49 protein-coding genes (1 of these 49 running past the window's edge) are annotated in these 56,432 nt (G+C 73.4%); 15 read left to right on the top strand and 34 right to left on the bottom strand.

All coding sequences use genetic code 11. From position 1 onward, the window contains the following. From AB0N76_RS16315 to AB0N76_RS16265, 11 genes are all read right to left on the bottom strand, one after another. A protein-coding gene (locus AB0N76_RS16315) for a hypothetical protein (RefSeq protein WP_363557524.1) crosses the window boundary here: on the bottom strand, window positions 1-27 show its beginning. The gene continues 675 nt to the left of window position 1, outside the view; 27 of the gene's 702 nt are visible here — the first part of the coding sequence; its start codon is at window positions 25-27; its stop codon lies beyond the left edge, outside the window. Between the two features lie 215 nt (window positions 28-242). Further along, entirely contained in the window at window positions 243-1,187 is a 945-nt protein-coding gene (locus AB0N76_RS16310) for a hypothetical protein (protein ID WP_363557522.1), read from the bottom strand. A gap of 171 nt (window positions 1,188-1,358) precedes the next feature. After that, window positions 1,359-2,957 carry a D-alanyl-D-alanine carboxypeptidase/D-alanyl-D-alanine-endopeptidase gene (gene dacB / locus AB0N76_RS16305; protein ID WP_363557520.1) on the bottom strand — a complete coding sequence of 533 codons (1,599 nt, stop codon included), beginning with the start codon at window positions 2,955-2,957 and terminating at the stop codon, window positions 1,359-1,361. A gap of 213 nt (window positions 2,958-3,170) precedes the next feature. After that, a complete protein-coding gene (locus tag AB0N76_RS16300; RefSeq protein WP_363557518.1) occupies window positions 3,171-4,340 on the bottom strand; it encodes a serine hydrolase domain-containing protein in 1,170 nt (389 codons plus the stop codon). Window positions 4,341-4,547: 207 nt separating this feature from the next. Next, entirely contained in the window at window positions 4,548-5,279 is a 732-nt protein-coding gene (locus AB0N76_RS16295) for a response regulator transcription factor (protein ID WP_363557516.1), read from the bottom strand. Further along, on the bottom strand, window positions 5,276-6,502 hold the full coding sequence (locus AB0N76_RS16290; protein WP_363557514.1) for a histidine kinase: 1,227 nt from the start codon (window positions 6,500-6,502) through the stop codon (window positions 5,276-5,278). Before AB0N76_RS16290 ends, AB0N76_RS16295 begins: the two co-directional genes overlap by 4 nt. Window positions 6,503-6,582: 80 nt before the next feature. Next, entirely contained in the window at window positions 6,583-7,482 is a 900-nt protein-coding gene (locus AB0N76_RS16285; RefSeq protein ID WP_363557512.1) for an amino acid ABC transporter permease, read from the bottom strand. After that, on the bottom strand, window positions 7,479-8,144 hold the full coding sequence (locus AB0N76_RS16280; RefSeq protein ID WP_363557510.1) for an amino acid ABC transporter permease: 666 nt from the start codon (window positions 8,142-8,144) through the stop codon (window positions 7,479-7,481). The genes AB0N76_RS16285 and AB0N76_RS16280 overlap by 4 nt, the downstream gene beginning before the upstream one ends. A gap of 38 nt (window positions 8,145-8,182) precedes the next feature. Continuing rightward, window positions 8,183-9,085: a glutamate ABC transporter substrate-binding protein gene (locus AB0N76_RS16275; RefSeq protein ID WP_363557508.1), complete on the bottom strand. Its 903-nt coding sequence runs from the start codon at window positions 9,083-9,085 to the stop codon at window positions 8,183-8,185. A 128-nt stretch (window positions 9,086-9,213) separates the two neighbouring features. After that, a complete protein-coding gene (locus AB0N76_RS16270) occupies window positions 9,214-10,302 on the bottom strand; it encodes a magnesium and cobalt transport protein CorA (RefSeq protein ID WP_363557506.1) in 1,089 nt (362 codons plus the stop codon). Between the two features lie 14 nt (window positions 10,303-10,316). Continuing rightward, window positions 10,317-10,928, bottom strand: a complete 612-nt coding sequence (locus AB0N76_RS16265) for a TIGR03086 family metal-binding protein (RefSeq protein ID WP_363557504.1) — start codon at window positions 10,926-10,928, stop codon at window positions 10,317-10,319. 182 nt (window positions 10,929-11,110) lie between these two features. Here AB0N76_RS16265 and AB0N76_RS16260 point away from each other — a divergent pair, with 182 nt between their 5' ends. Together AB0N76_RS16260 and AB0N76_RS16255 are read left to right on the top strand one after the other, a co-directional pair. Further along, window positions 11,111-12,463 carry a pyroglutamyl peptidase gene (locus AB0N76_RS16260; protein ID WP_363557502.1) on the top strand — a complete coding sequence of 451 codons (1,353 nt, stop codon included), beginning with the start codon at window positions 11,111-11,113 and terminating at the stop codon, window positions 12,461-12,463. Between the two features lie 182 nt (window positions 12,464-12,645). After that, the gene (locus AB0N76_RS16255; RefSeq protein ID WP_363557500.1) at window positions 12,646-14,049 is read left to right on the top strand and encodes an amino acid permease; all 1,404 of its coding nucleotides are present in this window, start codon (window positions 12,646-12,648) and stop codon (window positions 14,047-14,049) included. A gap of 43 nt (window positions 14,050-14,092) precedes the next feature. Here the strand turns inward: AB0N76_RS16255 and AB0N76_RS16250 are convergent, their stop codons facing one another. Continuing rightward, window positions 14,093-16,012 (bottom strand): hypothetical protein, encoded by a 1,920-nt coding sequence (locus AB0N76_RS16250; RefSeq protein ID WP_363557498.1) that lies wholly within the window; start codon window positions 16,010-16,012, stop codon window positions 14,093-14,095. A 147-nt stretch (window positions 16,013-16,159) separates the two neighbouring features. On the opposite strand from AB0N76_RS16250, the gene AB0N76_RS16245 reads away from it, so the two are divergent. Together AB0N76_RS16245 and AB0N76_RS16240 are read left to right on the top strand one after the other, a co-directional pair. After that, window positions 16,160-17,977, top strand: a complete 1,818-nt coding sequence (locus AB0N76_RS16245) for a hypothetical protein (protein ID WP_363557496.1) — start codon at window positions 16,160-16,162, stop codon at window positions 17,975-17,977. Between the two features lie 2 nt (window positions 17,978-17,979). Further along, window positions 17,980-19,131: a serine/threonine-protein kinase gene (locus AB0N76_RS16240; protein WP_363557494.1), complete on the top strand. Its 1,152-nt coding sequence runs from the start codon at window positions 17,980-17,982 to the stop codon at window positions 19,129-19,131. Between the two features lie 11 nt (window positions 19,132-19,142). On the opposite strand, the gene AB0N76_RS16235 is transcribed toward AB0N76_RS16240, so the two are convergent. The 7 genes from AB0N76_RS16235 to AB0N76_RS16205 form a co-directional block, all read right to left on the bottom strand. Further along, window positions 19,143-19,784, bottom strand: a complete 642-nt coding sequence (locus tag AB0N76_RS16235) for a hypothetical protein (RefSeq protein WP_363557492.1) — start codon at window positions 19,782-19,784, stop codon at window positions 19,143-19,145. A gap of 12 nt (window positions 19,785-19,796) precedes the next feature. Next, on the bottom strand, window positions 19,797-20,603 hold the full coding sequence (locus AB0N76_RS16230; RefSeq protein ID WP_363557490.1) for a phosphotransferase: 807 nt from the start codon (window positions 20,601-20,603) through the stop codon (window positions 19,797-19,799). A 121-nt stretch (window positions 20,604-20,724) separates the two neighbouring features. Continuing rightward, window positions 20,725-21,456 (bottom strand): hypothetical protein, encoded by a 732-nt coding sequence (locus AB0N76_RS16225; RefSeq protein WP_363557488.1) that lies wholly within the window; start codon window positions 21,454-21,456, stop codon window positions 20,725-20,727. Between the two features lie 297 nt (window positions 21,457-21,753). Further along, the gene (locus AB0N76_RS16220; RefSeq protein ID WP_363557486.1) at window positions 21,754-22,212 is read right to left on the bottom strand and encodes a pyridoxamine 5'-phosphate oxidase family protein; all 459 of its coding nucleotides are present in this window, start codon (window positions 22,210-22,212) and stop codon (window positions 21,754-21,756) included. 215 nt (window positions 22,213-22,427) lie between these two features. Then, window positions 22,428-23,129: a rhomboid-like protein gene (locus tag AB0N76_RS16215; RefSeq protein WP_363557484.1), complete on the bottom strand. Its 702-nt coding sequence runs from the start codon at window positions 23,127-23,129 to the stop codon at window positions 22,428-22,430. Between the two features lie 41 nt (window positions 23,130-23,170). Continuing rightward, complete coding sequence (locus AB0N76_RS16210) at window positions 23,171-23,440, bottom strand: hypothetical protein (protein ID WP_363557482.1); 270 nt, start codon at window positions 23,438-23,440, stop codon at window positions 23,171-23,173. A 275-nt stretch (window positions 23,441-23,715) separates the two neighbouring features. Next, window positions 23,716-24,639: a PhzF family phenazine biosynthesis protein gene (locus AB0N76_RS16205; RefSeq protein ID WP_363557480.1), complete on the bottom strand. Its 924-nt coding sequence runs from the start codon at window positions 24,637-24,639 to the stop codon at window positions 23,716-23,718. Window positions 24,640-24,789: 150 nt separating this feature from the next. On the opposite strand from AB0N76_RS16205, the gene AB0N76_RS16200 reads away from it, so the two are divergent. Then, window positions 24,790-26,088 carry a styrene monooxygenase/indole monooxygenase family protein gene (locus AB0N76_RS16200; RefSeq protein ID WP_363557478.1) on the top strand — a complete coding sequence of 433 codons (1,299 nt, stop codon included), beginning with the start codon at window positions 24,790-24,792 and terminating at the stop codon, window positions 26,086-26,088. 7 nt (window positions 26,089-26,095) lie between these two features. On the opposite strand, the gene AB0N76_RS16195 is transcribed toward AB0N76_RS16200, so the two are convergent. The 4 genes from AB0N76_RS16195 to AB0N76_RS16180 form a co-directional block, all read right to left on the bottom strand. Next, on the bottom strand, window positions 26,096-26,776 hold the full coding sequence (locus AB0N76_RS16195; protein ID WP_363557476.1) for a DUF4291 domain-containing protein: 681 nt from the start codon (window positions 26,774-26,776) through the stop codon (window positions 26,096-26,098). 327 nt (window positions 26,777-27,103) lie between these two features. Beyond that, window positions 27,104-27,859, bottom strand: coding sequence for a class I SAM-dependent methyltransferase (locus AB0N76_RS16190; RefSeq protein ID WP_363557474.1), 756 nt, complete (start codon window positions 27,857-27,859; stop codon window positions 27,104-27,106). Window positions 27,860-27,958: 99 nt separating this feature from the next. Next, entirely contained in the window at window positions 27,959-29,206 is a 1,248-nt protein-coding gene (locus AB0N76_RS16185; RefSeq protein WP_363557472.1) for a YcaO-like family protein, read from the bottom strand. A gap of 164 nt (window positions 29,207-29,370) precedes the next feature. Continuing rightward, window positions 29,371-30,648: an HEXXH motif-containing putative peptide modification protein gene (locus tag AB0N76_RS16180; RefSeq protein WP_363557470.1), complete on the bottom strand. Its 1,278-nt coding sequence runs from the start codon at window positions 30,646-30,648 to the stop codon at window positions 29,371-29,373. A gap of 624 nt (window positions 30,649-31,272) precedes the next feature. On the opposite strand from AB0N76_RS16180, the gene AB0N76_RS16175 reads away from it, so the two are divergent. The 4 genes from AB0N76_RS16175 (at window position 31,273) to AB0N76_RS16160 (ending at window position 34,998) form a co-directional block, all read left to right on the top strand. Then, entirely contained in the window at window positions 31,273-31,539 is a 267-nt protein-coding gene (locus AB0N76_RS16175) for a hypothetical protein (protein ID WP_363557468.1), read from the top strand. 3 nt (window positions 31,540-31,542) lie between these two features. Continuing rightward, the gene (locus AB0N76_RS16170) at window positions 31,543-32,910 is read left to right on the top strand and encodes a M14 family zinc carboxypeptidase (RefSeq protein WP_363557466.1); all 1,368 of its coding nucleotides are present in this window, start codon (window positions 31,543-31,545) and stop codon (window positions 32,908-32,910) included. Window positions 32,911-33,025: 115 nt separating this feature from the next. Next, a complete protein-coding gene (locus tag AB0N76_RS16165) occupies window positions 33,026-33,559 on the top strand; it encodes a universal stress protein (RefSeq protein ID WP_363557464.1) in 534 nt (177 codons plus the stop codon). Between the two features lie 131 nt (window positions 33,560-33,690). Next, complete coding sequence (locus tag AB0N76_RS16160; protein WP_363557462.1) at window positions 33,691-34,998, top strand: cytochrome P450; 1,308 nt, start codon at window positions 33,691-33,693, stop codon at window positions 34,996-34,998. 98 nt (window positions 34,999-35,096) lie between these two features. Here AB0N76_RS16160 and AB0N76_RS16155 read toward each other — a convergent pair whose 3' ends face one another. Further along, window positions 35,097-36,470, bottom strand: a complete 1,374-nt coding sequence (locus tag AB0N76_RS16155; RefSeq protein WP_363557460.1) for a tannase/feruloyl esterase family alpha/beta hydrolase — start codon at window positions 36,468-36,470, stop codon at window positions 35,097-35,099. Between the two features lie 361 nt (window positions 36,471-36,831). On the opposite strand from AB0N76_RS16155, the gene AB0N76_RS16150 reads away from it, so the two are divergent. Next, complete coding sequence (locus tag AB0N76_RS16150; RefSeq protein ID WP_363557458.1) at window positions 36,832-37,551, top strand: VC0807 family protein; 720 nt, start codon at window positions 36,832-36,834, stop codon at window positions 37,549-37,551. A gap of 93 nt (window positions 37,552-37,644) precedes the next feature. Here AB0N76_RS16150 and AB0N76_RS16145 read toward each other — a convergent pair whose 3' ends face one another. Both AB0N76_RS16145 and AB0N76_RS16140 read right to left on the bottom strand, forming a co-directional pair. After that, window positions 37,645-38,478: a CbtA family protein gene (locus tag AB0N76_RS16145; RefSeq protein ID WP_363557560.1), complete on the bottom strand. Its 834-nt coding sequence runs from the start codon at window positions 38,476-38,478 to the stop codon at window positions 37,645-37,647. Between the two features lie 80 nt (window positions 38,479-38,558). Continuing rightward, window positions 38,559-38,783 (bottom strand): CbtB-domain containing protein, encoded by a 225-nt coding sequence (locus tag AB0N76_RS16140; RefSeq protein ID WP_363557456.1) that lies wholly within the window; start codon window positions 38,781-38,783, stop codon window positions 38,559-38,561. A gap of 326 nt (window positions 38,784-39,109) precedes the next feature. Here AB0N76_RS16140 and AB0N76_RS16135 point away from each other — a divergent pair, with 326 nt between their 5' ends. Then, complete coding sequence (locus AB0N76_RS16135) at window positions 39,110-39,676, top strand: histidine phosphatase family protein (RefSeq protein ID WP_363557454.1); 567 nt, start codon at window positions 39,110-39,112, stop codon at window positions 39,674-39,676. Window positions 39,677-39,803: 127 nt separating this feature from the next. Here AB0N76_RS16135 and AB0N76_RS16130 read toward each other — a convergent pair whose 3' ends face one another. Together AB0N76_RS16130 and AB0N76_RS16125 are read right to left on the bottom strand one after the other, a co-directional pair. Continuing rightward, the gene (locus AB0N76_RS16130; RefSeq protein ID WP_363557452.1) at window positions 39,804-44,594 is read right to left on the bottom strand and encodes a tetratricopeptide repeat protein; all 4,791 of its coding nucleotides are present in this window, start codon (window positions 44,592-44,594) and stop codon (window positions 39,804-39,806) included. A 46-nt stretch (window positions 44,595-44,640) separates the two neighbouring features. Then, window positions 44,641-44,928, bottom strand: coding sequence for a trypco2 family protein (locus AB0N76_RS16125; RefSeq protein WP_363557450.1), 288 nt, complete (start codon window positions 44,926-44,928; stop codon window positions 44,641-44,643). A gap of 229 nt (window positions 44,929-45,157) precedes the next feature. Here AB0N76_RS16125 and AB0N76_RS16120 point away from each other — a divergent pair, with 229 nt between their 5' ends. The 4 genes from AB0N76_RS16120 to AB0N76_RS16105 all read left to right on the top strand — a co-directional run bounded on the left by AB0N76_RS16120 (window position 45,158) and on the right by AB0N76_RS16105 (window position 49,828). Next, window positions 45,158-46,312, top strand: a complete 1,155-nt coding sequence (locus AB0N76_RS16120; protein ID WP_363557448.1) for a DUF4185 domain-containing protein — start codon at window positions 45,158-45,160, stop codon at window positions 46,310-46,312. Between the two features lie 140 nt (window positions 46,313-46,452). After that, window positions 46,453-47,583 (top strand): substrate-binding domain-containing protein, encoded by a 1,131-nt coding sequence (locus AB0N76_RS16115; RefSeq protein ID WP_363557446.1) that lies wholly within the window; start codon window positions 46,453-46,455, stop codon window positions 47,581-47,583. 86 nt (window positions 47,584-47,669) lie between these two features. Beyond that, the gene (locus tag AB0N76_RS16110) at window positions 47,670-48,458 is read left to right on the top strand and encodes an ATP-binding cassette domain-containing protein (RefSeq protein WP_363557444.1); all 789 of its coding nucleotides are present in this window, start codon (window positions 47,670-47,672) and stop codon (window positions 48,456-48,458) included. A gap of 101 nt (window positions 48,459-48,559) precedes the next feature. Further along, window positions 48,560-49,828, top strand: a complete 1,269-nt coding sequence (locus tag AB0N76_RS16105; protein ID WP_363557558.1) for a sugar ABC transporter permease — start codon at window positions 48,560-48,562, stop codon at window positions 49,826-49,828. Here AB0N76_RS16105 and AB0N76_RS16100 read toward each other — a convergent pair. The 6 genes from AB0N76_RS16100 to AB0N76_RS16075 form a co-directional block, all read right to left on the bottom strand. Next, window positions 49,825-51,486, bottom strand: a complete 1,662-nt coding sequence (locus tag AB0N76_RS16100) for an amidohydrolase (protein ID WP_363557442.1) — start codon at window positions 51,484-51,486, stop codon at window positions 49,825-49,827. The two genes, AB0N76_RS16105 and AB0N76_RS16100, sit on opposite strands and share 4 nt — an antisense overlap. After that, window positions 51,483-52,337, bottom strand: a complete 855-nt coding sequence (locus AB0N76_RS16095) for a PaaX family transcriptional regulator C-terminal domain-containing protein (protein WP_363557440.1) — start codon at window positions 52,335-52,337, stop codon at window positions 51,483-51,485. The genes AB0N76_RS16100 and AB0N76_RS16095 overlap by 4 nt, the downstream gene beginning before the upstream one ends. A 67-nt stretch (window positions 52,338-52,404) precedes the next feature. Further along, complete coding sequence (locus tag AB0N76_RS16090; RefSeq protein WP_363557438.1) at window positions 52,405-53,163, bottom strand: Asp/Glu racemase; 759 nt, start codon at window positions 53,161-53,163, stop codon at window positions 52,405-52,407. A 34-nt stretch (window positions 53,164-53,197) separates the two neighbouring features. Continuing rightward, on the bottom strand, window positions 53,198-54,103 hold the full coding sequence (locus AB0N76_RS16085) for a fumarylacetoacetate hydrolase family protein (protein WP_363557436.1): 906 nt from the start codon (window positions 54,101-54,103) through the stop codon (window positions 53,198-53,200). A gap of 16 nt (window positions 54,104-54,119) precedes the next feature. After that, complete coding sequence (locus AB0N76_RS16080; RefSeq protein ID WP_363557434.1) at window positions 54,120-55,277, bottom strand: cupin domain-containing protein; 1,158 nt, start codon at window positions 55,275-55,277, stop codon at window positions 54,120-54,122. After that, complete coding sequence (locus AB0N76_RS16075) at window positions 55,274-56,260, bottom strand: carbon-nitrogen hydrolase family protein (protein ID WP_363557432.1); 987 nt, start codon at window positions 56,258-56,260, stop codon at window positions 55,274-55,276. Before AB0N76_RS16075 ends, AB0N76_RS16080 begins: the two co-directional genes overlap by 4 nt. Window positions 56,261-56,432 lie beyond the last annotated feature (172 nt).

Here is a 56,432-nt window from a genome sequence, read left to right as displayed (position 1 = left end):
CGCCGTGATCCACAGTGCGCCGGTCAACGGCTTCCGGACCGGCGACGAGAGAGTCGAGAGAGTGGTGGTCATCGGTCCCCCCGGATCGACGAATGAAGAGTAGGGGACGGCTGTCCCCCACCCGCCGACCAGACTTCCCGGCACACCGGGAAGGACTCTATACGACCTTTGCGCTTTCCTGACAGGCTTCTGATGTCCGGGAGTTGATCGTCGGATGGTGGAGGTGGGGGTGGGGGGAGGGGTCAGACCGGGGCCTTGGCCTGCCAGTAGCCGAACTGTCGCAGCGGGTCGCCGTCGAGCGACCACGGCCAGGGCGTGACGGTGTCGCCGATCAGCTCGGCCAGGCCGGCGCCCTCGCGTGCGCGGCCGGCCTGGACCAGGGCGTAGGCCAGCAGGTTGAGGTCGGCCGCGGCGGCCGCGTACCCCAGGTGGCCGGGGCGGGGCCAGTCCGCGAGCGCGGCGTCCAGCGCCCTGGTGGCCCGGTGGTTGCCCCACTGGCGGCGGGCGAGCAGGGCCTCGACGCCGCCCCGGGCGAGGGTGCGGGCATGCTCGTCGACCAGGGCGGTCAGTTCCACGCCGGCGGCCGGCGCGTTCGACGGCACCCCGGACCGGACCGCGTCCACGAACTCCAGCTGGCCGCTGCGCGAGCCGCACTCCTCGGGCGACAGGTAGCGGAGCAGCTGGAGGTGGGCCTCCCGGTTCCACGGGTCGCGCTTGGTCAGCTCGTTCCAGACGGCGAACACGTTGCGCGAGTCGGCGCGGACCAGGCGCAGGATGCCGAGCAGCACGACCCAGGGGGTGGGGTCCGCGGGGAGGAGGTCGGCGGCGCGGTGGCAGAGGTCGGCGGCGCTGCGGGCGTCCTCCAGCCGTCCGTCGTGCCGCCCGCGGAACAGTTCGACCCAGGCCTCGAAGACCATCGCCTCGCCGCTCTGCGGACGGCGCGCCCGCCAGGAACGGGCCAGCCCCGTGGGCGCGGCCGCCTCGGCCAGGACGGCGAGGCGGTGGGTGCGGCGGTCCCAGTCCGCGCCGGTCTCCTGGAGCAGCCGGTCGACCTGGTCGATCTGGATGCTGCCCTGGCCGGGGATCCCGGGGGAGTTCAGCTGCCGGCGGACCCGGCCGAGTTTGACGTCGTCGAGTTCCGGCAGCAGTCGCGGACCGGAAGCGCGAAGCTTTCGAAATATCGACACGCGCGGCAGCCTAGGTCCCAGGTCGGGTTTCGGACAGACCTTGACCGGAATTTGTTGTTCCGGGTTGGTCTCGCCCGGGCACCCGTGCTTCGCGGGTGTCCGGGCGAGGTCGGTACCGGGTACCGGCTTACCGGGTGGTGGGTACCGGGTGGGGCCGGAGGGGCCGGATGGTCAGCGGTGGCCGCCGGAGGCGTGCTCCTGGAGCAGGGCGACGACCTGGCTGACGTCGTTCGCCACGTCGAAGTAGCCCGCGATGTCGGCGGCGGTGGCGCCGTTGACCCCGACGAAGAAGGTGTGGAGGCAGCCGTCGTCGGTTTCCAGGTAGCCGGCGATGGCCTGGGAGCCGACCGCCACGCGCTGGTTGAGCTCGTCGAAGCCGATCACGGTGCCGGTCTTGCCGAACACCTTGCCCTTGGCGGGGCAGTCGGTGGTGCAGGACAGGGCGAGGGTGCCGTCCACGCCCAGGATCGGGAGCGAGCGGCGGAAGGCGTCCGCGTCGGGGGTGCGCAGCCAGTACGCGAGCACCTGGTTGAGGCCGGTGGGGGTGGCCCGGTCGACGCCGACGCCGCCGCGGCCGTCGGCGAGTTCGAACTGGGTCGGGTCCACGCCCGCGACGTCGGTCAGGAACTGCCGGATGACCGGGAAGCCGTCGAAGCAGTCCGGACTGCCCAGGCTGACGGCCATGTTGCAGAGCGCGAGGTTGGCGCCGAGGTTGTGGCTGACCTTGAGGATCAGCTTCGCGTACTCCCGGTAGGGCGGGGAGACGAAGGCCGCCACCGGGGCATCGTCGTACGAGGCGGGCAGCGCGCCGACCGGGTTGGGTCCGGTCGGGGCGGCGGTGACGGTGACCCCGGCCCGGGCGAGGGCCTCGATCAGGGCGGTGCGGCCGAAGGCGTTCGGGTCGTGGACGGGGGAGACCTTGAGGGCGGGCTGGGAGTCGGCGGCGATGGTGCCGGTGAGGGTGATCTCGGTGCCGTCGGGGGAGGCGGTGACCTGGATGTCGGTCGGACCGCCGGCGGCGACGGTCTGCACGGTGCTGGTGACGTGGTACGGCGCCACCTGGGGGCGCCAGGTCAGCTGGGCGGTCTGGCCGACGGCGGTCGGGGTGCTCAGCAGGTCGATGAGGTTGTCGTTGATGATGAGCGGGACCGGGGTGGGTTCCAGCGCCGGGGGCGTGAACAGCCGGGGGTCGACGACGACGTCGCCGTTGACCTCGGTGATCCCGGCGTCGCGCACCTGATGCGCGATCAGGTCGATCCCGGCGAGCGGGTCCTCCGGGGTGAGGGTGGCGCCCGGGAGGTCGTTGGCGTAGGTGTGGTCGATGGTGGTGAAGGAGACCGACCCGTCCGGCGCGGTGCGGCCGCCCATCGTGAGGTCGCCCTGCGCGACGAGCGCCAGGTCGCCGTCCAGCGTCGACCCGTTGCGCCGGCCGACCGCGTGGACGGGGGTGGTGAACCGGTAGTCGGGTCCGAGGGTGTGCCAGGACGATGAGATGGTGAGCAGCTTGGCGGTCGAACCCGGGATGAAGAACTGGTCCGGGTACTGCGAGTGGACGACCTGCCCGCTCGCCGGGTCCACCTCCAGCACGCCCCACTGCGCGTGCTCGTAGGCGGGCTTGTGCAGGATGGCGGCGATCTCGGGCCCGAGGTCGCCGTCCAGGTGGTGCCGGTCGGCCGCCGGGGCCGCCGCGGCCGTGCCGGCCACGATCAGGACCGCCGCGCCGGCCGCGGTCCACGCCGCCCGCAGCCGGTCGCGCGTCTTCGGGCCCATCGGTCTCATCGGTCTCATTCGCCCGCCGTTCTGGAGTCGGGAGCCGGGAGTCGGTGGAGCCCGGCGCTCACGGCCGCATCGTAGGAAGGCGGACTCCGGTGAGCCGGTCACCGCGAACGAATACCGGTGTGATCGGTGTGAAAGTCATCCGGTCGGGCGACATGCTCGGGCCGATCATCGGATCGGCCCGAGCATGTCGGATGGGAGGGCGACTCAGCGGCAGAGCGCCGTGTCCACCACGTCCTCCACGTGCCCGGTCACCGCCCCGTCCGCCGGGACGGCGGTGATGGCGACGGTGGCGGCCCGGCCGGCCTCGGTGACCCCGCCCCGGGTCTCGAAGCCCGCGATGTCGCCGCCGTGGCCCCAGTAGACGCCGCCGCAGGACAGCGGCCGGCTCATCAGACCCAGTCCGTAGCCGGCGCCGGTGGTCCCGATCGGGACGGTGGTGCGCATCTGGGCGAGCTGAGCGGGCTGGAGGAGGTCGCCGGCCAGGAGCGCGCCGAAGAAGCGGTTGAGCTCGGTGGTCGTGGAGATCATCTGACCGGCCGCCCAGCCCGCGGACGGGTCCAGCTCGGTGATGTCGCTCCACGGCGAGCCCGGCGCGTCCTGCCGGTAGCCGTGCGGGTGGGCCTCCCGGATGGTCCGGTCGCCGGGGGCGGGGAAGTAGGTGTGGCGCAGCCCGAGGGCGCGGACGATCCGCCGGTCGATCTCCTCGGCGAGCGGCCGGCCGGTGACCTGCTGGACGATCAGACCGGCCAGCACGTAGTTGGTGTTGCTGTACGCCCAGCTCGTCCCGGGGGCGAAGTCGGCCTTGTGCCGGAAGGCGAGGTCCAGCAGGTCGTGCGGGTCGAAGTAGCGGTTCCGGATGATGTCGTCGGTGACCCCGGCCTCGTAGTCGGGCAGGCCGCTGGTGTGCTGGAGGAGCTGGCGGACGGTGACGAGGCTGCCGTCGATCCCCTCCCCGCGGACCAGGCCCGGCAGGTGCTTCTCGACCTTGTCCTCCAGGCCGATCCGCCCCTCGCCGACCAGCTGCAGCACGACCACCGCGGTGAAGGTCTTGGTGTTGCTACCGATTCGTACCTGGCCGTCGGCCGGGACCTTCGAACGGGTGGCCAGGTCGCCGACTCCGGCGGTGTAGGTGCGGGTCCGGCCGTCGTGCTCCGTGACGGCGGCCAGTGCGGCGGGCATCCGGTCGGCCTGCACCAGGGCGTTCAGCCCCGACCGGACGGCGTCCGGCCGGGCGGTGGCGGTGGCGGCGGCGGGGGAGGCCAGGACCCCCGCCGTCATCGCGCCCGCCGTCAGGACGGCGACGGCCGTCGCGGCCGACAGGGCGCTCCGCCGCAGTCGCGGGGCACGGAACCGCTGCCAGGTCTGCTCACGCATGGGTCAACTCCTCGGAATCATTGGGAGATCACCGGGGACCGGGGGAGTGTGCGGCGGTGCGCCGTACTCGTTCCCCCGGTGGTGATCGGCCGTCAGTATGGGCAGCCGGTCCACCGGTGGACCTCCCCCGACCGGGGGAGCGCTTTCCCCCACTTCTCCGTGATGCGCGCACGGGCCGTGCAGGCGAGGATCGTGTCCGGGGGCGGGTCAGCCGGCCGAGCCCGGTACCACCAGGCCGGACTCGTACGCGATCACCACCGCGTGCGTCCGGTTCTGCGCGCCGAGCTTGGTCAGCACGTTCCCGACGTGCGTCTTCACCGTCTCCAGGCTCACGATCAGCGTCTGCGCGATCTCCGGGTTGGACGAGCCGGTGGCCATCAGCCGCAGCACCTCCTCCTCCCGCCCGGTCAGCGCCGCCTGCGGCAGGGCCTCGGCGGAGGCCAGCGGGCGGGCCGCGACCATCCGGCGCAGGGCGGCCGGGAAGAGGATCGCCTCGCCCGCGGCCACCACCCGCACCGCCTCCGCGATCTGCGGGACCGGGAGCCGTTTGAGGACGAAGCCGGCGGCCCCGGCGCTCAGCGCGGCGGTGACGTGGCCGTCGTTCTCGAAGGTGGTGATCACCACGACCTTCGGCGGGTCGGCCGACCCGGCGAGCAGCAGCCGGGTGGCCTCGATCCCGTTGCGGCGCGGCATCCGCACGTCCATCAGGACCACGTCCGGCCGCAGCCGCCGGGCCTGTTCGACCGCCTCGACGCCGTCGGCGGCCTCCCCGATCACCGTGATCCCGGGCTGCGCCGCGAGCAGGATGCGCAGTCCGCTGCGGGTCACCGCGTCGTCGTCGGCGATGAGGAGGGTGACGGGGGCATCGGCCGGGGGCGGGACGGCCTCGCCCGCCCCGCCCCCGGCTGCCGTGGGGCGGTCCGCCCCTGGCCCGGTCATGCGGCCAGCCGCGCGGGCAGCCGGACGGCCAGCCGCCAGCGCCGCGGACCGTCGGGACCGGCCTCGAACTCGCCGTGCAGCAGCCGCACGCGCTCGGCGAGCCCGGGCAGGCCGTGTCCGGAGGTCGGGAACGCGCCGGCCCGCGTGGCCCCCGCATCCGTCCCGTTGACCACGTCGAGTTCCAGCCCGTCCGCCGCCGCCGTCACCCGGAGCTCGATCGGGCCGCCCGCCCCGTGCCGCAGCGCGTTGGTCAGCCCCTCCTGCAGGATCCGGTAGGCCGCCCGGGAGAGCGTCCCCTGCACCTGCGTCAGATCGCCCGACAGCTCCGGTTCGACCACCGCGCCCGCGTGCCGCAGGCGGTCCAGCAGCTCCGGCAGGTCGGCCAGGGAGCGTGTCGGAGCCGTCCCCGCCTCCTCCTCGCGCAGCACCCCCAGCACGTAGTCGAGGTCCTCCAGCGCGCTCCGGGCCGACTCCTCGATGCTGCGCATGGCGGCCCGCGCCGCCGCCGGGTCGGCGGCGAGCACCTCGCCCGCCACCGCCGCCTGGATGGTGGCCGCCGTCAGGGTGTGTCCGATCGAGTCGTGCAACTCCTGGGCCAGCCGGTTGCGTTCGGCCAGGAGCAGCTCCCGCTCGGCCGCCAGCGCGAGCCGCTCGGCGGGCGACGGCCCCAGCAGCCGGGGCGCCAGCCATCGCAGCGCGCCGGTCACCAGCGCGCACCCGGCCGCCGCCAGCAGGAGGCAGCCGAACGCCGCCACCCACCCCCAGCCGCCCGTCGGCTCCCAGGAGGATCCGGCCAGGCTCAGCCGCAGCTCGCCGCGGAGCCAGTTCCCCGGCAGGGCGATGCCGATGAGCACCAGCAGACCGCTCACCAGCGCCCCGCACCACCCGAGGGCGACGTGCAGCAGCAGCCACAGCGGCGTCCGCCACCGGTCGGCGCCGGGGCGCTTGCCGGAGACGGGGTCCGGCAAGGGCACCTTCAGCAGTCGGCGGGCGGAAGCGACCAGCACCCGCCGCGTCCCGGGCACCACCCCGACCGCACCGATCAGCGCCGCCCAGGCCAGCAGCGACACCGCCGCCTGCACCCCGTACGGGGCGTCCCGCCACAGCATCGCCGGCAGCAGCGCGAACGGAACCAGTGGCAGGCTCGCCAGCGCACCGCCGTAGGCGAACAGCGCACCCGAATACGTGGAGCCGCGCAGCAGCGGCCGGATTCCTCTGAACATGATCATCAGTATGACCGCGCAGTTCAGCGAGGACCTCCCTCGATCGGGGGAGCCGCCGGGGGGTCGATGAGGCCGCGCAGTCACCGTTCGGGTGGCGGCTCGCCGGGTGTGCCCAGCCCGTCGACCGCGTCGGGGGCGACCACCGCGCCGGTGGACCGTCGGCCGCGCCGCAGCCGGGCCTCCAGCCAGGTGGCGAAGGAGGTGAGGGTGAAGTTCACCAGGACGAAGATCACCGCGACGACGGTGAAGCAGGCGATGGTGTTGGCGCCGTAGTTCGCGCTCATCGGGCGGACCGAGGCCAGCAGCTCGGAGAAGCCGAGCAGCGCGCCGCCGAGCGCGGTGTCCTTGACGATCACCACCAGCTGGCTGACGATCGCTGGCAGCATCGCGGTGACCGCCTGCGGCAGCAGCACGAACCGCATCACCTGGCCCTTGCGCAGGCCGAGCGCCATCGCCGCGTCGCTCTGGCCCTGCGGGAGGGCGAGGATCCCGGCCCGGACGATCTCCGCGAGCACCGAGGCGTTGTACAGGACCAGCCCGGTGACGACCGCGTACAGCGGACGGCTGTCCGGGCCGACGTCGCTGTACTCCGCGTACGCGGCGTTCGCGAACAGCATCAGGATCAGCACCGGGATGGCGCGGAAGAACTCCACGACGGTGCCGGCCGACGCCCGGGCCCACCGGTGGTCGGAGAGCCGCGCGATGCCGAACAGTGCGCCGAGCGGCAGCGCGATGACCATGGCGAGCGCGGCGGCGACGAGCGTGTTCCGCAGCCCGGGGAGCAGGTACGTCTCCCAGGCGCCGGCGTCGGTGAAGAACGGCCGCCACTTGGCCCAGGCGAGCTGGTTCTTGTCGGCGAGGCTCCGCACCACCCACCAGAGCACCGCCGCGAGGGCGACCAGGAACAGCGCCGTGAACAGCAGGTTCTGCCGCCTGGCCCGCGGCCCCGGCACGTCGTACAGGACGGACGGCGGGCTCACCGCCGCACCGCGACCTTCCGGCTCACCCAGCCGAGGAACAGCCCGGTCGGCAGGGTGAGGCAGACGAAGCCGAACGCGAAGACGGCGGAGATGAGCAGCAGCTGGGCCTCGTTCTCGATCATCTCCCGCATCAGCGCCGCGGCCTCGGCGACCCCGATGGCGGCGGCCACGGTGGTGTTCTTGGTCAGCGCGATCAGCACGTTCGCCAGCGGTCCCACCACCGACCGGAAGGCCTGCGGCAGCACGATGAGCGTGAGCACCTGGGAGAACCGCAGGCCGACGGCCCGCGCCGCCTCCGTCTGGCCGACCGGCACGGTGTTGATGCCGGACCGCAGCGCCTCGCAGACGAAGGCGGCGGTGTAGACGATCAGGCCGAGCACGGCGAGCCGGAAGTCGATCGCCTTGAAGGTGTCGGCGCCGAGGGTCACCCCGAGCGTCTGGAACAGTCCCAGCGAGGTGAATACGATGATCACGGTGAGCGGGATGTTCCGGACCACGTTGACGTAGGCGGTGCCGAAGCCGCGCATCAGCGGCACCGGGCCGACCCGCATGGCGGCCAGCACCGTGCCCCAGACCAGCGCGCCGAGCGCGGAGTAGAGGGTGAGCTGGACGGTCACCCAGAAGGCGCCCAGCAGGTCGTACCCCTTGAGGAAGTCGAACACGGCGACGGCTCTCCGGCTCCTTGGGCTGTCCGGCCGGCTCAGCTGACGATGACGCCGATCTGCGGGGCGGGCTCGGCGTGGTACCCGGCCGGGCCGAAGTTCTTCTGGACCGCCGCCTCCCAGGAGCCGTCCTGGACCATCTTCTGCAGCGCGGTGTTGATCTTCGCCTTGAGCTCGCTGCCCTTCTGGACGCCGATGCCGTAGTTCTCGTTGCTCATCTTGAAGCCGCCGAGCTTGAACTTCCCCTTGAACTGGGACTGCGCGGCGTAGCCGGCGAGGATCGAGTCGTCGGTGGTGAGGGCGTCGATGACCTTGTTCTCCAGGCCGGTCAGGCACTCCGAGTAGCCGCCGTACTCCTGGAGCTGGGCGTTGGGCGCGATCCTGGTCTTGACGTTCTGCGCCGAGGTGGAGCCGGTGACCGAGCAGAGCTTCTTGTCGTTGAGGTCCGCGGGCTGCTTGATCGAGTCGTCGTCCGCGCGGATCAGCACGTCCTGGTGCGCCAGCAGGTAGGGGCCGGCGAAGTCGACCTTCTCGGAGCGCGCGGGGGTGATCGAGTACGAGGCGGCGATGAAGTCGACGTCGCCGCGCTGGAGCAGGGTCTCGCGGTCGGCGCTCTTGGCCTCCTTCCAGACGATCTCGCCGGGCTTGTGGCCGAGCTGCTGGGCGACGTAGGTGGCCACGTCGACGTCGAAGCCGGTGTAGGTGCCGTCCGGCGTCTTCAGGCCGATGCCCGGCTGGTCGAACTTGATGCCGACGGTGATCTTCCCGCCGCCACCGCCGCCACCCGTGCCCGCGCCGGTGCCCGCACCCGTGCCCGCGCCGCCCCCGGGGCTGCTGCTCGCGCCGGCGCCCTTGTCGCCGCCGTCGGAACCGCAGCCGGCCGCGGCCAGGGTCAGTACGAGCGCACCGGCGGTCGTGGCCGCGACCTTGCGAAGCTTCATGTGATCGTCCCTCGGGGAGTCGTGGTCTCGTGGTCTCGTGGTCGGGAGGCAGTACTCACGGGGCAGTGCTCTCAGGGCAGTGCTCACGGGGCAGTGCTCACGGGGCAGTGCTCTCCTCCACGATCCGGTCATTCGCCGGGAACACCACGCGATCCGCGGCCGAACGGGCGAGCCTCCGGGTGACGGTCCCGTTCCTGCCGGCCGTCCGCGTCCCCCCGGTCCCGTCCGCGCAGCCAGCCGAAGAGCAGCACGCACGGCAGCACCAGGCCGCCGACGCCGAACGCGAGGAACGCCGCGAGGCCGCCGATGTGCCCGACCAGCCAGGGGAAGTTCTGTCCGAAGAAGCCGACCACGAAGGACAGCGGCAGGAACACCGTCGCGATGATCGTCAGCCGCTCCATGGTGGCGCTCTGCCGCAGGTTGATCCGGTTCTGCTCGACCGAGATCACCGCGATGTTCGCCTCCAGGACGGTGGCCAGCAGGTCGCGCTGGGCGGCGACCTCCTCGTTGACCAGCAGGAGGTGGTCGTGCACGTCGCGGAAGTACGGCAGCAGCTCGGCCGGGGTCCGGACGGCCGGTGCGCGGCCGGACGGCAGGCGGCGGGTGAGGACGGCGAGCAGCGGGTGGACGGCGCGGTAGAAGTCGGTGGCCTCGCGGCGCAGGGAGTAGATCCGTTCGGTCGGGGCGACCGCGCCGGAGAACACCGTGGCCTCGATCTGCTCGATGTCGCGGTCGAGTTCGGCGACGACGGGCGCGTAGCTGTCGACCACCTGGTCGAGGATCGCCCAGAGGGTCGAGGCGCTGCCGGACCGGAGCAGTTCGGGGTGGCGCTCCAGCCGGCTGCGGGCGCCGGTCAGCTCGCTGGCGATGCCCTGGCGGACGGTGATCACGAAGTGCTCGGCGAGGAACACGCTGATCTCGCCGGTGTCGATCTCCTCGCGTTCGTCGTCGTAGCGCGCGGTGCGCAGGATGATCAGTTCGGTGCCGTCCTCGTACTGCTCGGCCTTGGGCCGCAGGTGGAAGGCCCGGGCGTCCTCGACGGCGAGTTCGTGCAGGCCGAAGCTCGCGCGGACCCGGGCCAGCTCCTCGGGGCCGGGTTCGAACAGGCCCAGCCAGACGAACCCGCCCTGCGCGCACCGCGCGGCCGCCTCCTCCGGGTCCATCGGCCCCTCGTGCTGCCGGCGTCCGTCCCGGTAGTGCGCGCAGTCGACGATCATGGCGGCTGCCCGGGTCAGATCCGGTGGGCGGACCAGTGCGGGTCGCGGCCGGTGAGGGCCAGCAGCCGCTCCTCGGCGTCGGCGTCCGGCGGCGGGGTGAACGGCGGGTCGAAGCGGCCGGAGCCGGCCAGGTCGCGGTAGCCGCGGAACTCCGAGAGCGCGTACAGCGCCGCCTGCCGCGGCATCCGGCCGCCGTCGCCCAGCGCCCGCGCGAGGTCCCAACCGTGCACGACGGTCTCGGCGGTCAGCTCGCGGGCGTACCCGCCGGCGTCCCGCACCCCGTACGACAGGTGCACCAGGAGGTCGGGGCTGCCTGGTTCGTTGAGCGCGCGCAGTGCGCTGCGCACGGCCATCGCCCAGACGCCGAGCGGGTTGCGGCCCAGGACGTCGCCCTCGAAGCGGTGGCCGATCTGTTCCGGGGTGTAGCCGGCGACCGCCTGGCAGACCCACAGGTGCTGGGCCGCGAGGTGGTTCACCAGCGCGCGCACGTCCCAGTCGCGACACGGGGTGGGCGCCGTCCACCGGTCCTCGTCGACGGTGCGCAGCAGCCGGGTCACCTCGGCACCGGCGGCGGCGTAACGCGCGCGGACCTCAGCGTGGAATCCGGGTGGGTGGGGACATTCCATCGCCGGGCCTCCGTCTCTGCCCTGCTCACTCCCAGTAAACCGCTACGGGGCGTGACCCGCCAGGGGAGGGCGGAACGCGGTCCCGGTGGGGCGCACGGGGGTGCGACGGGCTCGCCGTAGCTGTCGGTAGTGGCTGGTTGGCGCCTGGTGGACGGGGCGACCGGAAATGTAATGTCCACGCCATGTTGATCGCTCGCCGGGTCGCCCTCGCCGCGACCCTCATCGGCGCACTGGCCTCCTCCCTCTTCCTGCCCGCCACCGCGAACGCCCAAGCGGGCAGGCCGTCCTGCCGGACCGTCGACTCCGCGCCGCTCGACCGGGAACAGGCGCGGACCGCCGACCCGCGGACCGCCGCCCTCACCGAACGGGCGGGCTTCGGCGACTTCGTCCGGCGCTTCCCCGGCGCGCTCTGCACCGCCCGCACCGCCGCCGAGGCCGAACGGCTGGTCGACGCCTGGGGCGAGGCCCTCTGGCGGGCCGGCGTCGGCCGCGCCCAAGGGCACCGGTCCGGGGGCGGCCAGCTCGGCGGCGGCCGGCCTGGGGGCGGCCTGCCCGGGGGTGATCTGCCCGCCCCCGACGACCGGCCGCTGTACTGGACCAGGGTCGCCATGACCGTCCAACTGTCGCGCTGGCAGCCCGACTTCAGCATCGACGCGGCCGCCCTGCGGCAGCGCTTCGAGGACGCCTCGCGCGGCCTCGCCGACAACGGCTTTACCGGCCGCCCCGGGGTGCGCCGGATCCTCGTCAGCGGCTTCGACCCCTTCGGCCTGGACGCCGAACCGCGCCGCGCCAACCCCTCCGGCTCGGCCGCCCTCCAGCTGAACGGACGCCGGATCACCCTCGCCGACGGCACCCCGGCCGAGATCCGCGCGGTGCTCCTCCCGGTCCGCTACGGCGACTTCGACCGCGGCATCGTCGAGCGCGCGTTCGGCCCCCGGCTCGCGCCCGGCCCGCGCTCCGCCGACCTGATCACCACGATCAGCCAGGGCTACCCCGGGCTGTTCACCCTGGAGGCCTGGGCCGGCCGCGCCCGCTCCGCCGACCCCTACCCGGACAACACCGGCGCGCTCTCCGGCGGCACCCGCGAACACCCCGTCACCGCGCCGGGGATGGGCCCCGGCGCGGAGTTCATCGCCACCAGCCTGCCCACCGGGACGATGACCGCCGTCCAGCAGCCCTACCCCGTCCGGCTGAACACCACCGTCACCGAGATCCCCGCCGGCGCCGACCGGCCGGTCGACCGCGCGGACGGCCCGACCCCGGGCGCGCGCGCCGTCGCGGGCGGCGGCGGAGGCTACCTCTCCAACGAGGTCGCCTACCGGACCAACCGGCTGCGCCTCGAACTCGCCCCGCAGCTGCCCGGCGGCCACCTGCACACCCCGGTCCTCACCGGCCTCCCCGAGCAGCCCGACCAGCTCACCGGCCCGGTCTTCGAGCAGAACGAGGCCGCCATCACCGCCGAGATCCTCGCCGTCCTCCGCAACACCGTCCCGGCCGCCGACGCCGGCCGGGCCGACGAGCACCGCGCCGGATGAGTGCCCGTCGGGCCGCCCGCCGACCGGAGGTTTTGCGGCGGGCGGCCCGGCCGGGCGGACAAACGCCATCGATTTGGTAGCGGGTTCCGTCTGCATGAGCATGGGCGTCCGCTCCGCCGAGCGCGCACGCACCACCAGTTCCACCGGCACCACCAGCAGGACCAGGAAGGCACGTCACCCTCATGCAGACCAGCCCGGCCGCGACCCGGCAGGCACCCCGACCGGCCGCGCCCACCTCACCGGAACGCCGCCGGTTCGGCCTGCCGACCGCGACCGCGCTGGTGATGGGGAACATCATCGGCGGCGGCATCTTCATGATCCCCGCCGCCGTGGCCCCCTTCGGCACGGTCAGCCTGCTCGCCTTCGCCGTGCTGACGGTGGGCGCGATCGCGCTGGCCCTGGTGTTCGGGCAACTCGCCCGCCGCGACCCGCGCACCGGCGGGCCCTACGTCTACGCCCGCGAGGCCTTCGGCGACTTCGCCGGGTTCCTGGCCGCCTGGTCGTACTGGATCACCACCTGGGTCAGCAACGCGGCCCTCGCCGTCGCCGCCGTCGGCTACCTCGACGTGCTGTGGCCGGTCGGCCACTCCGGCGTCCTCACCATCGCCTGCGCGCTCACCGTCCAGTGGCTGCCCGCGCTCGCCAACCTGGCCGGCACCCGCTACGTCGGCGTCGTCCAACTCGTCTCCACCGTCCTCAAGTTCGCCCCGCTGGCGGTGGTGTCGGTGGTCGGCCTCGCCCACTTCGACCCGGCGAACCTCGGCCCCTTCGACGCCGCCGGCGACGGCTGGGCCGGCGGGATGACCGCCGCCGCCGCGATCCTGCTCTTCAGCTACCTGGGCGTGGAGTCCGCCGCGATGAGCGCGGGCGAGGTCCGCGACCCGGAACGCAACGTCGGCCGCGCCAGCGTGCTCGGCACGGCCGGCGCCGCGGTGGTCTACCTGCTGGGCACCCTCGCCGTGTTCGGCACCGTCGCGCACGAGCGGCTCGTCCACTCCACCGCACCGTTCTCGGACGCCGTGAACGCCGTGTTCGGCGGCTCCTGGGGCGGGGCGGCCGTCGCCGTCGCCGCACTCGTGTCGATGACGGGTGCTCTCAACGGCTGGACCCTGCTCTCCGCCCAGGCCCCCTACGCCGCCGCCAAGGACGGCCTCTTCCCCGCCGCCTTCGCCACCACCCGCCGCGGCGTCCCCGTCTTCGGCATCCTGGTCAGCGTCGCGCTGGCCTCCCTGCTCACCGTCCTCAACTTCGCCTCCGGCGCGAAGGCCGCCTTTGACACCCTCGTCCTGGTCACCACCTTCACCGCCACCGTCCCCTACCTCCTCTCCACCGCCGCCCAGCTCTACTGGCTCCTCCGCGGCACCCCCGAGAAGGTCTCCCCGCCCCGCCTCCTCCGCGACGCCACCCTCGGCCTCGGCGCCTTCGCCTTCTCCCTCTGGCTCCTCGCCGGCGCCGGCTACGCCGCCGTCTACCAGGGCGTCCTCTTCCTCTTCGCCGGCATCCTCGTCCACACCTACCTCACCGCCCGCCGCCACGGCCCCGCCGGCCGGAGCGAAGCCCAGAGCACGGGAGCCGACCGTCCCTGAATCCCCGGCCCGGCTCCGCCCGCAAAAGCGCGGAACGCCCCGGTCACGTGCCCGAGTCGGAGCCCGATCCGCCGCCTGACGCGCCGCCGACCGATCGGATCAGCGCCCTGGCTTCGTCCTGAAGGCGCCGGGTGATCGGCCGGTCCTCGAAGCCGTGGGCGGCGAGTTCGGCCGCCAGGCTCTCGAAGTAGGCGGAAGCCGCCAGGACGTGCTCCTCGATGTCGTGAGCGGCTCCCTCCCGGAGTCGCTCACGGGCGGCTTCGGCGGACGCCATCACCCGCGCGATCTGGGTGTACACCTCGTTGCGTGTGGTGTCGGGCAGGCCGGAACGCATCAGCTGGCGCAACAGTCGGTCACCGGCTCCGCCCACCTCGTTCAGCAGACGACGATCGCGGTTGACCAGCAAGGCGACATCGGCGCCCACGAGGACGGCCGCCAGCCCTCCATGGGCCACCACGGAGTTCCGCACGGGAGTGCGGGGGAACGCGGTGAGGTCCACGGACGCGAGGCTGTTGAGCGCCGGGCGGAAGCAGGGGTGAACGTGGAACTCGTCCTCGCTCGGCAGCGGCGGTGCCTGGGTACCACCGGTGTAGACGATGTCATTGCCGCGCCGGACACCCAGGAAGCTGGCCCCGTACAGCACATCGATCACGCCTTGCGTCGTCAGGCTTTCGGTGTAGGCGGGGAACTCCCGGTGCAGCGCGGCTCTGTGGGCTTCGAAGCGCGCCGCCAGAGCCGGCCGCATGACCACGTACCCGGTGTTCTCGAACATGGCAAAGAGCGAGCGGAGGAAGGGGTGGTTGACCAGGTACTCCTTGGCGAGGTCCTGGAGCTTCCACCGGGAGAACAACTGGGTGGCCACGAGCACGTCGTTCTCGGTGATCGTCGGTCCGCCGCGTTCGGCGGCCACGCTCTGGCAGGCATTGAGGAACTGGATCGTGTCCCTCGGTCGCGGCAGGGCACGGTGGAAGAGGTATTCCGCGGTGGGTTCTCCTTCGACGGTAGCGGGGAAGAGCCACCCCCACAGCCGATCGCTGGTCAGGTCGGCCCCGAGGGAAGCCTGGGCGCGTGCGAGCGCGACATCCTTGAGGCCGTCATGCGTCCAGGTGATCCGGATCTCGTCGCTGTGGAACTTGTCTCCGTCGCCGAAGTTCAAGGTGTCGTAGATGTCCGCTCGGATGAAGAGGGTCGCCCTCACCGCGCCGTTGTACTGCCCCGTCACGTGCTTGGCGGCCAGGAGCAGTCCCGTGACCAGCGCATGGCTCTCCGGGTCGACGGTCCATACCTGTTCGAGCTGATCGACGAGAACGAGGAGGGGTGGGTGGCTGCTCAGGCAGTCCAGGTCGTCGAAGGCGGCGGCCACCGCATCCTCGAGGACTCCCAGTTGGTGACTGGCCTTGGCTCCCTCGGAAGCCCCGTTGACGCCGAAGGCGGCCTCCACGCCGAACGCCTTGAGGGAGAGATTGGCCGATTGGAGGCCTCGTGCTCCGCGGCGCAGCCTGTCGTAGAGACCGGATTCGCCGGACTCACCGCTGTCCTTCAGGAAGGAGCGCAGGGCGCGGACCGAGGCGGGGACGCGACGCCCGTGTGCGACGCGTGCGTGGACGGTCAGGTGGCGCGCGGCGTGGACCGCGAAGATGTACCTCCAGATCAAGGCCTTGGCGGTGTCGGCGGTGACACCCTGGAGCTCGAAGCGTCGGATCTCATCGCCGGCGGTGTCGTCCGGGGTGATCAGGATAGAGGCACCCTGGTGGCCGCCCGGGGTCGCCAGTTGGCTGCAGATGGCGCTCTTGCCGGAGCCCTTGCGCCCGATGATCAAGGTCCTCCGCCCGAGGAGCGCTTCCCGGTAGGCGTAGCTCGGTCGGAAGACACCGTCCCTCAGGAGGCCGCCCTCCTTGAGATCGTTCTCGGCGTCGTCACGACCGAAGAACAACTGGCCGACCGGCCCGATGTCCTGACGCACAGCTTCCCCCCGGGAGCGCTTGGGTTGCGGCTGTTGCTCAGATTAGGTCCTCTCCGACTGCGCCGTCCGGATAATGGGACCGCGCGGGTGGATGTGCGGGTGGGACGGAGACCTGGGCTGGTGGGCGAACGGGTATCGGGGGAGCGCATGTACGAAGCAGAGACGACGTTGGAAGGCCTGCGGGAGAAGGTGCAGGACCTCGGCCAGGAGGTCGAGAAGCTGGTCCTCGCCGAGACGCTCGGCGGTGAGGCTATCCAGGAAGGGCTCGGCGGTGTCCGTGCCGACATCGGCCGCCTGGAGGCACAACTGGCCGAATTGTCGGACGCCGTGTCGCAGGCGCAGGACGTGCTGGGCAAGGTGAGCACGAGGGCCGACGACACTCATGCCGTCCTCGCCACCTTCGTGGAACGCTACGGTCGGGATCAGATCGTCGCGAACGCCCAATCCGAACTGTCCCGGCTCACGACGGAGTGGACGGCGAGGTTCGCCCAGCGGCGGCAGGTCCGCGCGCTCGCCCGAGGGCTGGTGCACGGGCTCACCGAGGACGCCGTGTCCCGAGGGGTGCTGGACAAGAGCATCGTCGAGGCGTGCAGTCAGGAGTTGTTGCTCAAGGAATCCTCCTTCTGGCTGGCCCCGGCGCTCGTGGCGGTGGCCGCCGGGTACAGCCGTGACGCGGGCCGCATCGCCCGGGCCCGCAGCCACGCGCTCACCCTCGACCAACCCAAAGCTACCCTCTTCTTCGCCCTCACCTGCTCGCGGCAGAAGCGGCAGGACGAGGCGGCCCGCTGGATGGACCTGTACCTGGCCGGCCTCGATTCCTCCGATCTGGGACAGGAGTTCACGATCGTCCTCGACGCGGTCGCGGGCGCTGAGCTGGGCTTCGAGGCGCTCACCTACGCCCGGCAGGCGATGGCCCGTTGGGACCGTGAGGCGAACGCGCGACACCTCGGACTCTCCGATGAGGAGAGCACCACGGCGCACGTGGTCCGTTGGACCCCCTGGATGGCCGCGAGGGGCGCGGGCGGCCCGCAGCAGTTCGACACCTTGCGTGAGCTCTGCGTGAGTCAGTGGGCGTCGGTGCAACGCGGCTGGGAGGACGCGATGATGGTGAAGGGAACGCTCGACTACCTACGCTACGAGTACTCTGCCGGCCCGCTCGATGTCGGAGTCGGACGCCGGACGGACATCGCCATCCAGCACCTCATCGATCAGTTCGATCCTGACGAGCAGAAGATGCAGGAACAGATGGGGAGGCTCCGGTCGATCATCGAACACCGGGGTGACACGGAGGAAGCGGCTGCCGAATTCGTCGATTCGGCAGCGGGGCGCGGGGTCAACCTTCAGGACGTCCTCGAACGCGCCCTTTTCGAGCCCCAGGTGGTGAACCTCGGGTATTCGGCCAGGCTGCTGAGCATCCAGAGCAGCCTGCCGAGCCTGCGCTCGGCCGTCGTGGCCGTGTCCGAGGAATCCGTAAAGGCGCTCCCCGACCGGCTCGCGCTGGCGGTCGACGACTGGACCTGTTGGTTGCCCGGGGCTCCTATCGCTTCCGATGTGACGGAGCAGCTGATAGCCCACCTCGACGACCACGCGGAGGGTCGCACCGTGGCAGCCGTCAACTCCGTCGAACTGTCGTGGCCGCGCGTCCTGACCTTGGCCGTCATCGGCCTGATCTGTGGCGGGCTGGCCTTGCTGCTCGGCGGTCCGGTGGCGGGCCTGGCTACCGCGGCCTCGGGCGGGCTGGTCGTCACCGCCACCTGGGGGGTGGTCCGAGTGCCCTTCCATCGGCGCCAGTTGCGCGAGGACGGCGACCGCCGTCGGGTCGAGAACGCCCAGCGGTTGGAGAAGGCACTCGACGAGCACACGCTGCTCTTCCAGCAGTGGAATGCCGCGCTGGCCGTGGTCGGTCAGTTCTCCTCGTGGTCTCCGGCCACTGTCGACGTGCCCGAGCCGAATGCGGAGGGTTGAGCATGGTTGAAGGGCTCATCGCTGGCCGGTACCGCCTCGAGCACAAACTGGGAAGCGGAGGCATGGGCGATGTCTGGCTCGCCCACGACCGCCAGCTCGACCGTGCCGTCGCGATCAAGTTCCTGGCCCTCGACCGGCTCCGGCGGTACGGAGACGATCGGGAGGATTCGACCGAGAGGTTCGTCGCCAAGTTCCTCAGGGAGGCGCGGGCACTGGCCCGGATCAACAGCTCTCATGTGGTCACCGTGCACGACCAAGGCGAGGAGGGGGGCCGGTACCACCTCGTCATGGAACGCGTCGAGGGAAGGTCGCTGGCCAAGTACATGGGCGGGGGAACCGCCCTCACCCTGGAACAGGCCGTGCGGTGGAGCGCACAGGTCTGCGAGGGGCTCGCGGACGCGCATGAGGTCGAGGTCGTCCATCGGGACGTCAAGCCGGCCAACATCATGATCACGGAACGCGGTGACGTGAAGCTCGTGGACTTCGGTCTCGCCCGGCTCCTGGACGCCACCGAAACCCAGGGAACCGGCGTCACCTGGCTCTACGCCTCCCATGAACGCTGCAACGGGGAACCGGGCGATCACCGGAGCGACCTGTACTCGCTCGGGTGCGTCCTCTACGAGATGCTCACCGGCCGCCCGCCCTTCGGCAGCGACAGCCTCTCGCCGTACGTCATCGGTGAGATGCACACGAAGGCGAGTCCCGCCGCGCCGGGTGACGTCCGCCCCGGAATCCCGGTCGCGCTCGACGACCTGGTCCTCCATCTTCTGGCGAAGGAACCCGGCAACAGACCGCGCGACGCGTTGACCGTCGCCCGCCTTATCCACCAGGTCAAGTATGCTCCGGCGTCGGTCGGCGCTGGCACGGCTCAACCGGCGATCGTGCCCCATGTGAATCCCGATTACGTGGAACGCATCCGGGAATTGGAACGGCGCCTCAGCAACCTGGAGGCGGTGCACGGCTTCGTGGCACCCGTCGTCCTCGATGCCCGGATGACGCTGGCCGAGCTGACCGGACAGTCGGGCGACGTGCGAGGGGCGGTCTTGCTCTACGGGGATCTCGGCTGGGACTGCCGGGACGCGTTTGGGCCGTACGACACCCGGGTCCTGGACGCCTTCGAGGCCATGACGCGTTGGATCTCCGGTTCGAGCTGATGCAGGGTCGGCTACAGGTCCGTGATCCAGGGGTGGTCCGGGTGGACGCGGGTGAGGAGGGTGGCGAGGGTGTGGCGTTGGGGTGGGGTCAGGTGGGGGAGGGTCGTCTCGAAGTCCGAACGGTCTTTGGGGCGGAGGTGTTTGGCCTTGAACAAGAGGACCAGTTCGGGTGTGAGGTAGGGGATGCCGTCCGGGGTGTGGCGGATGATGTCGCGGTAGGGGAGGCGGATCCGTTCGTCGCGGCGGCAGATCCAGGTGTCGCCGTCGTGCGGCTCGCGGAACACGTCGAGCAGGTAGTCGCCGGTGGCCGGGTCGCGGAGCCAGGTCTGGTGGAGGGCGGCCAGTGCCTCCGGTGGGGCGTCCACCCAGATCCGGCCGCTGCCGGCCACGTCGAAGACGTAGCCGGGGAAGTGGCGGCGGAGCTCGGGGAAGCTCGCGGCCGGGATCGCGATCTCGAGGTCGCTGTGGGGGCGGGTCTGCTCGCCGTGGAAGAGGTCCAGCGCCCAGCCCCCGGCCACGCACCAGGGCGCGCTGAGCCCGGTCAGCCGCTGGGCGACCTCGGCCGGGGTCCAGCAGGAGGACCACCTCGCGTCGAGGGCTTCGATCTCGTCGGGTGACAGTTCGACGCCACCGTCGGGCAGTTGCTCGCTCACCGCGGGAATCTATCAGTGGAGGGGGCGGGGGTCGTCGGTGTTCGGTGGTACGGAGAGCGTGTGCTCGATCCAGGCGGCGTCGGTGAGGTACCGGCGGTCGTGGCCCTCGGCGAGGTGCTGGGTGAAGGCCGGGTGCCCGGCCGCGGCCTGCTCGCGCATGAACGCCACCAGCGCCCGCAACCGCTCCGCCGCGACCGGCGGGAGCGCGGCCCGTTCCCGTGCCGAGAGCCCGTAGGCGTCGGCGAACAGGTCGAGCCGGCGCCGGACTTCGGGCGCCGGCAGGACGAGGCCGCCGAGCTCCGGGGCGTCCGGGGCGTGGAGCGGGACGAAGCGGTACGCGGTGTAGGCGGCGTCCCAGACGCGCGGTCCGGGGTGGGCGGCGTCGAAGTCGATGAACGCGACCGGGAGCCCGTCGCGGAACACGGTGTTGTACGGCGCCGCGTCGCCGTGGCAGACCACCTCCGCCGGCTCGCGCGGCGGCAGCAGCCACACGTCATCGGGCTGGTGGACGAAGCCGGCCGTCGCGTCGTGCAGCCGACGCAGCAGCCGGGCCACCGCGACGAGCGCGGCGTCGTCGCGGACCTGCGGTGCGGCCGGGGCGTGGCCGACCTCGCCGGGCAGGTACGCGACCAGCTCCTCCGCGCCGTCGGCGGTCAGCCCGAGCGGCTTCGGCGCCCCGTCGAACCCGGCCTCGGCGAGCCGGGCGAGCAGCCGCTGCACTGTGCCGCTCCACACCCCGGCGGGCCGCCGCACCACGCCACCCTCCCGGACCACCCGGTTGACCCCGCCGACGAGTACTTCCCGATCCTGGTCCGCCATCCGGGCAGCCTACTGAGGCGGTAGCGGCCTCTCAAGATCACAGGGGGCCTTGCTGGTTGCCGCCACCACAGTGCGAGCGCGGTCGGCCTTGGTGGGGCAGAACGCCGATGCTGTCGGCAGGTCAGATCAGATGTCCGAAGCCCGACTTGTTCGCCAGGAGTCTGCCGAATAGAGCGGGCATGTCTTCGGCGACGGTCCGGGCCCGGTCCAGCAGTCGATCGTGACCGGGTGGGTAGAGGCCCGAGTCCAGCGGGAAGACGGTCTGGAGGCGTTGGCGCAGCTCGTCGTCCTGGCAGTGGACGAATGTGTCGGCCGCCGATGCCCACAGGCTAGGCCAGAGGTCGCTGACCTCGTCACTGCTACGCCAGCGCGGCTGCTGTGCGTCCTGTTGCAGCAGAGTGCGGGCCTGTTCGCCGGTGAACGTGCCGTTGCGGGCGGCGGCGATGATCTCGTCACGTCTGGTGGTGGAGCGCCACACGCTGACCCAGTAGGCGGCCGCGCAGGAGTTGGTACGGCTCTGCCAGCCGCCGGTCTTGGACTGGGCGATGAGGAAGGTCAGGACCGGTCGGCGCCCGAGCGCCGCGACAAGAGGGAAGACCAGTTGACTGGTGAGGTTGTCGTCCAAGGCAAGGAGCGGCAGCACGTCGTCGGCTATACGGAGGGTCAGGGCCGGGGCGGCCGCCAGCGTTTCACCCACGCGCAGACGAGTGACTTCGAGGCGCCCGTAGCGTTCCTGCGTGGTGGTGGTGGTGGTGGCGGCGGCGGTGGTGGACGGAAGCGGCGGCTGGGGCTGGCCAGGTAGGATTCGGCACAGAAGATCGTCGAGCGACCGTTGCAGCAGGCTCGTGTCCAACAGTTGCTCCTTCTCGCAGGCCCGTACTTCTGCTCCTGAGCGTATGCCGTCGGCCACGGGTGCTGCGGCGATACGGAGTTGACGTTGGCTTGGCTTGGCTGCCATTTGGGGTAGAGGGCGGCGAGGGTGGTGCCTGTTTGGTGTGAGTCACGGCATTCCGGCTTCCGTCTGCGGGGTGCTGGCAGGCCGCTGGCAGCTGCGGCCGGCGACAAGGCCCTGCGATCGTTCACACGGATGAACCCCGCTGAGGCATCCGGCGATGATGGAAGGAAGACCTCGAGTGCGGCTGGGGTTGCGTCACAGCCAGGTGCCGTCGCGCATGATGACGCGTCCGGAGAGTTCAGGCTCGCCGTGCCAGGCGCGTACGGTCTTCGGTGTCACGCGGATGTACAGGTACGGCCGGTCCTCCGTGCGGGGGTCCCAGCCGCTGAACCTGTCGGCGAACGCCTGGGCGGCCTCTGCGGGCACCTCCTGGGCCGGGAAGCCCTCGGCCTCGCCCTGGAGGGCCACCACGTTGAAGGTGTCCGGCAGCGCCAGCTGTACGCGCGGTTCCGCCTGGATGTTGCGGGCGGTCGCCGATGTCGCGCTGGTGCACATCCACACCGCTTGCCCGTCCCAGCGGAACCAGAGGGGGACCTGGTGCGGCCCGTGCTCGGGGTGGGACGTCGACACCCAGATGTCCCGCTCGGTGGTGAGCCGTTCCAGGGTGTCGCGTACGCGCTCCGCCGTCTGGCGCTTGGTGCTATTCGTGATCATGGTCGGTGATGCTAGTCACCGGATTCCGGGTGCGCATGGGGCGCGCGACCTACGTCCAACGGCCGACGGGTCGCTCAGCCCCCGCCGGGAGACCGGCGGGGACGGAGGGTAGGAAGGCGAGGTGGAATATGCAGACCGGTCTACTGAAAGTGCGCGCTGGGGTGCGGTTTTATGTCGACCGGTCTACTGATTTGGGGTCAAATATGCAGACCGGTCTACTTATTTGGCGTCGAATATGCAGACCGGTCTACAGATTTGCTGTCCCGGATTCGCACGGCGGTTCGGGACGGGCCGAGGCGGTGGGCGGCTGCGATGGCCAGGCCGGCGGCGAAGGCGAGGACGTGGCCTACGGCGGAGACCTCGCCGTCGCCGAGGCCGGACAGCAGGTCGGGGGCGGCGACGGCCAGCATCAGCAGCCACACCGCCCGCGACCAGACCGGGCGGGCCCGGGCGACCGCCACCGTCAGCGCGGCGACCACGACGTAGGACGGGCCGGTGTCCAGGACGTGCGCCTCGGTGGCCGGCAGGGAGCCGTGCTCGATGCGCCACCACACCAGCGCCTCCGTCAGCGCGGTCGCGGTCACATGGGCGAGGGCGAGCGACGCCACGGCGCGGCGGGCGCCGAGTGCCGACACCACCGCGAACACGGACAGCGCGAAGAACGGCCACACCCACACCGTGCTCTGCGGCACGAACGCGGACACCGCCAACGACTCGACCGGGTGGCCCGAGGGCCAGGGGTGCAGGTTGTCGAGGTTGGTCGACGCCCACTCCCGCAGCGCCAGCACCCGTTCGGGCGGCAGCAGCCGCAGGACCGGCCACATCGCGGCGAGTACGGCCACGTACCAGAACGCCGGGTTGCGCAGCAGGCGTGGCAGCGGCGGAAATGGTGGCAGCGGTGGAAGTGATGACAGCAACTGTCGCAGCGGAGGCGGAGTCGGCCGGCGCATCCCGGCCACTACCGGGCGCGGCGCCGGGGCCGCGGGCCGCCGGCGAGCGCCGCGCCCGCGGCGACCGCCACGACACCCGCGGCCATCAGCCCGTGCCGCGAGCGCCAGGACAGCACCGACCAGCGCGAGTTCGCGGACAGCAGCGACCCGAGGCTCAGCCACGACCCGGCGGACAGCACGGACATCGCCGAACCGGCCGAGCCGATCGACAGCACGCTGCCGACCGACCCCACCGAGAGCACCGAGCCGACCGACCCGATCGACAGCACCGAGGCCACCGAGCCGACCGAGAGCGTCGCGCCCCTGGACCACGGGGCCCAGGCGGACGGGACCGACGACGAGGTCGAGGAGGAGGGTCGCGGGGACGAAGACCGCGAGGAGGCGGGCCGCGAGGCGGAGGACAGGGAGGACGAGGAAACAGTGGGTTCCGACACGCGCCGATCGTATGCCGCCGGCTGCGCCCCGTCAGCCGCACCCTGTCCCTCGCCGCGCGCGGCCGGAGGACCGGAGGACGGGGAGAGGGAACCTGAGGGCCGGGGGAGGAGGGTTCCCGTCATACCCGCAGGGTGCCGTCCAGGATGGTGACGGCCCGGCCGGTGAGGTGGACGCGGTCGCCGTGGAGGGCGGTGGCCACCAGGCCGCCGCGGGCGGACACCTGGTGTCCGGTCAGCCGGTCGCGGCCGAGGCGCGCCGACCAGTACGGGGCGAGCGCGGTGTGGGCGCTGCCGGTGACCGGGTCCTCGGGGATGCCCCGGGCGGGCGCGAAGAAGCGGGAGACGAAGTCGTACGCCCCGGTCACCCCAGTCGGCCCGGTCGCCCCGGTCACCCCCATGGGCGCGTCGGCGCCGGGGCCGCCGGGGGCGGTCACGATGACGCCGCGGATCCCTTCGCGTACCGTCAGGGCCGCCAGCGCGTCCGGGTCGGGGGTCACGCCGCGCACCGCGACTTCGTCGGGCAGCACCACCAGCAGGTCGCGGAGCGCGCCCGTGCGCAAGGTCGCGTCGGGGGTGACGCCGAGGGCTTCCGCGAGCCCGGCCGGGGCGGGGGCGGCGGTGGCGGGCGCGGCCGGGAAGTCCAGGGTGACGGAACCGTCCGCGTCGGTGTGGGCGGTGAGCAGGCCGTGCTTGCGGCTGCGGAACCGGACCGCGCCCAGCACCCCGTGCTCGGTGCGCAGCACGTGCGCGGTGGCCAGGGTGGCGTGGCCGCACAGTTCCGCCTCCAGGACCGGGGTGAACCAGCGGATGGCCCAGTCGGCGGAGGGAGCGGAGGGAGCGGAGGGCGGGGAGGAAGCGGAGGGAACGGAGGGAGGGGACCCGGTCAGGGGCAGGGCGAAGGCCGTCTCCGGGTGGTTGACCTCGGCGGCGATCCGTCGCATCCGGTCGTCGTCCGGCCAGGCCCCGGCGGGCAGCAGGCAGACTCCCGCCGGATTGCCGGTGAACGGGCGGTCGGTGAAGGCGTTGACGATGTGAAGGCGCACGTCAGGACGGTAACGAGCGGAGCGTCCGCCCCGCCAAGGCCAATTCGGAGAAGGTGGACTGAAGTTCGACGGTCCGTTCGCTCCCGGAGCGGGGGACCCCTGGGGTAGGGTCTGCCGACCGGTTCCCGGCCCGGGGAAGAAGGAGCGACCATGCGCAGGATCCTGATCGTCGGCGCCGGACAGTCCGGCCTCCAACTGGCCCTCGGGCTGCAGTCGCACGGCTACGACGTGACGGTGGTGACCAACCGCACCGCGGAGCGGATCCGGGGTGGGCGGGTGCTGTCCTCGCAGTGCATGTTCGACACCGCGCTCGGCCACGAACGCGCGCTGGGGCTGGACTTCTGGGTGGACGAGACGCCGCGGATCGAGGCCGTCGGGCTGTCCGTGGCCGGGCCCGAGGGGACGCGGCTGATCGACTTCGTCGGACGGCTGGACGGGTACGCGCAGTCCGTCGACCAGCGGGTCAAGATGGCCGGCTGGCTGGAGACCTTCGAGCGGCGCGGCGGGCGGGTCGAGGTGCGGGAGGCGGACGCCGCCGCGCTGGACGCCCTCGCGCCCGGGTACGACCTGGTCCTGATCGCGGCCGGCAAGGGCGACCTGACCTCGCTGTTCGAGCGCGACGCCGCCCGTTCGCCGTACGACCGGCCGCAGCGGGTGCTCGCCGTCGCCTATGTGCACGGGCTCGGGCCGCGCGCCGACTACGACCGGTCGGCGGTGCACTGCAACGTGGTGCCCGGGGTGGGCGAGTTCTTCGTCATGCCCTGTCTGACCACCTCCGGCCCGTGCGACATCCTCCTCTGGGAGGGGGTCCCCGGCGGCCCGGTGGACGTCTTCGGAGGTCCCACCGGCGGTCCCACCGGTGGCCCCGGCAGCAGCGCCGGCAGCGCCCCTGGTGGCATCGGCCCGGCGGAGCACCTGCGGCTGACGCTCGACCTGATGAAGACCTTCATCCCGTGGGAGTACGACCGCACCCGGGGCGGCGTCGAACTCACCGACGCGGGCGCCACCCTGGCGGGCCGCCTCACCCCGACCGTGCGCCGTCCGATCGCCGAACTCCCCGGCGGCACACCGGTGCTGGGTGTCGCGGACGTCGTCGTCGCCAACGACCCGCTCACCGGCCAGGGTGCCAACAACGCCGCCAAGTGCGCCGCCGGCTACCTGGCCGCGATCCTGGCGCACGGCGACAAGCCCTTCGACCGCGACTTCATGCAGGCCGCCTTCGACGACTACTGGACGGCCACCCGGGCGTCGACCGACTGGAGCAACACCATGGTCGCGCCGCCGCAGGAGCACATCCTGACGCTGCTCGGCGCGGCGGGTGGGAATCCCGCGATCGCCGACCGGTTCGCCAACGGCTTCGACAACCCGGCCGACCTGGACGACTGGTTCCTCGACGCGGACAAGGCCGCTGCCTATCTCGCCTCGTTCGCCGAGCCGTCAGCGAAGTGACGGAGCGTCAGTCGGCGGTGGCGGACGGGGTCGGCCGCAGGTGGTCCAGGAGTCGCCCGTCCGTGGGGTAGGGCTGCTCCGGGGGTAGTAGCTTCCGCGCGGCCTCGAAGTCGCCGTCGCGGACGTGCCCGTGGATCCGTCGCACGAGCGGCGTGACGTCGGTGACGGACACCGTCCACTCGTCCGCGTACCGGCGCGCCGCCTCGCCGGCCAGGCCGAGCTGGAGCGAACGGTGCGGCAGCGGCTGGAGCTTGAGGCCGCGCTCCGGGTCCCACTGGACCCGGGTCGGCGCCCGCCGCAGCGCGCGCTGCCAGGTCGCCCGGTCCGGGTGCAGTCCCCGCTTGTAGTGGGAGAGGCAGGCGTGTTCCAGCGCCCACTCGAAGCCCGCCCGGTCGATCTCCACGGCGAGGACGGTCTCCTGGCCTTCCTTCGTGCCCCAGCCGGACCGGTACATCATCCAGAGGAACGAGGGCTTGATCCAGGTCATCCGGTCGCGCTTCCACTGGGCGGGGAAGCGCCCGTCCCGCGCGGCCGGCAGGCCGATCCCGGGGGAGTAGGCCTGGTAGACGGTCACGGTGGTGTCGGTGTGGACGGCGCGGATCCGGTACCCGGGCTCGGGCTCGGGCGCGTTCCGGGTGGGGGCCTTCGGGGCTGGGATGTTCGGGGTGGGGGCGTTCGGTGTTGCCATGCCGCTCAGGGTGGTCGGGTTCGCGCCCCGTGGCCAGCGAATTTCCGGGGTCGTGGCGATCCCGGTGGCGGTCCCGGCGGCGGTGCGTGCGTGGGCCGGGGCCTTGTCGGCGCGGACAGTTTCCGACCGCCGCAGGCTGTGCCGGGCGCCATGGCCGGCGCCGGCGGACGGCTGGCAGGGTGGGCCGTGCTCCCGGGGGGTGTGGGACCGCCCGGGAGCCCTCGGGGGCCGTCGCGCCGTTCGCTGCCGGAACGGGGGCGGCCCCTGGGGGCAGGTTCCACCGCCGGTCGCGCCGGTCGCGCCGGTCGGGAAAGGAAGGGAAGGGGTTCAGGGGCGTTCGTAGACGGAGACGTGGTAGGCGCTGGAATCGGTGAACGGCTCGCCGCTCCATGAGCCATGACGATCAGTCAGGTGCAGACCGACTGCGGTGGCCAGCTCGTCGAGCTCGTCGACCGACAGGTAGTGGAAGCGGACGTCGAGGTGGTGCGTCCGGCCGGCCTCGCGGACCAGGTAGTGGGAGTGGTAGGTCCGGGTGGCCGGGTCCACCGAGCGGTGGCAGAGCACGCGGAGGCCGGGGCGGTCGACGACGGTCTCGGGCACCTCGGACGCGGCCGCGGCGACGAGCGCCTCGGGCACGTGCGCGTCCACGACGAACACCCCACCGGGCCGGAGGCGTTCGGCGACGGCGGCGAAGCAGCGTTGCTGGGCCGACCGGTCGGGGAGTTCGAGGAAGGTGCCGCCGACGCAGTACACCAAGGTGTACGTGCCGGGTGCCGGGACTTCGGTGAAGTCGCCCAGGGTGACGGAGACCCGGGCACCGCCGGGCTTCTCACGGAGCCGCCGGGCCATCGCGGCGGACGCCTCGACGCCGTGGACGATGAACCCGTGGGCGGCCAGCGGGACGGCGATCCGACCGGTGCCGACGCCTAGTTCGAGGACCGGTCCGGTGTCGGCGAGCCCGGCGAGCAGCTGCACCGTCGCGCCGGTGACGCCCGGTTTGGCGAACCAGCGGTCATAGTCGGCCGCGTACCGGTCGGCGTAGCCGTTGCCTGCGGGGGGACGGAAGGCGCGGGGCGTGGACATCGTCGAGGTCTCCTCGGTCCGACGGCAGCGGACGTTCATGCGGGACGGCAGCGGACGGTATCGGACGACAGCAGGTGGAAGGGGAGGCGGGCGGCGCGGTCAGCCGAACGGGTGCGGGCCGCGTCCGGTCGCCGGACCGTGGGCGTCGTACGGACCGGTCGGCAGCGGGCGGGCCCCGGGGGCGACCACCCTGACGACGCTCAGGCCCAGCTCCCGGGCCGGTCCGTGGGTGGTGTCCATGAGGACGGGCTCCCGGCCGGTGTGGGCGGCCAGCGCGTCGAGGCCGCTGCGCACCACCATCGGTGAAGAGGCAGGGGGCGTGGCGGGGGACGTCGCCGACGGCGGGTCGGTCCAGCGGCCCAGGCTGTCCTGCCGGTGGTAGGCCCAGAGGGCGTGCTGGACGGCCGAGCGCGGCGCGCTGCGCCCGTGCCAGCGGGCCCAGGTCTCCCGGCCCACGGTCGAGTGGATGCTCCACCGCACCATCAGCGCCTCGTAGGCGGCCTTCTCGACCAGCGGGGCGAGGTCGCCGTCGTCCGGTCCGCACCGGGCGCCGAAGGTCTGCCGGGTGCGGTCGGGGGCGTGCAGGCAGACGACCACGCACCGGGCCCCGGCCGGCGCGGGGACGTCGAGGAGGGTGGCGGCCGCGCCCAGCCCGGCGAGCAGGTCGGCCAGTGGCGCGGGTAGCAGTTCGGCCGGTGCGGTGGGCGGCAGGGGCACCGGTCGCGGGGCGAGCCCGTACCAGCTCCGGCGGACCAAGTCGCGTTCGAGGACCTCCCAGGCGGCGTGCTCCACCGCGGACCGGAGGTCGGTGTGCGCGGCGACGCCGGTCGACCCGGCTCCGGGGCCGGGCACGCAGCCGGCCGGGGCCCGGTGGTGCAGGAAGGCGACGCCGGCGGGGACGTGCACCGGCGTGCCGTCCGGGACCGTCCGGCCGAGGACCCAGAGCCGCCGGGCCGCCCGGGCGGCGGCCGCCGCACCACCCGCAGACTCGGCCCTCCCGCCGGCCGGCCCGGCCCCGCCGTTCGTCCACTCGGCCGGGTCCAGGGCCGGGACGCCGCGTCGGCGCAGCTCCTCGTGGCTCGCCAGGACGCCGGTTCCGGCGGCCGCCGCGGCCTCGGCGGCGCGGCCCGCGAGGATGTTGCCGACGCGTTCGAACAGTTCGCCGCGCGCACCGGCGACGACGGCGTCCCGGCGGTGCCCGGCCGCGCTGCCGATGACGACCGGCTGGTCACCCGCCGCGCACACCGGGTCGAACTGCGGTGACCGGGCGGCGATCCGGGCGAACACGACCTCCGGCCAGTCGGAGAAGGGGACGAAGACCTGCGGCTCCCAGGCGGTCGGGCCCATCGGCCGCGTGCTCGGCGGTCGGGGGTCCTGCGCCCGGGGGTCCTGCGCTCGGGAGTCCTGTGCCCGGGGGTCCTGCGGCTGGGGACCCTGCGGACGCGCGCCCTGCGGTCGGGGGGTCTGCGGTCGCGGGCCCTGCGGCCGGGAGTCCTGCGGCCGGGGGCCCATCAGCCGCGCGCCCGGATGACGGCGGCCGCGTCCGCCAGGACGGCCGCCCCGCGTTCGGTGAGCGCGTCCCGGTGGCGGGTCAGCGTGGACACGCCCTCGACGGCGGAGCGGACCAGTTCACCGTGGCGCGCCCGGATGGCGGCGGCCTCGTCCACGGTCGGCCCGTCCAGGACGGTCTCGGACCCCGCCGCCGAGCGCCCACCCGCAGACCACCCGCCCGCAGATCGCCCGCCCGCAGATCGCCCGCTCCCCGAACGCCCGATGACCGCCCGCCCGGTCGCCCCGCGCCCGGTCACCGGGCGCAGATCGAGCAGGCGCTCGTACAGCAGGACGCTCCGGGCCAACACGACCACCTGCTGGAACAGCCCCGACAGCGGCCGGGGGTCGATCCGCAGCGGGGTGCTGACGAGCCGGGCGTCGCCCTGTGCGGGCCGCAGGAACGGTTCCGCCGTCACCGACGCCGCGTTGCAGCGGGTGTGGGTGCCCTCATGGACCAGCGCCTCGGCCAGCCGTACCGGGCCGGGCAGGCCGTCGGGGCCGGGGGCGAGCCGGTCCCGGCGGACGAAGACGGCGCCGTGCACGGCGAAGTCGGTGAAGCCGTCGATCGCGGGGCCTTCCAGCAGGGCGATCTGGGCGAGGACGGTGCCCAGCTCCCGGTGCGCCTCGGGCCACGCGACGGCGAGCAGGGCGGCGGCCTCGCCGAGCGCCCCGGCCTCGCGCTCCCGCCAGCGGACCACGACGGAGCCCGGTGTCGCCGGCAGGCCGTCGTCCGGGACGGGGCCCCGGTCGCCCACGGCCGGTCGCCCGTCGTCGGGTTGCCCGTGGCCGGGTCGCCCGTGGTCGGGTTGCCGCCGCGGGGGCGGGAGGGCGCGCAGGGCGCGGGCCACGCTGCGCTCCAGGTGCGGACGGGGGACGGCCAGGTCCACGGGCCAGTCGACGGCACCGGGCGGCACGTCCGCCCCCGCGGCCCTCGCCGGGTCCGCCACGTACTCCGAGTCCCCGGCCGCGTCCTCCGCGTTCTCGGCCCGCAGCTGCGCCAGGCGGAGCCCCAGCCGTTCCGCCGGGCTCTGCTCCATCGGGCTCTGCTCCGTCGGGCGCTGATCCGCCGGGTCCGCGCGCAGCAGCCGCTGCGCGATGTGGGCGAGTTCGACGACGGCGGGGTGCGCGGCCTCGGCCGGTGTCACGGTCAGCCCGGCGCGGGCCAGGGCGGACCGCGTCGTGCGGGCGAGGACGGTTCGTTCGGCGGCACTCTGTGCCGCGTCGGGTGCGACCCGCACGGTGCATGACCTCCCGGAAGCCGAGGAGCCGACGGTGGACGCACAACACGGTAGGAACGGCGGCCGGGACGCCACAAGAAGTAATCGAGCCAGCACACTGCGCTCATCCCTTCACATTCGTGCCGGTCCGTCGGGCCGTCGGGCCGTGTCCGGCAGGTCGCGTGGTCGGGCGGCCGGGCGGCGGCACATGCCGTGGGCAAGGCAACCACGGTCCGAAAGCCGAACCTTGACGATGCGTCATCACCAGGCATCGATGGACCGCAGCCGGACTGCGGCCGGACCGCAGCCGGACTGCGGCCGGACCGCAGCCGGATCGCATCCGGATCGTCGGCCCGCGCGGCGGCGGCATCGGACGCCCCGACGCCTCGCCACCCCACGGGTCCCGGGGCGCCGACGGGCGCCGGCGGCCACCGACGGACCGTCGGCCACCGGAGGCGGTTTACCTCCCCGGCCCGGTGTGCCAGGCTGGAGGTGTGCGTGGGTGAGCCACGGCCGACGGCCGGAGACCCGACACTTCCGACCGGCCGCCATCAGGATGATGTGCGCCCGAGGCCGTGGAGGAGTCCGGCCCCGCACCACGCACCACCGTGACTGTCGCGCGGGGTCACCGGCGAGGTGAGTGGCGTGAGCCTGATTCAGATCGAAGGCTCCTCGGAGGTCCTGCGCGCGGTGCAGGAGATCCCGGAGCTACATGTCGTGAAGTCCAGTGTGGAGACCGGCGCCGACGGCCGGTACCGGGTCGCGGCGTACGCGTCCGACCAGGCCGTGGAGGCGGCGATCGCGCAGGGCGCCAACGTGTACGTGGTGCTCTCCACCGAGGAGGCCTCCCAGCGCCACGAGCGCGTCGCGGCCCAGATCCGGAGCGGTGCCGCCCCGGACGAGGAGGTGTGAGCCATGCCCCCGCCCTACGTCACCGTGACCGTGCCGCAGAGCCCCGATCAGATCGAGGCGGCGCTCGTCGACCTCGCGCTCACCTTCCCCTCGCTGTGCACGCGGATCGCGTTCCCGAACCGCAGCGTCGAGGACCGGCCGATCCACTTCATCCGGATCGCGGACGGGTCTGCGGGCGGGCCGTCGGGCAGGCCGTCGGACGGGCCGCCGGGTGAGTCGCCGGACGGCCGCCCGGTGGTGGTGCTGACCGGTGGCGTCCACGCGCGCGAGTCCGCGCCGCCGGACGCGCTGGTCCACTTCGCGCAGAACCTCCTGGTCAGCCGCAGCACCGGCACCGACATCACCTTCCCGGCGATGGTCTGCACACCGCTGCCGACCATGCCGCCGAACGGCGGTCCGCCGGTGCCCGTGTCACCGGTCGAATACCCTCGGTTCACCATCCCGGCCGCCAAGGTCCGGCGCTTCCTGGAACGCGTCGACCTCTACATCGCGCCGCTGATCAACCCCGACGGCCGGCAGTTCGACCAGGACAACCACCCGGTCGGCACGGGCGGCGCGGGCTGGCGCAAGAACCGGCGGCCCGACCCGGATCCGGCGCGGATCGGCGTGGACATCAACCGCAACCACGACATCGCCTGGAAGTTCGAGGACTACTACGACATGGCGGTGTACCGGAAGCGCTACAGCTTCGGCCCCGCCTCGACGGATCCCGCCAACGAGACCTACCGCGGCCCCGCCGCGGCCTCCGAGCCGGAGACCGCCAACGTGCAGTGGCTGATCGACGAGGTGCGGGCCGCGTACTTCGTCGACGTCCACCAGTTCGGCCGCAACGTCCTGCTGTCCTGGGGCATCGAGGACAACGGCGACGACCCGGCGATGAACTTCTCCTCCCCGGCCTGGAAGGGCCGCCGGGACGGTCTGCGGCCGGGCAGTCCGCTGGTGCCGCCGGACCGGCCCAACTACCAGGAGTTCGTCACCAACACCGCGCCGCACTTCGTCCGGGACCGGCTCCCGGTCCTGGCCAACGCGATGCGGGACGCCATCCTGCGCAGCGCGGGCGTCGACCCGGCCGCGCCCGTGCCGGTGACGCCGGAGGCGCGGCGCGTCCACTCCACCTATGACGTCGGCCAGAGCGCGGCGCTCTACGACAAGGTGAACGGGGGCCCGGTCACCGGCACCACCGACGACTACGCCTTCCGCCGGCAGTTCGACGACCCGGGCCGGGCGCCGGTCTTCGCGTTCACCATCGAGACCGGCCACCTGGAGGAGGCCGGGTTCCACCCGGACTACGGCCGCCCGCCGGGTCACTACGCCAAGATCGAGCGCGAGGTGCACGCGGCCCTCGCCGAGCTGTGCGAAATGGCGGCGTAGCGCATAGGGATGCAAGGCCATATACAGTTAAAGCCTTCGATTTGCAGGCTTAGGCGGGCTATGGAACTATAATCGCAAAGCATTGCCCAGCCTGGACACCAGAAAGCGAAGGATCATGTCGGACGGCGCGCGCGTCATCGTCGGAGTCAGCGGATCGCTGCACAGCCTCACCGCCCTGCACCGGGCCGCGGACGAGGCCCGCGAGCGGCGCGCCGTCCTGGTGCCGGTGTTCGCCTGGACGCCGGTCGGCGGCGAGTACAACTACCGGCTGCGGCCCTGCCCGCCGCTGCTCCGCGCGTGGCAGGACGCGGCCGAGACGCGCATGCGGCACGCGCTCGACGAGGCGTTCGGCGGCCTCCCGGCCGGCGTGCGGATGGAGCCGCAGGTGGTGCGCGGCGAGGCGGGCCCGGTGCTGACCGCGCTCGCCGACCGGCCCGACGACCTGCTGGTGATCGGCACCGGACGGCAGGACGGCGCCCTGCGGAGCACCGTCCGCCGGCTGTTCCGCGGCGGCTCGGTGAGCCGCTACTGCCTCACCCGCGCCCGCTGCACCGTCCTCGCCGTGCCGCCGTCCACCCTGGAGGCCGACCTGCGCGCCCTGCGCCGCGGCGTCGACATGCGCGAACTCGCCGCCCTCGTCGCGGCCTGACGCCGGACCCCTCGGCCCGCCGGTGCGCTGGTGCGCGCGCCGGACCTGCCGTACCGTCCATCCCCGTGACGGCAGATCAGGGGAGCGCGAACCACGCACGGGCGAACCGGACACGGACGAACCGGGCTCAGGTGGATCAGGCACGGCTGAACCAGGTCTTCCTCCCCGCCACGTACGCCGACGGCGTGCCGTACGGGCTCTTCCGGGAGCTGCGGACGGCGGCCCCGGTGTGCTGGGTCGAGGAGCCGGCGGTGGGGGAGTGGCCGGCCGGGCCCGGGTACTGGGCGGTGCTGCGGCACGCCGACGTCAAGCACGTCCTGCGCACCCCCGAGGTGTTCTCCTCGCACCTCGGCGCGACCCAGATCCGCGACCCGGACTCCACCGCCGACCTGGAGTTCGCCCGCGCCATGATGCTCAACCAGGACCCGCCCGACCACTCCCGGCTGCGCCGCATCGTGGTCGGCGCGTTCACCCCGGGCGCCCTCCGCGAGCTGGCCGCCGACATCGACCGGCACGCGGCGGAGGCCGTCCGCGAGGTCCGCGCGGACGGCGGGGCGGACGTCGTCCGGCTCGTCGCCGACCTCCCGGTGCGGACGCTGGCGCGGATCATGGGCGTGCCCGAACAGGACCGGCGGCTGCTCCAGGACTGGGCGAACCGGGTGATCGGCTACCAGGACGCCGACTACGCCGACTCCAGCACCGTCGACCCGGCCGCCCTCACCGAGCTCGGCCGGGCCGCCCTCGCCCGCCGTCCCACCACCCGGACCGCCCCGGACGGCCGCCCGGTCAACCCGCGCTCGCGCGCCGCTCTCGCCGACATGTTCGCCTACGCGCACGCCCTCGCCGACCGCCCCCGCCCGGGCAGCCTGCTGGCCCGGATGCGCGCGGCGGGCCTGAGCGCCGCCGAGTTCGAGACCATGTTCTTCCTGTTCGCCGTCGCGGGGAACGAGACCGTCCGCAACGCCCTGCCCGGCGGCCTGCACACCCTCCTCCGCCACCCGGACCAGTACCGACTCCTGCGCGAGCGGCCGGAGTTGCTCCCCTCCGCGGTCGAGGAGATGCTCCGCTACTGGCCGCCCGTCCTGGACTTCCGGCGCACCGCCGCCCGGGACGTCGAACTGGGCGGCCGGCGGATCCGCCGCGGTGACAAGGTGGTCGTCTACCACGCCTCCGCCAACCGCGACGAGACCGTCTTCCCCGACCCGGACCGCTTCGACGTCACCCGCACCCCGAACGACCACGTCAGCTTCGGCCACGGCCCCCACTTCTGCCTGGGCGCCCAGCTCGCCCGCCGCCAGATGACCTCGATGCTGCACCACCTCCTCAGCGACCTCCCCACCCTGCGCCTCAGCCCCGGCGGCCCGGCCCCCGCCCGCCTGGTCTCCAACTTCCAGAACGGCCTCAAGGCCCTCCCCGTCCACTGGCACCCGGGCGACTGAGCACGAGAGCACCCCGGCGACCGCCTACGTGCACCCGGGCGATCGCGAACGAGCGCCGGCCCCCGGGTGGGGACCGGCGCTCGGCGCGGGGACGGGGGTCAGAGGGTGCAGCCGGTGGTGGTGTTGCCGGTAGGCAGGGGGACGGTGTGGCTGGGCCGCGGGGTGGTGCCGCGCTGGGTCCAGGCCTCCAGGTCGTCGAAGGCGGCGTTGAAGCAGGACTGCATCGGGCGGACGACGGTCGGCGCGAAGTCGTAGAAGCCGTCGGTGTGGGTGCCCTGCTCGACGCGGTAGTAGCGGTGCAGGTCGCCGCGGCCGGCATCGTTGATCATCTTGTCGTACACGTCGCCGGTGCGGGTGATCGGGAGCAGGACGTCGTAGGTGCCCTGGAGGGTGATCAGCGGGCGGGTGATGCGGCCGGTGAGCGAGACCCGCTCGACCGCGTCGTGGACGGCGGCGGGCCGGGCGGCGTAGTCGTAGTCGGTGTCGCAGCCGGCGCCCGTGCCCTCGTGGCAGAACGGGGTGCCGGCCTGGGCGGCGCCGTCGTAGTCGGGGTCGAGCTCCTCGCGGATGGTGCGCTGCAGGGAGTCCCAGAGGCCCAGGTAGTGGGGCTTCCAGAGGGTCTCGGAGCCCTTCGGGTAGCCGGCGGCGTACATCTCCTCCGCCGCGCCGGGCTCCTTGCGGTCGAAGCGGGGGAAGGCGCGCAGGGCCGGGGGCAGGTTGGTCAGCAGGTTGGGGGCGTCGCGGGTGAGCAGCAGGCCGTTCCAGTCGATGCCGCCGGTGTACAGCTCGGGGAAGTGTTCGAGCTGCCAGCGCACCAGGTACCCGGCCGCGGAGAGCCCGGCGGCGTACGTCCGGGACGGCGCCCGGCCGTACTGCCGGGCGACCGCCTGCTTGGCGGCGACGGTCAGCTGGGCGACCCGCAGGTGCCACTCCATGATCGCGTCGCCCGGCTTCTCGCCGTCCTTGTACAGCTCCGGGCCGGTGTTGCCCTTGTCGGTGGCGGCGTAGGCGAAGCCGCGGGCGAGCACCTGGTCGCTGATGATCTGGTCGTTGGCGTACTGGCGCCGGGTTCCGGGCGGGCCGGCGACGACCAGGCCGCCGTTCCAGTTCTGCGGCAGCCGGATCACGAACTGGCTGTCGTGGTTCCAGCCGTGCAGGGTGTTGGTGGTGGAGGTGTCCGGGAAGTAGCCGTCGAGCTGGACGCCCGGGATGCGGGTGGGGTTGACGTTGGTGCGCGACTGGAGGCCGGTGTAGTCGTCCTTGTCGGTGAGGCCGGCGGGGAGGGCGGCGGTGGTCAGGTCGGCCAGGCAGTGGCTGACCACGCGCTCGGCGCCGGGGACGAGCGGTCGCTGCCCGGTGCAGGCCGAGCCGGCGGCGCCCGGTCCGGCGGCGGTCGCCCCGGCGGCGGGGAGGAGGCCGACGGCGAGCAGGGCGGGTATGACGGCGATGAGGGGGCGCCAGCGTCGGGACATGGGTGAGTGCTCCTTGGACGAACGGTGCGGAGGGGTGCGGCGGATCAGTGCGGCAGATCAGTGCGGCGGACCGGCGACGCGCCGATCGCGATGGGTCGAAGGTAGGCCGCGCCGCCGGACGTGACGGAGTGCCGGACGGCCAAACCCACGGCACCTGCGGCGGCCCGGCCGCGGCCACCCCCGTGCCGATCGGCACATGACCTTTCGCCACGAAGGAGAGGGGCCTACCCCCGGATCCGCCGTCGCACCGTGAGCCGACCGGTCGCCGACGACCTGTTTCCCACCGTGACGGGAGTGTGGCGATGCTGACGGATGATCGGCTAAAGTCCCTCCGCCATCATCATGATCATCGGGGGATACCTTGCCGTCCGAGGCGAAGAGAACGAAGGAGCGCGGCGGTGCGAACAACGCACTCGGCTGGGCGCTCACCATCGGCCTGAACATCATCGCGCCGATCATCACGTACAACCAGCTCACCGAGCACGGCTACGCGGAGTTCACCGCGCTGCTGATCTCGGCCGGCTGGCCCGTCGTCGACCTGGCGGTCTACCTGGCGTGGCGCCGCCGGGTCGACGAGTTCGCGGCGATCTCGCTGCTCTTCCTGGCCCTGACCATCGTGGTCACCCTGGCCGGGCCGCACGACGCGCACTTCCTGCTCGTCAAGGACTCGCTGATCACCGGGCTGTTCGGGGTGGTCTGCCTGGCCAGCCTGGCCGCGCCCCGGCCGCTGATGTTCTACTTCGGCCGCAAGTTCGCCACCGACGGCTCGGCCGAGTCGCTGGAGCGCTGGAACGGGCTCTGGCAGCTGGCCGGCTTCCGCCGGGTCCAGCGCAACCTCACCATCGGGTGGGGCGTGGCCTACCTGGTGGAGGCGGCGCTGCGGGTCGGGCTCTCGTACGTGCTCTCCACCGACGCGATGCAGGCCCTGAACACGGTGCTCTCCATCGCGGTCACCGTGCTGCTGGTCACCTGGACCGTCTCCTACGCCAAGCGCGCCCGGGCCAAGGGCGCCGCGGCGGCCGCCGCGCGGGCGGCGGAGGCGGCGGGGGCCGCCGGGACCGCGGAGCCCGCGGCCGTCTGACGGCCGGAGCCCGCGGCACGCACCCGCGAACGCAGACGACTCGACCCCGCCGGCGCGCCTTCGGCGGGGTCGAGTCGTATCCGTAGGACGGGGTCAGGCAGTCGGCGCGGCGGCCGGGGCAGCAGCCGGGGCGGGGGTCGCCGCCGGGGTGAGCAGCCGCTGCGCCAGGGCGCCGAAGAGCAGTCCGAAGCCGACCCAGAGGACGGCCTGAATGCCGATCGAGGCCAGTCGGAAGTCCCACAGCAGGGCCGCCGGGAAGGACTCCCGGATCGCGTCGCCGTTGTCCGGCAGGACGGCGAACAGCACGGCCATCACCGCGGCGTACCCGGCGCCCGCCGCGACGGTGGCGTTCCAGGCGCCGAGGCGCGCGGCCAGCCGACGGCCGAGGATCACCGCGGCCACGCCGACCAGCACGCTGAGCGCGATCATCAGGAAGAACAGCGTGGTGCGCTGCCCGATGGTGTCCGGGTTGCCGACCGCCGGCGGGGTCGCCGGGTACTTGAGGAACGGCACCAGGTAGAGCGTGGTGAAGGCGCCGCCCGCGACCAGCGCGGCGGTGGCCCGGGGGCCGAACCGGCCGACCCGGCCGAGCGCGAAGCAGAACGCCAGGGAGGCGATCCCGCCGAGCGCGACGCCGTACACCAGCACGCCGGTGGCGAGGCCGGCCGTGGACTGGAGGTCACGGCTGACCAGTTCCTCCTCCTCGTCCTCGTGCTCGGCGTGCTCGGCGGTTCCGGCCCCGGCGCCGGCCCCAGCGGCGCCGTGGTCGTGGTGCGAGGCGGGTGCCGACTGGGTCTGCTCCAGCGCGATGCTGTCCGCGACGGGGCCCTCGCCGACGGTGTACGCGAAGACGAAGGCGAGCAGTCCGGCGACCAGGCCCGCGATCATGCCGCGCAGCAGCAGCTTCCCGACGGTGCCGGAGGGCAGGGCCGCGGCGGGCACGGCGGCGGTGGGCCCGGCGGTGACGGGCCCGGTGGTGGAGGTGTTCATCGGTGCGTGGTCTCCGGTCAGTGGCAGGGGAAGCCGAGCAGGTGCCGGCCGTCGTGCACCCACTCGTGCACGGCCGAACCCGAGAAGACCGAGGTGGCGCCCTGTTCGGCGCCGACGAAGTAGAGCAGGACCAGCGCCAGGGTGCCGAGGAACAGCGCCCAGGGGAGGATGGCGCGCACCGGCAGCGGCGCGGGGGCGGAGCCGGCTGCGGGCAGGGCGGGAGAGACGACGGACTGGGCCATGGCAGGACCTCCTGAGGGGAAACACGCGTCCCGTGCGGTGGAGCTCGGACGACGGCCATCGGGTCTGACTCTGCCGAGGCCCGCCGTTGCGTGAGGCGACCGGTTCCGGCATACAGTGGCGCGACCGTGCCGGATTCCCACCGGACTTCCGTCTCGCCGTCGTCTTCAGTTGTCGGGGGAGACCGTAGCGCCCGGCGGCGGCCGCGCCAAGGGAGCGCACGGGATCGTTGCAAGCGCGCGCACCTGCGGTTTCGCGCCGTCGGAGGGTGCGGAACGCGGAAGTCCGAGTCGCCGCAAGGGTGACAGGTGTACGAAGGGGGAACGTCGTGACGGTTCGGGTGATCTTCATCTCCCCGGCGATCGGCGACGCGCTGCGGCAGGCCCGGTTCGACGACGACGGCCCGCTGGACGAGTCCGGCGTCCGCGCCGCCCGCGCCGCCGGGCCCGCCCTGCCGGCGGCGGACCGCCACCTCGCCTCGCCGTCCACCCGCTGCCGCCGGACGGCCGAGGAGCTCGGGCTGACCGGGGTGGTGGCCGAGGAGGCGCTGCGCGGCTGCGGGATGGGCCGCTGGCGCGGGCGGACCCTCGACGAGGTGGCCGCCGAGGAGCCGCAGGCGGTGCTGGAGTGGCTGGCCGACCCGGAGGCGGCGCCGCACGGCGGCGAGTCGGTGCGGGAGCTGTGCGCCCGGGTGGGCGAGTGGCTGGACGGGACGGCGGCGGCCGGGCCGGCCGGCCGACTGCTCGTGGTCGCCGAGCCGGACGTGGTCCGGGCCGCCGCCGTGCACGCCCTGGGCGTCCCGGCGCACGCCTTCTGGCGGCTCGACGTCCCGCCGCTGGCGACGACCGGACTGACCGGCCGGGCCGGCCGCTGGAACCTCCGCCTCGGCGGCTGATCCGGCGCGGCAGGTTCGCCTGGGGCCCGGCGACCGGCCCGGGACCGAGCCTCGATTGAGCACCCGGTTCCGGCGCCGGCCTTGGCTCAGCCTCCGGCCCAAGACCGCCGACGCGACCCGCCCGTCCTCAGCCCGCGAGCAGGCCGGCCCGGGTCTCCTCGGCCAGCCGGAGCAGGCGGGCCACCACGGCCGGCTCGCGTACGGCCAGCGCCCGGGCGACGGCCAGCGACTCCTCCACCGCGGCCAGGGCCTCGGGCGGGCGCCGTCCGGCCAGCAGACGGGCCCGGGCGAAGGCGCACAGGGCCTCGGCCAGGCCGACTTCATGAGCGGTGCGGTCGGTCCCGGTGAGCGCGCGGTAGCGGTCGACCGCCTCCTCGGTCGTCGCGGCCGCCGCCTCGTGCAGGCCGGCTTCGGCCAGCCGCAGGCCGTGGCCCGGCAACGCCTGAGCCAGGGCGGCCTCGTACCCGGCCGGGTTCTCGGCGGCGAGTGCGAGGTGGAGAGTGACTGACTCCTCGGTGGCCCGCAGAGCCTCCCCGGTGCGGTCCGGCAGCCGGCTCAGGACCTCGCCGCGGGCCTGCAGCGCCAGGGCCAGGCTGAACCGGTCCGCTGCGGTGCCGGCATCGGCGCCGGCCTCAACGGCCGGTCGGGCGAGCTCCACCGCGCGGTCGAGCGTGGTCAACGCCCGCTCGTGCTTGTCGAGTTCGCCGAGGATGGTGCCGTGGGAGGTGAGGGCGCCGATCAGTACGGGCAGGTACCCGGGCTCGGCGCCGACCACCGTCTCGCTGTCCGCCACGGCGTCGCCGGCCGCCCGCACGGCCTCCTCCGGCCGGCCCGCGCCGAGCAGCAGGAGACCGAACAGGAGTCGTGAGGGGAGGAAGGCGGGCCGCTGCCGGTCGGCCGGCGCCAGCTCCTCCATCAGGGCGGTCGCCTCCTCCAAAGCGGCCAGTGCCTCAAGGCGCAGTCCCGCCTGCATCAGGTGGATGCCGAGGCTGCCCAGCGAGGCGACGAGGGCGAGGCGCAGCTCCGGTGACCCGGCGCGGGCGAGCAGCCGGCGCAGCATCTCCGCCGCCTCCTGCGTGACGGCGGCCGCCTCGGCGGGCCTGCCCAGCGCGCCGAGCACGTGGCCGGCCCATTCGAGGGACTGGGACAGCCGCTGCTCACTCGACGACGGGCCGGGCTCCGGGTCGGCCTGCGCCAGTCGGCGGCGGACCTCGATCGCCTCCCGGGCGACCTCCAGCGCCTCCTCCTTCGCTCCCACCGCGTTCAGCAGGACGGAGTGCACGCCGAGCCGCTGGGCCAACGGCTCGGCGTGGACGGCGGGCGAGCGCAGCGCCAGCTGCCGGCTGGTCTCCACGGCCTGCCGCATCGCCGTGACGGCCTCCGCCGAACGCCCGAGGTCGTGCAGGCAGCGGGCCCGGTGCGCCTGGTGCAGGGCGAGCGTGGGCCGGAAGGCGTCGGGGTTGCCAGCCGCGAGCTGTGCGACGAGGTCGACGGCCTCGCTGACCGCTGCGATCGACTCCGCCAACCGTCCGAGGGAACGCAGGTAGCCGGCCAGGTTGTTGAGGCCGGTCGCGAGACCGGGCGTTGCGGCCTCGGGCCGGGCCTCGGCGAGCTGCCGGTAGCGGCCGATCGCTTGCTCGACCACCTCGACGGCCTCCCCGAACCGTCCGTTCTCGCCCAGCCGGCCGGCGAGGGTGAGCAGGCTCATGGCGGCGTCGGCGGCGAAGGCCTCCGGCAGCTCCCGCGCGAGCGCGCCGTAGATCTCCGCAGCCTCCCGGGCCGCCGCGAGCGCGCCCCCGTAGTCGGCCACGTCCGAGAGGTGGTTCGCCAGGGTGTTCAGGCTCATCGCCAACTCGTGGCGGTAGGCGTCCGGTTGGGCGTCAACGAGCTTGCGGTAGAGCCCGACGGACTCGTGGATCGCCGCGGCCGCCGCCGCGTACCGGCCGAACTCCCCGAGCGCGATGGCGAGCGAGTTGAGGCTTGATGCCAGATCCGCCTCGTAGACCTCGGGGCGAGCCCGCGCCAGCCGGCGCCGGACGGTGACGCTTCGTTCGATCGCCGCCATCGCCGGCTCCGGACGGTCCATGTCCCCCAGGCAGTTGGACTGGGTGCCGAGGGTCAGGGCGAGCGATTCGAGGTAGGCGTCCGGATTGGCCTCGGCGAGCGGCTCCAGGATGCGGACGGCCTCGTCGGCTGCCGCCAGGGCCTCCTCAAGCCGCCCCAGTGCCCGGCACCAGAGGGACAGGTTGTTGAGGTTGGACGCGAGCGCGGCGAGCAGCTCCTCGTCGGCGGTCTCCGCGGCCAGTGCGCGGCGCAGCCCGACCGCCTCCGTCATGGTGGCCCGCGCCTCCTCCGTCCGGCCCAGGTCGCCCTGGACGGAGGCGAGGGTGTTGAGGCTGGACACCAGGTGCGAGCGGAGCCGGACGTCGGTGAGGCCGGGGACGGAGCCGGACCGCACCAGCGCGCGGTACCGGGCGACGGCGTCGACGGCCGGGGCCAGCGCCTCCTGTCGCCGGCCCAGGGCGTTCAGGCAGACCGCGAGGTCGTTGCGGGTGGCCGCCAGCCCGGACCGGGCCACGGCGGAACCGGTCGCGGCCGGTGCTTCGAGCAGGGCGACCACCTCGCCGAGCGGGCGCAGCGCCTCCTCGTGCCGGCCGAGGTTCACCAGCCGCAGCGCGTACTCGCGCAGCCGGCCGGCGAAGACGACCGGGCGGAAGGCGGTCCCGTCCGCCTTGTCGCCGGTGGCACCGGTGTGCCGTTCGCGGTGGTCGGCGACCAGGCGTTCGGACAGCTCGACCGCCCAGGGCGCCAGGTTGTAGCTGCTCATCGGCAGGCGGTCGGCCAGCGCGGCGAGCTCCGGCAGCGGCGTGGCCGGGTCGGCGGTCAGCGCGCGCAGGGCGCCGAGCAGCGGCGCCGGCTCCTCGACCTGGGTGGCCACCTCGACGGCCGCGCCGCCCAGCAGGGGCAGGAAATCGGCGCACAGCCGGGCGATCTGCCCGTCCAGCCGGCCGAGCAGCGGGGGGTGCGCGGCGGCCCGGGTGAGCAGGGTGAGGAAGCGGGCCGCCTGGGCGGGCGAGAGTGGAGGCCGGTCGGTGCCGTCGCCGGGATCGCCGCCGCGCAACAGGGCGGGGGCGAAGCCGGGGTCCGCCAGCAGGTGCCGGCCGACGAACCGCTCGGCCAGCCGGTCGGGTTGCAGGGTGCCCCAGGGGCCGTCGTCCGATGGCGGGTACAGCGACTCGATCCAGCGGCGGACGTGCCGGCGGCGGTCGTAGGTCTGGTCGGCCAGGGCCGGCACCCGCCGGAGCAGCGCGTCCCCGGACGGCTGCTCCTCCGTGCTCAGCAGCACGGCGGCGGCCATGGCGTCGGTGAGGGTCTCCCAGGAGACGGCCGAGGAAAGCCCGTTGGCACCGGAGGCGCTCCGCCAGTAGCCCGACTCGTGCCGCAGCAGCCGGTCCTCGGCGTCCCGCCCCGGGGCCCCGTTACGGGAGGCCTCGTTACGGGACGCCCTAGCGGCGGCGTCCAGCAGGTCCGCGAGGGCGATCATGTGCAGGGTCAGCGCGTTGCCGAGACCCGCTCCGGTGAGGGCGGGCGGGGTGAGCCCGGCCAGCAGCGCGGGCCAGTCGTGCGCCTGTCGGCCGCGGACCCGGGGCAGCGCGGCCGCGAACGCCGCGGCCGCCCGCCGGTACGCCTCCGGCCGGGCCGCCGGGTCGGCCTCCAGCGGTGGCAGGGCCTCCACCCACGCCTCGTCCAGCAGGTCCTGCACGGCCTCGTCCGCGCCGGGGGCGAGCGGTGCGCCGCTCCACCACTCGCCGGCCGCCCGGGCCAGCAGCAGCAGTTTGAACGGGGTGGCGCCGTGGTGCCGGACGGCCGCTTCCAGCAGCGCGGACAGCTGGGCGGCCCGGGTCTCGGCGTAGTCGAGGACCACCAGCAGCGGCGCGGCCGCGTCCCGGACGGCGGTCAGCTGCCCGGCCTCGGCGTGCTCCGGCGGCCACAGCACCACCCAGGGCTCGTCCCCGTTCGGACGGTCGGTCAGCAGGGCCGACAGGTGGTGGGCGAGGCGGGTCTTGCCCTGACCGCCGGGGCCGTGCAGCAGCCGGACGCCGGGGCCGGGCTCCGCGCACCAGTCCACCAACGAGGCCACCAGCTCCGCGCGGCCGTGGAAGTCCACGACCTGCCGCCCGGCCTGGAGCAGCGCCGCCGGGGAGGACGGTGCTCCGGCGGCCCCCGGTCCGGCACGCTTCGTCAGCTCCTGGAACTCCACCGGCTCCAGGACCGCCGCGACCCCGTGCTCGGCCAGTGCGGCCCGGAACCCGTCCTGCTCGAACAGGACCGACGCGGGCACCGCGTCCAGCGCGGCGTGCCCGGAGTGCGCGGACTCGCCGTAGAGCACGCCGGTGAGCAGGTCGCCGCAGAACATCGGCGCGCCCGACAGCCCGCCCCACGGCAGGGTGCCGCGCTCCCGCCACTCGGGCGGGTGCTCCCGCAGGTCCAGCCGGTGCCGTCGGCCGACGATGCCGGTGCCCGGGTTGACGGTGGCGCCGATCTGCCGGAACTCCCGGGGCGCCGGCCGCGCGCCCGGCTGCTGCGGGTCCTGGGCCACCCGGGGCACGCCCCAGGTCTCGGCCGGCTGTCCGGGCCGCGCGGTGACCAGCCGGCCCCAGCGCACCGGGGCTCCCGGCAGCGCTGGCCACGGCTCGTCCTCGACCCGGACCAGCGCCGCGTCGTCGGGCCCGTCGGGGCGGCCGCACCACACCACCACGCCGGTGTGGCGGAGCGGTTCGCCCGGCGGCGCGAGCCGCACCTCGGCGCCCGGCCGGCCGACCACGTGCGCGGAGGTGAGCACCAGCCGCGGGCCGATCAGGTACCCCGAGCCGCGCCGGCTGTCCGCGACCAGGGTCACCAGCCGTTTCGCGTCCATCCCGTCGCCACCCCCCCGGGTGCGTCCGTACGGTTCAGCAGTGGGCTCAGAAGTCGTCGCGGTCGGAGATCCGCAGCGACTGCTCGGCGAGCTGCGGCGTCAGGGTGAACGAGATGCGGTGGGTCCGTCCGCGGGACACCCCGGCCTCGGTCTCGGCGCTCACCGCCCAGACCCGGAAGCCGGCCTTGGCCCTGGCGTCGGCGCGCAGCTCGACCTCGAACTCCATCTCGATCGGCCCGACTTCGAAGCGCAGCTCCTGCTCGTCCGCGTCCTGCGCGGCCTTCAGTAGTTCGGCCCGCACCGCCGCCACGGCCTCCGCCAGTCCGATGTCCATCCCGTCCGCCCCTCCGTCGCGCTCCCCGGCGTTTCCCCGCCCGAGCCGCCAGCCTAGGAGCGCCGACCACTGCACGGGGCCGATTTCGTCACACCCGACCGTTCACCGCCCGGTCGACGCCTAGCCAGTTCGAGTGAAGGTGCGTCCACCGACCATCGGAACGTCAACGGGGCGCCATAGCCTCGTTGGGCTCCATCGACTCGCACGACTCGGAAAGGGCAGCGACAACATGACGCACTCATCGGACGGCACCGGCACCGGCATCGGCACCGGCAGCGGCGCGACGGCGGGCGGGCCGTCCCGGCGTACGGCCCTCAAGGTCGGCCTCGGCGTCGTCGTGGGGGCGGGCGCGATCGGTACGCGGGCCCCGGCGGCGATCGCCAACGGGCCCTTCGATCCCACCAGCCCGACCATCGCGGTCAAGGTGAAGAACCTCAGCGGCCCGGCCGAGACCGGGCGGTTCGGCGCGGCGTGGACCGACCTCGGCATCCCCGTGCGCTGCCCGGACGGCTCCATGCTGTTCGTCTGCGGCGACACCTTCGCCGGTGACCGGGTCGGCGCCGGCGAGTGGAACGCCCCGGTCGGCCTGCGCTCCGGCAGCGCGGACCTGAACAACCTCCGGATCGACGGCATCGTCCAGGGCGCCCACGGCATCAGCCTCGTCGACGAGCCGCACAACCCGGTCGGCGAGGGCGCCACGACCGCGATCCCGTCCGACGCGTTCGTGGTCGACGGCGTGCTGTACATGCACCTGATGCGCGGCGTCATCTACGACACCCACCACACCGACTTCTGGCGCTCCACCGACAACGGCCGGACCTGGGAGTACCTCTGCCAGTGGCCGGGCGACCTGCACGGCGGTCAGTTCCAGCAGAAGACCTATGCGGTCGCGAACGACGGCTACTGCTACGTGCTGTCCACCGTCTTCAACCGCGAGGTGGAGTCGGGCATGCTGCTGCACCGGGTCCGGCAGGACCGCCTCGGCGACCCCGACGCCTACGAGCCCTGGGGCTGGACGCCCGACGACGGCTGGCGGTGGAACGCGCCCGCCCCGACGAGCGTCTTCGGCACCCGAAAGTGGGGCGAGCTCTGCTTCCGCGCCATGGGCGGCAAGTACGTCCTCACCTGGCTGAACATGAACCCGCTGTCGATCCGGGCGATGGTCTTCCCGCTCCCGACCTCGGACCTGACCAGGACGCTGGAGCAGACCATGATCCTCCCCGGCGCCCCGGGCCAGGAGATCGGCAACCTGGTCGCCGCCCCGTACGGCGGCTTCGTCGTCCCCGGCTCGACCTTCGCCGACTTCCACATCGTCGTCAGCCAGTGGTACGACCCGGTGAACTACCGGATCATGCAGTACCGGATCGCCGGTGTGCTCTCCTGACCGCAGCTCCCCGACCACACGGGCGGCCGCCGGCCGGCACCCGCTCGGAGCAGTCCGGGTCGTGCGGGGCGGCGGCTGTTCGCAGACTCGGAGGCGGGGGCGGGATCCCGGGGGTGGACTCGAACGGAAGAGGCATCCTCATGAGCAACCGTCTTCGCCGCCCCGGCCGCCTCCGCCACGCCCTGGCGGTGGTCGTGGTGGCCTCGGTCGGCGTCGCGCTGGCCTCCTGCGGCAGCGCGAAGGAGTCGACCGGCGGCACGTCGAGCGGCACCGCCACCGCGGCCGGCGGCGGGGCGATCAAGATCGGCCTGCTGCTCCCGGAGACCAAGACCACCCGGTACGAGCAGTTCGACCGCCCGCTGATCGAGAAGAAGATCAAGGAGCTGGCGCCGAACGCGCAGATCGACTACTACAACGCCAACGAGAACGCGACCACCCAGCAGACCCAGGTCGACACCGCGCTCACCAAGGGCGACAAGGTGCTGATCCTGGACGCGGTGGACTCCAAGTCGATCCAGTCCTCCGTGCAGAAGGCGCACGACGCCGGGGTGAAGGTGATCGCGTACGACCGCCTGGCCCAGGGCCCGGTGGACGCGTACGTGTCGTTCGACAACAAGAAGGTCGGCGAGCTGCAGGGCCAGGCCCTGGTGGCGGCGGTCGGCGACAAGGCGAACGCCGGCTCGATCATCATGATCAACGGCTCGCCGACCGACCCCAACGCGGCCGACTTCAAGGCCGGCGCGCACAGCGCGATCGACGGGAAGCTCAAGATCGGCAAGGAGTACGACACGCCGAACTGGGACCCGAACAACGCCAACCAGGAGGCCGCCGCCGCGATCACCGCGATCGGCGGGCCCAACGTCGTCGGCGTCTACGCGGCCAACGACGGCATGGCCGCCGGCATCGCGACCGCGCTCAAGGCGGCCGGCCTCAGCGTCCCGCTGACCGGCCAGGACGCCCAGCTCGACGCGGTGCAGCGGATCCTGATCGGCACCCAGACGATGTCGATCTACAAGCCGTTCAAGCCGGAGACCGACACCACCGCCCAGATCGCGGTCGCCTTCGCCGAGGGCAGGACGCCCGACGCCAAGCTGCTGCCGACCACGGTGACCAACGGCAGCGGCAACACCGTGCCGGCCGACCTGATCACCCCGGTCGTCCTGACCAAGGACAACATCAAGACCACGGTGGTCGCCGACGGCCTCTACACCCCGCAGCAGATCTGCACCGCCGACTACGCCGCCGCCTGCGCCGCCGCCGGCATCTCCTGATCCGCCAGGACAGCGGCAGGACAGCAGCAAGACAGCAGCCCGAAATCCGTAGCCGCCCCGCCCTCCCCGAGGGCGGGGCAAGGGAGTTGGTCACCGTGACAGGTGAGACCGTGCTGGCCCTGCGCGGGGTCTCCAAACGGTTCGGCGCCGTGCAGGCGCTCACCGACATCGAACTGGAGGTGCGGGCCGGCGAGGTGGTCGCGCTGGTCGGCGACAACGGCGCCGGCAAGTCGACCCTGGTCAAGGCGATCGCCGGGGTGCACCAGCCGGACGAGGGCGTCATCGAGTGGCACGGCAAGCCGGTCGCCATCCACCGGCCGCAGGACGCCCAGCACCTCGGCGTGGCCACCGTCTACCAGGACCTCGCGCTCTGCGACAACCTCGACGTGGTCGGCAACCTGTTCCTCGGCCGGGAGATCCGGCGCTTCACGGTGCTCGACGAGGTCGAGATGGAGAAACGTTCCCGCGAACTGCTGGACACCCTCTCCATCCGCATCCCCAGCGTCCGGATCCCGATCGCCTCGCTCTCCGGCGGCCAGCGCCAGGTGGTGGCGATCGCCCGGGCGCTGATCGGCTCGCCCAAGGTGGTGATCCTGGACGAGCCGACCGCCGCGCTCGGCGTCGAACAGACCGCCCAGGTGCTCGACCTGGTCGAGCGGCTGCGCGAACGGGGCCTCGGCGTGATCCTGATCAGCCACAACATGGCGGACGTGATGGCGGTCGCGGACACCGTCGCGGTGCTGCGCCTCGGGCGCAACAACGGCGTCTTCGCACGCCGCGCCACCACCAAGGAAGAGATCATCTCGGCCATCACCGGTGCCACGGACAACGCCGTGACCCGCCGGCAGGCCCGCGGCACGGAGGGCCCCCAGTGAGCGACGACAGGCCGGGCGGCGACAGACCGGGCGATGCCAGACCGGGCGACGACAGGCCGGGCGGCGAGGAGCGCCACCACGTCCCGCTGCCCGAGGACAGCATGCCCAAGGGCGGCGTCAACGCCCCCGTCCCGGTGGCTGCCGAGGCGACCCCGGCCGTGGACCCGCGGCTGATCGTCCGGCAGGAGGGCATCAAGGGCTACCTGGGCGAGTTCCGCCGCCGGCTCGGCAGCGGCGAACTCGGCTCGCTGCCGGTGGTGCTCGCGCTGATCGTGATCTGGGCCGTGTTCGGCAGCCTGGACAGCAGCTTCCTCTCCGCCCAGAACCTCTCCAACCTGTCGCAGCAGATCGTCGGCACCGGCATGATCGCCATCGGCGTCGTCTTCGTGCTGCTGCTCGGCGAGATCGACCTGTCCGTCGGCTACGTCAGCGGCCTGTGCGCGGCGCTCTACGCCGTCATGAACGTCACCCACGGCATGAACGAGTGGCTGGCGCTGCTCGTGGCCATCGTGGGCGGCGCCGTCGTCGGCCTGGTCCAGGGCCTGTTCTTCGCCAAGGTCGGCGTGCCCGCCTTCGTCGTCACCCTGGCCGGCAACCTCGGCTGGAACGGCGCGATGCTCCAGATCCTCGGCACCAGCGGCACCGTCAACCTCTCCGGCAACGACATCGTCTCCAGGCTGTACAGCACCATCTACGGGCAGCAGATCGCCGCCTACGGCGCGGCCGCGGTCGGCGTGGCGCTGTTCGTGCTGGCCTCGCTGGTGGACGCCGGCCGGCGGCGCCGCGCCGGGGTGCCGTTCCGGCCGATGGCCGACATCGTGGTGCGGACGGTGGTGCTGGCGGTGATCGCCTTCCTCGCCGCCTACACGCTCAACCAGTACAAGGGGCTCCCGCTGGCCCTGCTGATCTTCCTGATCGTCATCGTGCTGCTGGACTTCGTGCTGCGCCGCACCACCTACGGCCGCAAGGTGTTCGCGCTCGGCGGCAACATCGAGGGCGCCCGCCGGGCCGGCTTGAACGTCGCCTGGATCCGGATCAGCGTCTTCACCATCTGCTCGACCATGGCGGGCGTCGGCGGCCTCTTCCTGGCTGCGCAGATCCAGTCCGCCAGCCAGACCTCCGGCGGCGGCAACCTGCTGATGAGCGCCATCGCGGCGGCCGTCATCGGCGGCACCAGCCTGTTCGGCGGCCGCGGCAAGACCTGGTCGGCGCTGCTGGGCGCGCTGGTGATCGGCTCGATCCAGTCCGGGATGAACATCCAGGGGCTCAGCAACGCCATCCAGTTCATGATCACCGGCGCGGTGCTGCTGGCCGCGGTGGTCATCGACTCGCTGGCCCGCCGCACCCAGCAGGCCGCCGGCCGCGCCTAGAGCGCACCCCGGTGGACGGTGTGGCCGCCGACGACGGTGCGGACGGGCAGCAGGTCGCGGAGGTCCTCGGCCGGGCAGCTCAGCGGGTCGGCCGGCCAGAGGGTCAGGTCGGCGAGGGCGCCGGGGCGCAGGCTGCCGCGGACGTCGCTCTCGCCGGTCAGCCGGGCGGCGTTGACGGTGTGCAGGGCGATCGCCTCGGCCCGTTCGACGGCGTGCTCGGGACCGACCACCCCGGCCACCGTCTGCCGGGTGGTCATCCCCCAGACGGAGAGCATCGCGCCGTACGGGCCGACCGGGAAGTCCGAGCCGGCGGCGAGCAGTGCGCCCTCGTCGAGCCACGCGCGCAGCGGGAACAGCCCGCTGGTCCGCCGCTCGCCCCAGGCCCGCCGCTGGGCGGTCGCGCCGTCGTGCAGCAGCGGGTGCTGGACGGTGACCGGGACGCCGAGGGCGATCGCCCGGGCCCGCTGGTCGGCCCGGGCCAGCCCGCCGTGCTCGACCACCAGGGTGCCGGGCGGCAGACCGGGGCGGCGCTTGAGCACCTGCTCGAAGACGTCCAGCAGGGTGCGCAGCCCGCGGTCCCCCCAGGCGTGCACGCCGACCCGCCAGCCGCGGCCGACCACCCGGTCGACGGCGGCGGCCAGCTCGTCCGGCTCCCAGAGCAGTCGGCCGTGGTAGCAGGGCTGCCCCTCGTACGGCTCCTCCAGCGCGCCCGCCTCGAAGCCGCCGTCGATGCCGAACTTGACGCCCCACAGCCGGAGCAGCTCGTCCTCCTCGCCGGCGGCCCGCCAGGCGTCCATCCGGTCCAGCAGCTCGTCCACCTCCTCCGGGGTGCGGACGGCGAAGCCGGAGACCAGCGCCCGGACCCGGACGGCGAGCGCCCCGGCCCGCCGGGCCGCGCTCAGCACGGCGAGGTCCTCGACCGGGACCAGGCAGTCCCGGACGGTGCCGATCCCGGTGGCGGCGTATGCGGCGGAGGCGGCCCGCAGGCCGTCGATCCGCTCGGCGAGCGCGGGGCGCGGCAGGACGCGCTCGACCGGCTCGATCGCCTTGTTGATCAGCCGCCCGGTGAGCCGGCCCCGGGCGTCGCGTTCGATCACGCCGCCGGGCGGTTCCGGGGTGTCGGCGGTGATCCCGGCGAGCCGCAGGGCGGCCGAGTTGAGCACCATGTTGTAGGCGCCGCGGCGGACCAGCACCGGGTGGTCGGCGGTGGCCCGGTCCAGCTCCTCGGTGGTGGGCATCCGCTGCTCGGCCAGGTTCACCTCCTGCCAGTTGACCGTGGTGCGGATCCACTCCCCGGCCGGGGTGCGGGCGGCGCGCTCACGGATCAGGGCGAGGAACTCCGGTAGGTCCCGGGCCCGGTGGACCGGGACGCCGTGCACGCTGTGCCCGGCGAGGATCAGATGGGTGTGGGTGTCGTCGAAGGCGGGCAGCACGGTCGCGTCCGGTGCGTCCACGACCTCGGTGCCGGGCCCGATCAGCTCGTCCAGGCCGGCCGGGTCGGGGGAGAGGGCGGTGATCCGGCCGCCGGTGACGGCGATCGCGCGGTGCGGCGGCTCGCCGGGGACGAGGGTGTGCACGGCGGCGGCGCGGACGAGCAGGTCGGCGGGGGCGGGCCCGGAGGTGGGGGCGGGCCGGGAGGCGGGGGGCCGGACGGTCATCGGGACTCCTGGGCGGTGATCTGTTCGACGTGGCGCAGGCTGGGCCCGGCGAGCAGCGCGTGCAGGTCGGTGAAGACGGCCCGGGCCGCGACGGCGTTCCAGTCGGCGGGCAGCAGGGGCTCGGGCAGGCCCGGGTCCAGGTAGGGGAGCCGGCGCCACTGGGTGAGCATCGGCACGTAGGCGCGGAACGCCTCGGCCGGGTCGACGCCGGCCGGGTCGCGGGGCCGGGCGGCGGCCGGCCGCCAGGCGTCGGTGAAGGCCGCGTACTGGGCCTCGATCGCCGGGAAGTCCCACCAGTCGGCGACCGCCGTGCGCAGATCGGTGAAGCCCGCGTACTCGGCGGAGAGGAAGAGGTGCACATAGGCGTCCAGGCCGAGCCGCTCCAGCAGCCGCCGGGCGTCCGGGAGCAGCCGGGCGGGGGCCAGCCAGACGCCGGGGGCGGCGTTGCCGAAGCCGAGCCAGCTCAGCCGGGAGCGCAGCTTGTGCCGGTGGGCGCGTTCGGACTCCGGCACCGAGAAGACCGCCACCACCCAGCCGTCGGCGAGCGCGGCGGGCTCCAGGCTGTGGAAGATCCGGCGGTCGCCCTCCTCGAACACCGGGCCCATCGCGGGGGCCAGCCGGTAACCGGTGCCGGCGCCGTCGCGGCGCTCCTGGAGCAGGGTGCCGGCCTTCTTCAGCCGGGAGATGGCCGAACGGACGGCGGGGGCGTCGACGTCCAGCTCGGCCATCAGGGCGATCAGGTCGGCGATCGATATCCAGCCGCCGAGCCGGCGGACGAACTCGCCGTAGACGGTGTGGATCAGCGAACTCGGCCGGGGCGGGGCCTCGGACCGGGGCGGGTCTTCGGACATGGCGGACGCTCCTCCCCGGCGACTGGTGGCGATCATAGCGGTGGGCCGGTCCACCCGACGGCGGCCGTCAGGCCTCGGCGTAGGCGCCGGAGAGGAGCCGGCCGGCGCCGGGGGCGAAGGCGGGCAGGCCGAGGGCGCGCAGCAGCTGGTGGGCGGTGCAGACGGCGGCCGAGACGACCGGCTTGCCGAGCCGCCGCTCGGCCTCCTCGATCGCGGACAGCGAGGGCAGCTGCACACAGGCCGACAGCACCACGGCGTCGGCCTCGGCGTGCGCGAGGCCGGCCGCGATCGCCGGGAGCTTCGCCGGGTCGTGGGCGGCCACGTCGAGGTTGTCGGCGATCTCCAGGGCCGCGTGGTCGAGCACCTCGATGCCCTCGTGGCCCAGGTAGTCGACCACGGTGCGGGCCAGCGGCCGCAGGTACGGGGTGACCAGCGCGACCTTGCGCGCCCCGAGCGCGTGCAGCCCGGCGACCAGCGCGCCGGCGCTGGTGACCACCGGTGCGGGGGCGCCGCTGTCGACGGTGCGCCGGTGCAGCCGCCGTTCGGCCTCGCGGTGGTAGCCGGGGCCGGCGCTCATCACGGCGACCAGGCAGGCGTAGCCGAGCACGTCGACCCGGGCGTCGGCGAGTTCGACGGCGCAGCGGTCGGACTCCGCGTCCATCCGGCGCAGCTGCTCGGGCGTGACCCTGGTCATCCGCATCCGGCTGGAGTGGAAGGTGAACCGCTCCGGTGCGACCCGCTCGCGGGCCCGCAGCAGCGCGGGGACCTCGGTCTCCATGGTGACGTTGGAGCTGGGGACGATCTGGCCGATCCGGTAGGTGGTCATCAGGGCCTCGGCTCCTCGCGTGTGGGAGGTGGGGTCAGCGGGCGTCGATCACCGGGTTGGTGAGGGTGCCGATCCGTTCGATGGTGGCCTCGACCAGGTCGCCGGGTTGCAGGAACTGCGGAGGCACCAGGCCGGCGCCGACGCCGGAGGGGGAGCCGGTGGAGATCACGTCGCCGGCTTCGAGGGTGACGCCGGCGGAGATGTCGGCGATCAGGCGGGCGATGCCGAACAGCATGTGGCGGGTGTTGGAGCTCTGCCGCAGTTCGCCGTTGACCCGGAGCGACAGGTCGAGGGCCTGTGGGTCGGGGATCTCGTCGGCGGTCACCACGGTGGGGCCGAACGGCGCGTAGGAGTCCTGGCCCTTGGAGAAGAACCACTGGCCGGAGCGGCGCTGGTCGCGGGCGCTGATGTCGTTGACGATGCTGTAGCCGAAGACGTGCCGCCAGGCCTCGGCCTCGGTCACCCGGAAGGCCGGTTCGCCGATGACGACGGCGAGTTCGCACTCCCAGTCGAGCTGCTTGGTGAGGTCGGCGTTGTGCCGGATCGGCTGGCCGGGGCCGGTCACGGCGGTGGACGGTTTGCCGAACAGGACCGGGCGGTCGGGCAGTTCGCGCTCGGTGTCCAGGGTGCGGTGCGATTCGGCGACGTGCTCCACGTAGTTGAGGCCGACGCCGACGATCTTGCCGGGGCGCAGCGGCGCGCGCAGTGCGAGGTCCGCGAGCCGGCGGACGGCGGCGGGGTGGGCGTCGGCGGCGGTGAGCAGCGTCCGGGCGGTGGCCAGGGCCGGCTCCCCGGCCCGGATCACGCCGAGCAGGTCCCCGGGCAGCTCGGCGCCGGTGGCGGCGGCGAGCGCGGACAGGTCGGCGACCCGGCCGGCGCCGAGCAGGGCGCCCAGCCGGGGGGTGTCGTCGCCGTCGGCGCAGTAGGTCAACAGGTGCATGGGGGAGGGTTCCTGACTAGGAGGGCGAGGAGGAAGGGGAGGACGGGGAGGACGAGGAGGGGGCGGTGGTCGGCTGGTGGCCGTCGTGGTCCGGGTAGGCCTCCTCGCGGTACAGGCCGAGCGAGCGCATCACCGGGAAGTCGTCGAACGAGAACAGGCAGGCGTCCTCGCCCTGGTCGAGGTTCGCGTGCTCGTGCCAGGCCCAGGACGGCACCACGAAGATGTCGCCCTGCTGCCATGCGAAGCGGTGCCCGGCGATCACCGAGACGCCGCGCCCCTTGGCCGCCGTGTAGACCACCGAACCGGTGTGCCGGTGGGCCCGGGTGGCCTGGCCGGGCCGCAGCAGCTGGAGGTGCGCGGACATGGTCGGCATCACCGGGCCGCCGGTGACCGGGTTGGTGTACTCCATGATCACCCCGTCGTAGGGCGAGCCCTCGGTGACGCGGGCGAGCCGGCCGAGCGCGTGGTAGCTGGGCTCCCAGGGCCAGCCGAGCAGCGGGGAGTACGGGCGGGTCCACTTCTCGACGCCGTAGGGCAGCAGGTTGCCGCCGTAGGTCGACAGCGAGGAGTTGACCACCGGGCCGGGCCGTTGGTACAGCTCCGGGTGGACCTCGTAGAAGTTCGCGTCGAGCATGTTGACCAGCGGGATGTCCAGGCCGTCCTGCCAGATCACCGGCGCGTCCCCGGACTCGTTGCCGTGCTCGTGCCAGGTGTTGTTGGGGGTGATCGCGAAGTCGCGCGGGCCGACCTTGAGCTTCTGCCCGTCCACGATGGTCCAGGCGCCGGTGCCCTCGTGGACGAAGCGCAGCGCGGCGGCCTGGTGGCGGTGCGCGGTCATCGCCTCGCCGGGGCCCATGATCTGCAGTCCGGTGTACAGCAGGCCGACGGCGGCACTGAGTTCGCGGCGGGCCGGGTTGACCAGCATGACCACGCGGCGGCCCGCGTCGTCGGCTTTGACCAGCGGCAGTGCCTTGCGGACCAGCGGGCGCAGCTCGGCGTAGCGCCAGAGCACCGGCACCGACTTCGGCTGCGGGTACCAGGGCTCGATCTCGTTCGCCACGGTCCACAGTGCGCCCGCGTCGACCTTGGTCAACTCGTCGTAGTAGGCGGTGAGTTCGTTGTTGTCCGTGACGCGGGCCCGGCCGATCCGGGTGTCGTCGTGGTCGGTGGTCATGCCTCCTCCTTCGAAAGCGGCCGCAGCGGTCGGTTGTCCACGTGGAGCCGGAACACGTCGAAGCGGTTGTAGTGGCCGACGATGTCGTGCATCTGCTTGGGCTGGACGCACCGGCCGAGGTCGATCTCGGCGTAGACGATGCCCTCCTCGTCCACCAGCGGCTCGGTGACCGGGCGCCCGTCCGGGCCGAAGACGCCGGACAACGCGCTGTGCGGGCGGTCGAGTTGCTTGCGCACCCGGGCGTCGTCGGCGGCCAATAGGTCGACCATCGCGGGCGAGACGGTCGAGCAGGACACCACCGTGAACACCTTGCCCTCGAAGCAGTGCGCGGCGGCGCGCAGCGCGATCGCCTCCGCCATGTCGTAGTCCTCGGGGGCGGTGGGCAGCGCGATGTAGGCGGCGGCGTGGACGAGTTCGCCCTGCGCCAGCAGGGTGAAGCGGGCCAGTGGGTTGGTGTTCTCGCCGCAGGCGAGGACGCCGAGCGGGCCGACGGCGGTGCGGTGGACGCGCAGCGAGCTGCCGTCGCCGGGCGTCCAGGTGAGCTTCTCGGCCCAGGTCGGCACCAGTTTGCGGTGCACGCCGAGCAGTTCGCCGTCCGAGCCGATGGTCAGCAGGGTGTTGTAGAGGACCCCGAGGCTGTGCCGCCCGCGCTCGTTGACGCCGATCACGACGACCGTGCCGGTCCGCCGGGCGGCGGCGCACAGGGCGTCGACGTACGGGCCCGGGACGTCCACGGCCGCGCGGTAGAGCCGCTCGTACCAGGGCGAGCCCTGGAGGGGGTCCGTCGTCCAGTTCCAGTACGGGTAGCCGGGGACGAACACCTCGGGGAAGACGACGAGGGCGGCGCCGTGGCCGGCCGCCTCGTGGATCAGGGCGACCGCCTTGTCGACGGTGGCGGCGGGGTCCAGGTAGACGGGGGCGGCCTGGACGGCGGCGGCGGTGAAGCGCGGCAGGTCCAGGGCGGTGGCCACCGGTTCGGTCATCGGTCCTCCTCCTCGGCTGGGCTCGGGCGGTCGGCTGGGCTCGGACGGTCGGTGGGGCTCGGGTGATCGGTGGGGACCAGGCCCGGGTGGTCGGTAGGGACCGGGCTCGGGTGATCGGTGGGGGCCGGACCCGGCCGCCGACGGTCCGAACCCCGCCGACCACCCGGGCCCG

It is taken from the genome of Kitasatospora sp. NPDC093806 (assembly GCF_040683335.1).
In the GTDB taxonomy this organism is placed as follows: Bacteria; Actinomycetota; Actinomycetes; order Streptomycetales; family Streptomycetaceae; genus Kitasatospora.
The sequence above is the reverse complement of the archived record's forward strand: the minus strand, read 5'-3'. Positions and strand labels throughout refer to the sequence as shown.

Excerpts from the sequence above, each read along its gene's own strand:
- AB0N76_RS16200 (WP_363557478.1), top strand. The coding sequence starts at position 24,790 with ATGCGCAGGATCCTGATCGTCGGCGCCGGACAGTCCGGCCTCCAACTG.
- AB0N76_RS16185 (WP_363557472.1), bottom strand. The coding sequence starts at position 29,206 with ATGGGCCCGACCGCCTGGGAGCCGCAGGTCTTCGTCCCCTTCTCCGAC.
- AB0N76_RS16240 (WP_363557494.1), top strand. The coding sequence starts at position 17,980 with ATGGTTGAAGGGCTCATCGCTGGCCGGTACCGCCTCGAGCACAAACTG.
- AB0N76_RS16085 (WP_363557436.1), bottom strand. The coding sequence starts at position 54,103 with ATGCACCTGTTGACCTACTGCGCCGACGGCGACGACACCCCCCGGCTG.
- AB0N76_RS16190 (WP_363557474.1), bottom strand. The coding sequence starts at position 27,859 with ATGTCCACGCCCCGCGCCTTCCGTCCCCCCGCAGGCAACGGCTACGCC.
- AB0N76_RS16075 (WP_363557432.1), bottom strand. The coding sequence starts at position 56,260 with ATGACCGAACCGGTGGCCACCGCCCTGGACCTGCCGCGCTTCACCGCC.
- AB0N76_RS16165 (WP_363557464.1), top strand. The coding sequence starts at position 33,026 with ATGTCGGACGGCGCGCGCGTCATCGTCGGAGTCAGCGGATCGCTGCAC.
- AB0N76_RS16125 (WP_363557450.1), bottom strand. The coding sequence starts at position 44,928 with ATGGACATCGGACTGGCGGAGGCCGTGGCGGCGGTGCGGGCCGAACTA.
- AB0N76_RS16255 (WP_363557500.1), top strand. The coding sequence starts at position 12,646 with ATGCAGACCAGCCCGGCCGCGACCCGGCAGGCACCCCGACCGGCCGCG.
- dacB (WP_363557520.1), bottom strand. The coding sequence starts at position 2,957 with ATGGGCCCGAAGACGCGCGACCGGCTGCGGGCGGCGTGGACCGCGGCC.
- AB0N76_RS16270 (WP_363557506.1), bottom strand. The coding sequence starts at position 10,302 with ATGATCGTCGACTGCGCGCACTACCGGGACGGACGCCGGCAGCACGAG.
- AB0N76_RS16300 (WP_363557518.1), bottom strand. The coding sequence starts at position 4,340 with ATGCGTGAGCAGACCTGGCAGCGGTTCCGTGCCCCGCGACTGCGGCGG.
- AB0N76_RS16100 (WP_363557442.1), bottom strand. The coding sequence starts at position 51,486 with ATGACCGTCCGGCCCCCCGCCTCCCGGCCCGCCCCCACCTCCGGGCCC.
- AB0N76_RS16295 (WP_363557516.1), bottom strand. The coding sequence starts at position 5,279 with ATGACCGGGCCAGGGGCGGACCGCCCCACGGCAGCCGGGGGCGGGGCG.
- AB0N76_RS16115 (WP_363557446.1), top strand. The coding sequence starts at position 46,453 with ATGAGCAACCGTCTTCGCCGCCCCGGCCGCCTCCGCCACGCCCTGGCG.
- AB0N76_RS16120 (WP_363557448.1), top strand. The coding sequence starts at position 45,158 with ATGACGCACTCATCGGACGGCACCGGCACCGGCATCGGCACCGGCAGC.
- AB0N76_RS16130 (WP_363557452.1), bottom strand. The coding sequence starts at position 44,594 with ATGGACGCGAAACGGCTGGTGACCCTGGTCGCGGACAGCCGGCGCGGC.
- AB0N76_RS16090 (WP_363557438.1), bottom strand. The coding sequence starts at position 53,163 with ATGACCACCTACCGGATCGGCCAGATCGTCCCCAGCTCCAACGTCACC.
- AB0N76_RS16245 (WP_363557496.1), top strand. The coding sequence starts at position 16,160 with ATGTACGAAGCAGAGACGACGTTGGAAGGCCTGCGGGAGAAGGTGCAG.
- AB0N76_RS16290 (WP_363557514.1), bottom strand. The coding sequence starts at position 6,502 with ATGTTCAGAGGAATCCGGCCGCTGCTGCGCGGCTCCACGTATTCGGGT.
- AB0N76_RS16155 (WP_363557460.1), bottom strand. The coding sequence starts at position 36,470 with ATGTCCCGACGCTGGCGCCCCCTCATCGCCGTCATACCCGCCCTGCTC.
- AB0N76_RS16170 (WP_363557466.1), top strand. The coding sequence starts at position 31,543 with ATGCCCCCGCCCTACGTCACCGTGACCGTGCCGCAGAGCCCCGATCAG.
- AB0N76_RS16195 (WP_363557476.1), bottom strand. The coding sequence starts at position 26,776 with ATGGCAACACCGAACGCCCCCACCCCGAACATCCCAGCCCCGAAGGCC.
- AB0N76_RS16095 (WP_363557440.1), bottom strand. The coding sequence starts at position 52,337 with ATGTCCGAAGACCCGCCCCGGTCCGAGGCCCCGCCCCGGCCGAGTTCG.
- AB0N76_RS16105 (WP_363557558.1), top strand. The coding sequence starts at position 48,560 with ATGCCCAAGGGCGGCGTCAACGCCCCCGTCCCGGTGGCTGCCGAGGCG.
- AB0N76_RS16220 (WP_363557486.1), bottom strand. The coding sequence starts at position 22,212 with ATGATCACGAATAGCACCAAGCGCCAGACGGCGGAGCGCGTACGCGAC.
- AB0N76_RS16265 (WP_363557504.1), bottom strand. The coding sequence starts at position 10,928 with ATGGAATGTCCCCACCCACCCGGATTCCACGCTGAGGTCCGCGCGCGT.
- AB0N76_RS16080 (WP_363557434.1), bottom strand. The coding sequence starts at position 55,277 with ATGACCACCGACCACGACGACACCCGGATCGGCCGGGCCCGCGTCACG.
- AB0N76_RS16230 (WP_363557490.1), bottom strand. The coding sequence starts at position 20,603 with ATGGCGGACCAGGATCGGGAAGTACTCGTCGGCGGGGTCAACCGGGTG.
- AB0N76_RS16260 (WP_363557502.1), top strand. The coding sequence starts at position 11,111 with ATGTTGATCGCTCGCCGGGTCGCCCTCGCCGCGACCCTCATCGGCGCA.
- AB0N76_RS16275 (WP_363557508.1), bottom strand. The coding sequence starts at position 9,085 with ATGAAGCTTCGCAAGGTCGCGGCCACGACCGCCGGTGCGCTCGTACTG.
- AB0N76_RS16140 (WP_363557456.1), bottom strand. The coding sequence starts at position 38,783 with ATGGCCCAGTCCGTCGTCTCTCCCGCCCTGCCCGCAGCCGGCTCCGCC.